Source organism: Streptomyces djakartensis, from assembly GCF_014651075.1.
Classification (GTDB): Bacteria; Actinomycetota; Actinomycetes; order Streptomycetales; family Streptomycetaceae; genus Streptomyces; species Streptomyces djakartensis.
Genome location: NZ_BMWE01000001.1, coordinates 396894 through 453879, shown reverse-complemented (window position 1 = coordinate 453879; position 56986 = coordinate 396894). Strand labels below are relative to the sequence as shown.

Here is a 56986-nt window from a genome sequence, read left to right as displayed (position 1 = left end):
GAGGGGGCCCGGCTGGCGGCGGCGCGGGAGCTGGCGGGGCGGTACGGGGCGACCGTGCTGCTGAAGGGGTCGACGACGTTGGTGGCGGACCCGGGGGGTGGGGCGGTGCGGGTGAATCCGACGGGGACGTCCTGGCTGGCCACGGCGGGGAGCGGGGACGTGCTGTCGGGGCTGGCCGGGTCGTTGCTGGCAGCGGGGCTCTCGGCGGTGGACGCGGGGAGTGTGGGGGCGTATCTGCACGGGCTGGCCGGGAGGCTGGCGGCGGACGGGGCGCCGGTGGGGGCGCATGATGTGGCCGACGCGGTTCCGGAGGCCTGGCGGAACGTCCTTGGGTAGATCGCGCGCGGTGGGCGCGGACGGGTGGGGGTGCGGTGGGGTCGGGTCGCCCCCTCCGCCCCTTCCCGTCCCGACTCCGGGGGCTGCCGCCCCCGGGCCCCCGCTCGGCCTGGACGGCCTCGTCCTCAATCGCCGGACGGGCTCAAGGCAGCTGAGGGCACCGGGCCGGGCTCCGCGAGCTGGAGTGCGGGGCCGGGCCACGAGTGCTGAGGTGCGGGGCAGGGGCCGAGCTGAGGTGCTTGAGGTGCTGGGCAGGGGCCGAGTTGAGGTGCCGGGCCGGGATCCGGGGGCTGAAGTGCTGGACGGGCTCAAGGTACTGGGGTGCCGGGCCGGGCTGCGAGGACTGTGGTGCCGGGCCGGGCGTCGCGAGCTGGAGTGCCGGACGTGCTCGGAGAGCTCAGGCGGCGGAAGGGCCGGGAAGGCCGAGCCGGGTCCTCCGGTCCGGGGCGGGGCCCTCTGAGACACTGGGCGCGATGAGCGAGAGAACAGCCCCGCGCACCGCGCCCCTGCGGGCCCGCGCGGAGATCGACCTGGCCGCCCTGCGGGCCAACGTGCGGGCCTTGCGCGCCCACGCGCCGGGCGCGGCCCTGATGGCCGTGGTGAAGTCCGAGGCGTACGGCCACGGCGCTGTGCCGTGCGCCCGCGCGGCCCTCGCCGCCGGGGCGGACTGGCTGGGCACGGCCACGCCGGAGGAAGCCCTCGCCCTGCGGGCCGCCGGGCTGCCCGGCCGCATCATGTGCTGGCTGTGGACGCCCGGCGGGCCCTGGCGGGAGGCGATCGAGGCGGACCTCGACGTGTCCGTCAGCGCGATGTGGGCCCTCGGCGAGGTCACCGAGGCGGCCCGGCTCGCCGGACGGCCCGCACGCGTGCAGCTCAAGGCCGACACGGGGCTCGGACGGGGCGGCTGCCAGCCCGGTGACGACTGGGCCGAGCTGGTCCGCGAGGCGCTGCGCGCCGAGGCCGAGGGGCTGCTGCGCGTCACGGGGCTCTGGTCGCACCTCGCCTGTGCCGACGAACCCGGCCATCCCTCCGTCACCGCCCAGCTCGGCCTCTTCCGGGAGATGGTCGCGTACGCCGAGGAGCGGGGCGTCCGTCCCGAGGTGCGGCACATCGCCAACTCGCCGGCCACGCTCACCCTGCCCGAGAGCCACTTCGACCTCGTCCGGACCGGCATCTCCCTCTACGGCATCTCGCCCAGCCCCGAACTCGGCACCCCGGCCGACTTCGGGCTGCGGCCGGTGATGACGCTGTCCGCCTCGCTCGCCCTGGTCAAGCACGTGCCGGGCGGGCACGGCGTGAGCTACGGCTACCGGTACGTGACGCCGGGCGCGACCACCCTCGGCCTCGTTCCGCTCGGCTACGCGGACGGCGTCCCGCGGCACGCCTCCTCCGCCGGCCCGGTCCTCGTCGAGGGCAAGTGGCGCACGGTCGCCGGACGCGTCGCCATGGACCAGTTCGTGGTCGACCTGGGCGGCGACGAGCCCGCGGCGGGGGCCGAGGCCGTCCTCTTCGGGCCCGGGGACCGCGGCGAGCCCACCGCCGAGGACTGGGCCCAGGCGGCCGGAACCATCGCCTACGAGATCGTGACCCGGATCGGATCGCGCGTTCCGCGCGTCTATGTGAATGAGGAACAGGACGGGTAACTCGGAGGGGGTACTCGTCACCCGAAACACGACCGTCACGGTTCATCACGAGCGTCACGGTCATGTCGCGAACAACAGCAGCAGCAAGAGCACCATCTGATGACGGCAACGACATCCCGATCAGCAGCCCGGCGAAGAGGAGCGGTACGTGAGCGAGAGCAGTGCGGAGGCCGTCGCGCACGCCGCAAGCGCGGCCGTCGCGGCCTCCGCCGCGGGGGCGGCGGGGGGCTGGCGCCGGGCGACCGGCATCGCGGGCGTCGCGATAGGCGTGGTGGCCACGGGCGCGGCCGCCGGTGTGGCCCTGGAGCGGATGACGGTCGGCCGCGGCATGCGCCAGAAGGCGCGGCTCGCGCTCGACTCGGCCGGACCGTACGGCGCGCTGCGCGGCATGCCCGGAAAGGCGTTCGCCGACGACGGCACGGAGCTGTACTACGAGGTCGACGACGTCGACGCGGAGGCCGCCCCCGCGGCCATCGGCCCACGCCGCCGGAGGCTCTTCGGCCGCAAGTCACCCGCCCCCGTCACCGTCGTCTTCAGCCATGGCTACTGCCTCAGCCAGGATTCCTGGCACTTCCAGCGGGCGGCGCTCAGGGGCGTCGTGAGGACCGTGCACTGGGACCAGCGCAGCCACGGCCGCTCCGGGCGGGGCGTGGCCCAGGCGCGGGGCGAGGCGGTCACCATCGAGCAGCTGGGCCGTGATCTGAAGGCCGTCATCGACGCGGCCGCGCCCGAGGGGCCGATCGTGCTGGTCGGGCACTCCATGGGCGGCATGACGGTGATGGCGCTGGCCGACCAGTACCCCGAGCTGATCCGCGAGCGGGTCGTCGGGGTGGCCTTCGTGGGAACGTCGTCGGGGAAGCTCGGCGAGGTCAACTACGGGCTCCCGGTCGCCGGTGTCAACGTGGTGCGGCGGGTGCTGCCCGGGGTGCTGAAGGCGCTGGGGCAGCGGGCCGAGCTGGTGGAGAAGGGCCGACGGGCCACCGCCGACCTGTTCGCCGGGGTCGTCAAGCGGTACTCGTTCGCGTCCCGGGACGTCGACCCGGCCATCGCCCGGTTCGCCGAGCGGATGATCGAGAGCACACCTATCGACGTGGTCGCCGAGTACTACCCGGCGTTCAACGACCACGACAAGACCGAGGCCCTCGTCCACTTCGCCGACATGCCGGTCCTCGTCCTGGCCGGGGTGCAGGACCTGGTCACTCCCAGTGAGCACAGCGAGGCGATCGCCGACGTCCTGCCGGGCGCGGAGCTGGTACTGGTGCCGGACGCCGGGCACCTGGTCATTCTGGAGCACCCGGCGGTCGTCACCGACCGCCTCGCCGATCTGCTCGCCCGTACCGGAGCGATGCCCGCCACGGCTACCGTGAAGGGCTGTGACTCCGCCTCCTCCTGACGGGGGTGGCTGCCGGTACTACTGCTAGTGAGTGACGATGGAAGAAACCGCGACAACGCACGCACCTGTGGGCTCCCGTTCCATGAGCGTCACCGTCACCTCCCCCGAGCAGATGCGGGAGCTGGGCCGCCGGCTCGCGGGGCTGCTGCGCGCGGGGGACCTGGTGATGCTCAGCGGGGAGCTCGGAGCGGGCAAGACGACGCTGACCCGTGGGCTGGGCGAGGGGCTCGGCGTGCGCGGCGCCGTCACCTCGCCGACGTTCGTGATCGCCCGGGTCCATCCGCCGCTGGGCGACGGGCCGCCGCTGGTCCACGTCGACGCCTACCGGCTCTCGGGCGGGCTGGACGAGATGGAGGACCTCGATCTCGACGTCTCGCTGCCCGAGTCCGTGGTCGTCGTGGAGTGGGGCGAGGGCAAGGTGGAGGAGCTGACCGAGGACCGGCTCCAGGTCGTCATCCACCGGGCGGTGGGCGACACGACCGACGAGGTCCGGCAGATGACGATCACCGGTATGGGGGAACGCTGGGCGGCGGCGGACCTGAGCGCGCTCGCGGCGTAGCTTCCCGCCGGTCGCGGAGCGTGTGGCGTTTCGATGAACGTTCCGACAGGGCGTCGGCAAGATGTTGCGTTCGGCGTCCCGTCCGTGGTCACATGGTATCCAGTCCGTAGTTAGGTGTACCTAACCACGTCCGCCCCCGCCCTCCAGGAGGCGTCCATGTCGGCTACACAGAGCAAGGGGCAGCCGCTGCCGTTCGCGGTCACCGGGGTGTCCATGCGCGACCTGCTGGCGGCGGGCGAGGCGGCGGTGCTGGTCTCCACGCCCCCGCGCGCTCCCGAGCCGGACCTCTCCGAGCCGGCCGGGGATCACCGCGAGGCCGCGTAACCGCCCGTCCCGTCAGCGGACGACCACGACCTTCCGGCCGATCGTCGCGAACGTCCACATCACGTCGCCGTCCACCCGGGACTCGCGGATGCCGCCCGTACGGACCTGCCCGCCGGGCGCGGCGGTGGAGCCGCTCACGGCCGCGCTGAAGCCGATGACCACACCGTCCACGCTGGTGAAGCGCACGACGTGCTCGACCGGGACGCCGTCGGATCCGGTGATCGTGTTCGAGCGGGACGTGACCGCGTAGCTGCCCGGGGCCGGGTCCACCTGGCTCGGGTAGACCCTGAACGTGCGGGTGACCGCCTCGTCGGCGGCGACCAGCCACACCCGGTCGGCGCGCAGCGAGTACACGACCCGTGCGCCCGTGCCGGACCCGCCGGGCAGGGCGGCCGGGTCCGTCCTGACCCGGGGCGCCTTCGAGGGACCGACCGCGGGTGAGACACCCGGCTGCGGCCTGCCCAGGCCGGCCGGGACGGTCTGCGAGGCCTGGTGAGCGAGGTAACCGACCGTCGCGAGAGCCGCGGCGGTCAGCCCGGCCACGATCCCCGAGCTGCTGGCTGCCACCGGCACCCACCTCCGTGTCGTACGTCCCTGTCGTACACGCCCGTCCGCCGGGCCGTGACGGAAGGTGACGCTAGCAGCAGGTGACTGCCCGCCAGGTACGTCCGACACGGGCCCCGGGGAGCCGTAGGCTGTTTGCGTGCTCTTGCTCGCTCTGGATACCGCCACACCCGCCGTCACCGTCGCGCTGCACGACGGACGCGACGTCATCGCCTCGTCGAGTCAGGTGGACGCCCGGCGGCACGGGGAACTGCTGCTGCCCGCCATCGACCGGGTGCTCGCCGAGGCCGGCCGGAAGCTCGACGCCGTCACCGGGATCGTCGCCGGGATCGGTCCCGGCCCGTACACCGGTCTGCGCGTCGGGCTGATGACCGCCGAGACCTTCGGCCTCGCACTCGGCGTCCCCGTGCACGGCGTGTGCACGCTGGACGGACTCGCCTACGCCACCGACCTCGAGGGCCCCTTCGTGGTGGCCACCGACGCCCGGCGCAAGGAGGTGTACTGGGCGCGCTACGCCGACTCCCGCACCCGCGTCACCGACCCGGCCGTCGACCGGCCCGCCGACATCGCCGAGCAGGTCGAGGGCCTGCCCGCGGTCGGCGCGGGCGCGCTGCTGTACCCGGACACCTTCCCCAAGGCGCACGAGCCCGAGCACGTGTCCGCCGCCGCCCTCGCCCGGCTGGCCGCCGAGAAGCTCGCGGCGGGCGGGGAACTTCCCTCGCCCCGGCCGCTCTACCTGCGCCGCCCCGACGCCCAGGTCCCCAAGAACTACAAGGTGGTCACCCCCAAGTGACCGGTCCCGAGACGTGTGAGCTGCGCGAGATGCGCTGGTGGGACATCGACCCCGTGCTGGAGCTGGAGCGGGACCTGTTCCCCGACGACGCCTGGTCGCGGGGCATGTTCTGGTCCGAGCTGGCCCACGCCCGCGGGCCGGAGGCGACCAGGAAGTACGTCGTGGCCGAGACGGGGGAGCGGATCGTCGGGTACGCCGGTGTCGCCTCCTCCGGCGAGCAGGCCGACATCCAGACCATCGCCGTCACCCGGGAGCAGTGGGGGACCGGGCTGGGCGGCCGCCTCCTCACCGAACTGCTGCGGGCCGCGACCGCCTTCGAGTGCACCGAGGTGATGCTGGAGTGCCGCGTGGACAACATCCGCGCGCAGAAGCTGTACGAGCGCTTCGGCTTCGAGGCCATCGGCTTCAGGCGCGGCTACTACCAGCCGGGGAACGTGGACGCCCTGGTGATGCGACTGACCGACCCCTCTTCCGTACAAGGAACCCAGATCAATGGCTGACTCACGCGACGAGCCGCTCGTCCTCGGCATCGAGACCTCCTGCGACGAGACCGGCGTAGGCATCGTCCGTGGCACCACCCTGCTCGCCGACGCCGTCGCCTCCAGCGTCGACGAGCACGCCCGCTTCGGCGGCGTCGTGCCCGAGGTCGCCTCCCGTGCGCACCTGGAGGCCATGGTGCCCACCATCGACCGCGCCCTGAAGGAAGCCGGGGTGAGCGCACGGGACCTGGACGGCGTCGCCGTCACCGCGGGCCCCGGCCTCGCGGGCGCCCTGCTGGTCGGCGTCTCCGCGGCGAAGGCGTACGCCTACGCGCTCGGCAAGCCCCTGTACGGCGTCAACCACCTCGCCTCGCACATCTGCGTGGACCAGCTGGAGCACGGCGCGCTGCCCGAGCCGACCATGGCGCTGCTGGTGTCCGGCGGCCACTCCTCGCTGCTGCTGTCGAGCGACATCACCTCCGACGTCCGCCCGATGGGCGCGACCATCGACGACGCGGCCGGCGAGGCCTTCGACAAGATCGCCCGCGTGCTGAACCTGGGCTTCCCGGGCGGCCCGGTCATCGACCGGTACGCACGTGAGGGCGACCCGGACGCGATCGCCTTCCCACGCGGTCTGACCGGTCCGCGCGACCCCGCCTACGACTTCTCCTTCTCCGGGCTGAAGACGGCCGTGGCGCGCTGGATCGAGGCGAAGCGGGCGGCGGGGGAGGAGGTGCCGGTGCGTGACGTGGCGGCCTCCTTCCAGGAGGCGGTCGTGGACGTGCTGACCCGCAAGGCCGTCCGGGCGTGCAAGGACGAGGGCGTCGACCACCTGATGATCGGCGGCGGTGTGGCCGCCAACTCCCGGCTGCGGGCCCTCGCCCAGGAGCGCTGCGAGGCGGCCGGGATCCGGCTGCGCGTCCCGCGGCCCAAGCTGTGCACGGACAACGGGGCGATGGTCGCCGCGCTCGGCGCCGAGATGGTGGCCCGCAACCGGGCCGCGTCGAGCTGGGACCTGCCGGCCGACTCCTCGCTGCCGGTGACGGAACCTCACGTGCCGGGCACCCACGGCCACGACCACGTGCACGAGGTCAGCAAGGAGAACCTCTACTCGTGACGGTCGCCCTGATGTGGGAGGCGCGGGCGGTGCCCGGGCGCGGTGCGGAACTGCTCGCCTGGGCGCGGGCGCAGAAGCTCTCCCGGGAGCCCCTGCGCCGGGAGACCCTGCGCGCCCCCCAGGACCGCGTCCTCGTCATCACCTGGTGGGACGCCCCGTACGACGCCGAGCTGCCCGAACTCCCCGAGCCGGAGGACGGGCTGGTCACCCGGGCGGTGCACCGGTGGCGGTTCGAGTCGGTGGACGCGGGCTGACCCGGCCGGTCAGTCCGCGCTCCGTACCTCCGTCTCGCACCGCAGCCGCCGGCCCGGGCCCACCTCCCGGACCGGCCCCGTGAGGTGCAGCCGGGCCGTGTGGCGTACGTCCGTGCTGGACGCCGCCAACCGCAGTTCCAGGGCGCCCGGTTCGACCACCCGGCGGCCCGATCGGTCGGTGAAGGACGACAGGTCCGGGTGGAAGCGGAACGTCACCCGGGCCGCCTCGCCCGGAGCCGCCGTCACCCGCTGGTAGCCGATCAGGCGCATGTCGGGGCGGGTCACCGAGGCCACCGGGTCGTGCAGGTAGAGCTGCACGACCTCCGCGCCCTCGCGCTCGCCCGTGTTGCGGACGGTCACCGACACGTCGTACGTCCCGTCCGTGCCGAGTTCCACCGGTTCCGCACCGCCCGTGCCGTCCTCCCACGTGAAGGTCGTGTACGAACGGCCGTGGCCGAAGGCGTACAGCGGGGTCGGGTCGAGATTGCTGACCTCGCCCGCGAGGCCGAGGGGCGGCTGGAGGTACGTCCAGGGCTGGCCGCCGGGGATCTGCGGGACGCTCACGGGGAGGCGGCCCGAGGGGTTCACGCGGCCCGACAGCACTCCCGCCACCGCCGGGCCGCCCTCCTCCCCCGGGAAGAAGGCCTGGACGACCGCGCCCAGGCGGCCGTGCCAGCGGCCCAGGGCGTACGGGCGGCCGGTCAGCAGCACCAGCACCACGGGGACGCCCGTGGCCAGCAGCGCGTCCAGCAGCTCGCCCTGGGCGCCGGGGAGGCTCAGGTCCGTCGCGTCGCAGCCCTCGCCGGAGGTGCCGCGGCCGAACAGACCCGCCCGGTCGCCGAGGACCGCCACGCACGCGTCCGCCTCCGCGGTCCGGGCGACGGCCTCCTCGAAGCCCGCGGTGTCCGGGTCGGTCACGTCGCAGCCCGGCGCGAACGTCACCTTGGCGTCGGGGAGTTCGGTGCGCAGCGCGTCCAGGACGGTCGGGATCTCGATGCCGACCGGCACGTCCGGGTGGTGGGTGAGGACGTGGGACGGGAAGGAGTAGCAGCCCAGCATGGCCAGGGCGTCGGCGGCCCGGGGGCCGACCACCGCGATCCGGGTGTCGGGGGCCAGCGGAAGCAGACCGCCGGGATTGTCGAGCAGGACGACGGACTCCTCGGCCAGGCGGCGGGCCAGGATCCGGTTGCCCGTCGAGTCGAGGCTGACGGTGGCGGCCGGCTCGGGGTTCCAGTCCTCGTCGAGCAGGCCCAGTTCACACTTCTGGAGCAGGACGCGGCGGGCCGCGCGGTCCACCAGCTCCTCGGGGACCTGCCCCGAGCGCACGGCGTCCCGCAGCGGCCGCCCGTAGCACTTGAGGGTGGGCAGTTCGACGTCGATGCCGGCCTCGAGCGCCGCGTGGGCCGCCTCGGCGGGGGATCCGGCGACCCGGTGGAGGGTCTGCAGGAAGCCGATGCCGAAGTAGTCCGCGACCACCGTGCCGGTGAAGCCCCACTCCTCGCGCAGGAGCCGGGTCAGCAGCGCGGGGTCAGCGGAGGCCGGGACGCCGTCGGTCTCGGTGTAGGCGGCCATCACCGAGCGGGGCCCGCCCTCGCGCACCGCCATCTCGAAGGGCGGCAGGGTGACGTCCGCGAACTCGCGCACTCCGGCCCGGACCGGGGCCAGGTTGCGGGCGCCGGCCGAGGAGGCGTACCCGGCGAAGTGCTTGAGCGTGGCGACGACCCCGGCCGACTCCAGGCCCCGCACATAGGCCGAGCCGATCGTGCCGACCAGGTACGGGTCCTCGCCGATCGTCTCCTCCACGCGCCCCCAGCGCGGGTCCCGCACGACGTCCAGGACCGGCGCGAGGCCCTGGTGGACTCCGGCCGAGCGCAGGTCGTCGCCGATGCGGCGGGCCATCTCCTCGACGATCGGCGGGTCCCAGGTCGCGCCCCAAGCCAGCGGGACCGGATAGGCCGTGGCCTGCCAGGCGGTGAAGCCGGCCAGGCACTCCTCGTGCGCGATCGCCGGGATGCCGAAGCGGCCGGCCTCGGTGATGCGGCGCTGGGCCCGGGCCAGCGCCCGGGCGCCGAGCGCCGGGTCCACGGGGGCGGTGCCGAAGGAGCGGGTGAGCTGGCCCAGGCCGTGGGTGATCAGCTCGTTCCAGTCGTAGTCGACGGTCATGTCGTGCTGGTGCGGAGCGACTCCGTCGCCGTCCGTCGCGGCGCCCACCCACACGCCGTACAACTGGGCGGTCTTCTCCTCCAGGGTCATCCGGGAGAGCAGGTCGTCGACGCGGGCGGCGGCGGGCAGGGCGGGGTCACGCCAGGGCGCGGTGGTCATGAAGCTCCTGTCGGGTGGACGGGACGGCCCTCTCACGAATGTTTCGACTTGCGCTTCGAATGTTCCGGGAACCTATGGCGCCCGGAGGACTTCGTCAAGGGGGCCCGCAGGGATACGATCGCCGCCATGACTTCCCCGGAGCCCGTTGAAAGCCGGACACAAACCCGGACGCAGGGGCGCACCGCGCAGACCGCGACGCTCGCCGAGATCGCCCGTGAGGCCGGCGTGTCGGCACCGACTGTTTCGAAGGTCCTCAACGGCCGGGCCGACGTCGCCCCCGCCACCCGGGCCCGCGTCGAGGAACTGCTGCGCGCCCACGGCTACCGGCGCCGCCGAGCCGAGGCGACCCGCTCGCCCCTGCTCGACCTGGTCTTCCACGAGCTGGAGAGCGCCTGGGCGCTGGAGGTCATCCGGGGGGTGGAGAACGTGGCCCGGGACGCCGGTCTGAGTGTCGTCCTGTCGGAGAGCGCGGGGCGGCTCACGCCGGGCCGGACCTGGGCCGACCAGGTCGCCGCCCGCCGCCCGCACGGCGTGATCCTGGTCCTGTCCGGACTCGACGAGTCGCAGCGGGCGCTGCTGACCAGCCGTTCCATCCCGTTCGTGGTGATGGACCCGGCCGGCGACCCGGGGGCGGACGTGCCGTCGATCGGCGCGACCAACTGGCAGGGCGGTCTCGCGGCCACCCGGCACCTTGTCGAGCTGGGACACCGCCGCATCGGTGCGATCAGCGGGCCCTCGCAGATGATGTGCAGCCGCGCCCGTGTCGACGGCTACCGGGCCGCGCTGGAGACGGCCGGGCTGCCGGTGGACCCCGCCCTGATCGTGAACGGCGACTTCCACCACGAGGCCGGCTACCGCCTGGGTCTCGAAATGCTGCGCCGCCCGGACCGGCCCACCGCCGTCTTCGCCGGGAACGACCTGCAGGCGCTCGGGCTGTACGAGGCCGCGCGCGAGCTGGGTCTGCGCGTCCCGGAGGACCTGAGCGTGGTCGGCTTCGACGACCTGCCGGTGGCTCCCCTGGTCGGGCCGCCGCTGACGACCGTCCGGCAGCCGCTGATGGAGATGGCCGAGGCGGCGGCCAAGCTGGTCCTCGACCTCGGGCGCGTGGAGGGCACCCCCGCGGCCACCCGGGTGGAGCTGGCGACCAGTCTGGTGGTGCGCAGCAGCACCGCGGCGCCCGTGGCCGGAAGTTGACGCATTGACGGGTGGGGCGGATGTCTGCCCACTCCTCCGAAGCGAGTCGGCAGCCTGATCGAAAGTTTCGAAGACCCCTCGCGGTCCTCGCCGAGGCCGGGCGCCCTACTCGCAGCGGTGCCCGATGAGCATCGCCGGTGCCCCGGCCACCCGGGTCAGGAAGACCGTGGCCGCGTGCGGGCCCTGCGGCTTGACCTTCTTGCGGAGCTCCTCCGGCTCGACCGCCGAGCCCCGCTTCTTCACCGTGAGGTTGCCGACCCCCCGCTCCCGCAGCAGGGCCTTCAGCTTCTTGACGTTGAAGGGCAGATGGTCGGTGATCTCGTAGGCGGTGGCGTACGGGGTCGGACGCAGCGCGTCGGAGGTGACGTACGCGATGGTCGCGTCCAGCAGGCCGCCGTCGAGTTCCTCGGCCGCCTCGGCGACCAGGTGGGCGCGGATGACGGCACCGTCGGGCTCGTACAGGTAACGGCCGGGCGGGCGGACGTCCGGGTCCGGCAGGCCCCGGGCGAGCAGGGTGCGGGGGCCGGGCAGCAGGGTGGCCCGCACCGCCCCCGGCTCGGTGCCGAACCACAGCACCGCCTCCTTCACGTCCCCGCCGTCGGAGATCCACTCGGCCTCGGCGTCCTCGGGGACCGCCTCGTGCGGGACGCCGGGGGCGATCTTCAACGCGGCGGCCCGGGGCGCGCGACGGGCGGCGGACACCGCCCAGGACAGGGGCGGCGAGTACGCCTCCGGGTCGAAGATCCGGCCGCGGCCGCCGCGCCTGGCGGGATCGGCGAACACGGCGTCGTACCCGGCCGTGTCCACCTCCGTCACATCCGCCTCCCGCACCTCGATCAGGCCGGCCAGCCCCAGCGCCTCGGCGTTCGCCCGCGCCGCCGCGGCCGTCAGCGGGTCCCGGTCCACGGCCAGCACCCGGATCCCGGCACGGGCCAGCGCGATCGCGTCACCCCCGATGCCGCAGCACAGGTCGGCGACCGAGGTCACGCCCAGCTCCGCGAAACGCCGCGCCCGGTAGGCCGCCACGCTCGCCCGGGTCGACTGCTCCACCCCGTTCGGCGTGAAGAACATCCGCTCCGCGTCCTCGGCCCCGAACTTCACCACCGCACGCTGCCGCAGCCGCGCCTGGCCCAGCGCCGCCGACACCAGCTCGGCGGGGTGCTCCCGCCGCAACCGGGTCGCGACGGCCAGCTCCTGCGCCGGGTCGGTGTCCCGCACCTCCTCCAGGAGGGCGCGGCCTTCGGGGGTGAGGAGGAGGGCGAGGTCGTTCACCGGTTCATTGTCGGCCACGGCGTTCCGAGGGTTCCTCGCACCTCCCTTGGGAGCCTTCTCAACGAGGTGTGTGGGCCAGTCGGTGGACGGTGTGCCGCCGGTCGCGGTGTCGGGGCGGATCCGGGCCGGCCGGCTGCGAGGATCCGGCACCATGCGAGCGGTAGTACAAAATGACAAAAGCCGGGCACGGGGTGGTGTGCGGATCGGCGTGGCCGTGCTCGCCCTCGCCGCCATCGCCTCGGGCTGCACCCAGGGCGGCGGCGACCGGGTCACCCCGGCCGGCGGTCAGCAGCCCCTCGACGCGCCCGCGGCTCGCGCGCTCGACTCCTACGCCTCCAGGCTGCGTGCCGCGCACGCCGCCCGGGTCGCCGCCGCGCGGCACTGGGGGCTGAGGAAGGTCCCGTTCACCGCTCCGCAGGCTCCCGCGAGGAAGCCGAGGGTCAGGACCCGCGAGGGCTTCGAGGTGGACGGACACCGGAGACTGGACCTCCCGCCCGTCTTCACCACGGTCCCCACCCGGGACAAGGTCGTCTTCCTCACCATCGACGACGGTGCCGAGAAGGACCCCGCGTTCCTGCGGATGATGAGCGATCTGGAGATCCCCTACAGCGCCTTCCTCAGCGGCTACCTGGTCAAGGACGACCACCGCTACTTCGAGAGGATGCAGAGCCGGGGAGTGGTCCTGAACAACCACACCCTGCGCCACCGCTACCTGCGGAACCTGCCGTACGGCGTGCAGCAGCGCGAGATCTGCGGCATGCAGGGTTTCCTCGAGAGGCGCTACGGCACCCGCCCCACCCTCTTCCGCCCGCCCTACGGCAGTTACGACGGGGCGACCCTGCGCGCCGCCAAGTCCTGCGGCATCGAGTACGTGCCGCTCTGGAACCAGGAGGTCTTCCCCGACCACTGGGAGTACCGCGAGGGGGACCGCGCACTGCGTCCGGGCGACATCGTCCTCACCCACTTCCGGGGCCGCGGCCAGTGGAAGGGCACGATGCCGGACATGATCCGCCGCTTCCTGAACAAGGTCACGGCCGAGGGATACGCGGTGGGGCGGCTGGAGGACTACCTGTGAGGCGGTGGTCGTACGCCGCAGTGGCCTGCGCGGGGATGATCCTGCTGGCCGGTTGCGCGGCGGCGGACAACGGGCGGGCGCAGCCGGACGGCCGGGGCCGCTCCCCGGCGCACGCAACGAACCACGCCCGGAACCGGGACCGGACGGGCCTCCCGCCCGTCGCGGACCACGTCCCCACCCGCGACCGGGTCGTCTTCCTGACCTACGACGACGGCGCCGGGCGCGACCCCCGCTTCGCCGGCCTCGTCGGCGAACGGCGGCTTCCGGTCAGCGTGTTCCTCACGGACACGGTCGCGGGACCCGGCTACGGACACCTCGCCCGGCTCCGCTCGGTCGGCGCGTCGATCCAGAACCACACCTTGGACCACCCGGCCCTGCGCGGCCTGCCCTACGCCGGCCAGCACGCCGAGATCTGCGGCCAGCAGCACAAACTCCACTCCCGGTTCGGCGTCCGCCCCCGCCTCCTCCGCCCGCCCCACGGCAGGTACGACACGACGACGCTGCGCGCCGCCGCCGACTGCGGCATCACGGCGGTCGTCCTCTGGCGGGCGTCCCTGGGAGCCGACGGCGAGCTGGCCTACACGCGCGGCGCACCGGCCCTCCGACCGGGTGACATCGTCTCCGTGCCGTCGGACGGGTCCGCCGCCCCGGCGCTGACCGAACGGACGGCACGGCTGCTGCGCGAGATCGGGGAGCGCGGGCTGCGCGTGGGTCGCCTGGAGGACTACCTCTGACGTACGCGACACGGACTCCTGGCCGACGCGCCGCCGGCAATTAGCAGTCCGCTTGACCGAGTGCTAATCACGGTCATAGTCTCGGCTCTGGCACTCCCCACTGGAGAGTGCCAACACAGCGACGGGCAGGTCCGGCACCCGCGACGACGGATCCACCTGGTCGCCACCTCAGACAGTTAACCCCGTGAGATCTCCGAAGGGGGAGGTCGGATCGTGACGACCACCAGCTCCAAGGTTGCCATCAAGCCGCTCGAGGACCGCATCGTGGTCCAGCCGCTCGACGCCGAGCAGACCACCGCCTCTGGCCTGGTCATCCCGGACACCGCCAAGGAGAAGCCCCAGGAGGGCGTCGTCCTGGCCGTGGGCCCGGGCCGCTTCGAGGACGGCAACCGTCTTCCGCTCGACGTCTCCGTCGGCGACGTCGTGCTCTACAGCAAGTACGGCGGCACCGAGGTGAAGTACAACGGCGAGGAGTACCTCGTCCTCTCGGCCCGCGACGTGCTCGCGATCGTCGAGAAGTAATTCACCCCACCTTGCTTTGAGCTGCGCCCCTGGCCCCCGCGATCGATATGAAGCCGGGCGCCCGGGGCGCAGTGCCGTCAACCCAGATTCCGGAAGAGGGCTCACGCTCCCATGGCGAAGATCCTGAAGTTCGACGAGGACGCCCGTCGCGCCCTCGAGCGCGGCGTCAACAAGCTTGCCGACACGGTCAAGGTGACGATCGGCCCCAAGGGCCGCAACGTCGTCATCGACAAGAAGTTCGGCGCCCCCACCATCACCAACGACGGTGTCACGATCGCCCGTGAGGTCGAGGTCGAGGACCCGTACGAGAACCTCGGCGCGCAGCTGGTCAAGGAGGTGGCGACCAAGACCAACGACATCGCGGGTGACGGTACGACCACCGCGACCGTGCTGGCCCAGGCGCTCGTGCGCGAGGGCCTGAAGAACGTCGCCGCCGGTGCCTCCCCGGCCGCCCTGAAGAAGGGCATCGACGCCGCCGTCGCCGCCGTGTCCGAGGACCTGCTCGCCACGGCCCGCCCGATCGACGAGAAGTCCGACATCGCCGCCGTCGCCGCGCTGTCCGCCCAGGACCAGCAGGTCGGCGAGCTCATCGCCGAGGCGATGGACAAGGTCGGCAAGGACGGTGTCATCACCGTCGAGGAGTCCAACACCTTCGGTCTGGAGCTGGACTTCACCGAGGGCATGGCCTTCGACAAGGGCTACCTGTCGCCGTACTTCGTGACGGACCAGGAGCGCATGGAAGCCGTCCTGGACGACCCGTACATCCTCATCACGCAGGGCAAGATCTCCGCCATCGCGGACCTGCTGCCGCTGCTGGAGAAGGTCATCCAGGCCAACGCCTCCAAGCCGCTGCTGATCATCGCCGAGGACGTCGAGGGCGAGGCCCTGTCCACCCTCGTCGTGAACAAGATCCGCGGCACCTTCAACGCCGTCGCGGTGAAGGCCCCGGGCTTCGGCGACCGCCGCAAGGCGATGCTGCAGGACATGGCCGTCCTCACGGGCGCCACGGTCGTCTCCAAGGAGGTCGGCCTCAAGCTCGACCAGGTCGGCCTGGACGTCCTCGGCTCCGCCCGCCGCGTCACCGTCACCAAGGACGACACCACCATCGTCGACGGCGCCGGCAAGAAGGACGACGTGCAGGGCCGCGTCGCCCAGATCAAGGCCGAGATCGAGACCACCGACTCCGACTGGGACCGCGAGAAGCTGCAGGAGCGCCTCGCGAAGCTGGCCGGCGGCGTGTGCGTCATCCGCGTGGGTGCCGCCACCGAGGTCGAGCTCAAGGAGCGCAAGCACCGTCTGGAGGACGCCATCTCCGCGACCCGCGCTGCGGTCGAGGAGGGCATCGTCTCCGGTGGTGGCTCCGCGCTCGTCCACGCCGTCAAGGTCCTGGAGGGCAACCTCGGCAAGACCGGCGACGAGGCCACCGGTGTCGCCGTCGTGCGCAAGGCCGCCGTCGAGCCGCTGCGCTGGATCGCCGAGAACGCCGGCCTGGAGGGCTACGTCATCACCTCCAAGGTCGCCGAGCTCGACAAGGGCCAGGGCTTCAACGCCGCCACCGGCGAGTACGGCGACCTGGTCAAGGCCGGCGTCATCGACCCGGTGAAGGTCACCCGCTCCGCCCTGGAGAACGCCGCCTCCATCGCCTCCCTCCTCCTGACGACCGAGACCCTGGTCGTCGAGAAGAAGGAAGAGGAGGAGCCGGCCGCCGCGGGCCACGGCCACGGCCACGCCCACTGAGGCATGACGGCTGAGGGCTGACGGCGTCGGCCCGCCCGAGCCCGAGCGAAGGCCCGGCACCCCGGAAGAGGGGGTTGCCGGGCCTTCGCCATGTGTCCTCCTCCACCGGTCAGGGAACCGCGCCGGGGCCGGTGACGGTCTACCCGCAGAGCAGGCGGATCACAAGGGGGCAGGGATGAACCAGGTGCTCTACGGGGAACGGTCCCGCAACCCGCTGGCGCGGGCGGTGCGGCTCACCGAGGACGGACTGCGCAGGGGCGGCAGGACGACCCCGCTGGACGAGCTGAACCTCGCCGCCATGGCGGAAGCGTTCCTGCGGGGCTGCTGGCTCGGCGGCGGGGGCACTGAACGCCCCTTGGGGATGCTGCCCCAGGGCCCCGGCGTGGTCCCGGTTACCCGCGTGACCGGCACCACCACTCCCCTGAAGGTCCGCCAGGCCGCCGACTTCGCCCGCGCGCTGGGCGAACTGGCCGTGCGCAGGTGCGGCGGGCCGGACCACGTGGCCGACCTCGCCGCACGGGCGCAGGCGGAGGGCGTACCGCTGTGGATCGCGCGCCGCCACGCGCCCGGCCCCGCCGGACGGGTCACCGTCGCCGTCGACCGGCGCTCGGTACGTGTCGACGTCTGGGGCCCGCACGCCCCCGCCGTACGCCTGCGAGCCCCCTACGGCTACCGTCCCGACAGTGCCGACCGGGCCAACGGCTTGGTCATGTACGTCGGCGACCTCACCGCCCGGCTCGAACTGCGCAAGAAAGTGCGCAAGTCCAAGAGCAAGGTCGAGATCCGCCTGCCCGACCGGCACTGGACCCTGCGCCGCGAGAAGGCCGAGAGCTCGTGCCTGATGCGCGACGACCAGCGGGTCGCGCTGCTGACCCGCCCCTCGCGGTGGCCGGGCCCTCCACCGGGCTCGGTGCTGCTGCCGCTGGCCGACGTGCACCACGAGAGCCCCGACCCCCTGGACGCCGTCATGGCCCACGCGGTCGCCGTCTCCTTCGGCCTCGGCGACACGACCGGCCTGGCCAGATTCCGCGCCGTGAAACGCCGCCGGGAGACGGACGAGGACCTCTGGGACCGCCCATGGTTCAGCAACCTCGGCCGGGACCGCGACGACAACGAACCCGGCGGTGGCGACGGCTGGGGCAGCGACGGCGGAGACGGGGGCGACGGGGGAGGGGCCGGTGGTGACGGCGGCGGGGACGGAGGGGGCGGCGGCGGGGGCGACTAGCCACGGGTGGCCGCACCGCTCGCGCACGCCGCTCACGGCCATGCACCGTCCGCCTTGCGGTTCCTCGCCTTGTCCCTCGATCTCTTGCCGCTCCGCGGTCGGCGTGCAACACGGTCAGGATGTGGGACCCCGCGGTCCGGGAGGCAAGAGGCCATGCAACTGGTACCGGATACTTGTACCATCCGACTGGTACGGTCATCCCGTACCAGTTTCTGTGGAGGAGGGGTATGTCCATCACTGCCAGCGAGGCGCGGGCCAAGCTTTTCCCGCTGATCCAGCAGGTCAACGACGACCATGAGCCGGTGGAGATCACTTCCAGGGCCGGCAACGCCATACTGATGTCGGCGGACGACTTCCGTTCCTGGCAGGAGACCGTTTACCTGCTGCGTTCGCCGGCCAATGCCGCCCACCTGATGGCGGCCGTCGCTGCGGACAAGGCCGCCGACACCCCGGTGATCACCAGGAGCATGGCGGAGCTGGAGGCCCTGGCGGAGGACAGCGAGTGAGGGACGTGCGGTTCCGGCCCACCGGGTGGGAGGACCTCCTGTATTGGCAGGCCGCCGACAAGAAGCTGTTCCGCAAGCTCGTCCGTCTGATCGGCGAGATCCAGCGGGATCCCTTCACGGGTATCGGCAAACCGGAGCCGTTGAAGGGCGACCTGTCGGGTTACTGGTCGCGCCGGATCGACGACGAGCACCGTCTCGTCTACCGGGCCACCGAGAAGGAGGTCGTGATCATCAAGGCCCGATACCACTACTGACGGTCCGGAGCCCGTCCCCGGCTCACCCGAGGACGGGCCCGGCGGCCACCACGGCCCGAGGTCACAGCTCCGTAGGCTCCAACGCCCCGAGCTGCTGCATCAGCCCCAGCCGGTCGTACTGCCACCAGCCCTCGGCGATCTTGCCGTCCGGGGTGCACCGGTGGACGGTCGTCCCGGTCATGGTGACGTCCTTCCCGGTCGGCGGGATCCCCAGGAACTCGCCCTTGTGGTGCCCCTTCCAGGTCCACCGGGTGCACACCCGGTCCTCCTGGGCGATCTGGTCCTCGATGGTGAACGAGAAGTCGAACCCGCCCCGCCACACCTCCACCTCGCGCCGCAGCGCGTCCAGCCCGATGACGTCCTGCGGGTTGGCGGGGTCGTGGTCGTGGTAGTCCTCGATGAACACGTCGTTGAACGCGGGCGCCGCGCCCTGCCCGGGCGCGAGCTCGAAGAACCTGCGCACGGTGGCCGCGTACAGCTGCTCGTCCCGCACCACGTCCAGATCCGTGAAGGTGGGCTCCTCGTCGCAGAGCGCCACCATCTCCCGGAAGATCCGGTCGGTCTCCGGAAGCCCGGAGTTCCGCATCGCCTCCTCGTACGACGGGAACTCCACGATCTCGACGACGTGTGACGCGTCGGCGCGGTCCGTCGCCACCACACTGTGCGTCGCGGTCCGCTTCCCCTTGGTCTGCTCGACCCACCGGTCCATCAGCCGGTTCATCTCGTCGAGCCGGCTGGTCCTGCATTCGATGAGCTGTACGAAGGTCATGGCCTCGCCTCCGGCCCCCCTGGGTCCGGCTGGAACAGCTCCATCATCCCAAGCGGGACGCCCGGGTGCCTCCCGGCTCCGGCCCGGGGAGGCCGCCGGTCCGGCCGCATGCCGCGCGGCCGGACCGGCCCGGCTCTGCCCTACTGCGGCCCGTACTTCCGGCCGGTCCTCGACGAGATGGCCCCGAGCATGCCGCGCGGCACCAGCTTCGTCGCCCCCATCAGCGCCTTGTACCTCGGGTCCGGGATGGACAGCGTCTTGCCGCGGGCCAGGTCGTGCAGTGCCGCCGCCACCAGCTTGTCCGCGTCGAGCCACATCCAGCCCGGGATGTTGTCCGTGCCCATGCCGGCCCGCTCGTGGAACTCGGTCCGCACGAAGCCGGGGCACAGCGCCATCAGCCGTACGCCGCTGCCGGCCAGGTCCCGCGCGGCGCCCTGGGTGAACTGCACGACCCAGGCCTTGGACGCGCCGTAGGTGCCCCGCGGTACGAACGCGGCCACCGAGGCGACGTTGACGACACCGCCGCGTCCGCGCTCGCGCATCGCCCCGGTCGCCGCCGACGTCAGCCTCAGCACGGCCTCGCAGTGCACCTTCAGCATCCGCAGCTCGTCGGCCATGGGGACGTCGAGATAACGGCCCTTGTTGCCGAATCCGGCGTTGTTGACCAGGAGGTCGACGGGGTTCCTCCGGTCGCCGAGCCGGCCGGCCACCGTCTCGATGCCCTTGTCCTGCGCCAGGTCGGCCGTCAGCACCTCCGCCTCGATGCCGTGCCGGTCGTGCAGTTCGGTCGCCTGCTCCCGCAGCCGCCCGGTGTCGCGGGCCACCAGCACCAGGTTGTGCCCGTCGGCCGCCAGTCGCCGCGCGAACGCGGCCCCGATGCCTGCCGTCGATCCCGTAATCAGAGCCGTTGTCATGGCAGAAGGTTAGTGACCTGGAGTGGGTGCGTCCGCTTCATGAGCACCCGTCACACTCCGTACTCCTCCGTGTACTTCCGGGCCCACTCCCGCGCCTCCGGATGCAGCGCCGCGCCCGCCGCCAGCAGCCGCGGCTGCAACTCCCGCTCGGTGGTCACCGCCCGGAACGTCAGGGCCACCGTCACCTCGTGGTCCGGGCGGTGGAGGATCTCGACCGGGTCCCCGGCGCGGATCTCTCCCGGCTCGATCACCCGCAGGTACGCACCCGGCGCCCCCTTCTGCGTGAACCGCTTCACCCAGCGGTCCTCGGCCATGTGGCCCTGGAACGTGGCGCACGGGATCCGTGCGCTGCTGATCTCCAGCACCACCTCGGCCCCGATGCGCCAGCGCTCGCCGATCAAGGCACCGGAGACGTCGATGCCCTGCGTCGTGAGGTTCTCCCCGAACGCGCCGTTCGCCAGTGACCGCCCCAGCTCCGCTTCCCAGCCGTCCAGATCCTCGCGCGCCATCGCGTACACCGCTTGGTCGTCGCCGCCGTGGTGCTCCTTCTTGCACACCGCGTCCCCGGCCAGCCCGCTCCCGCCGACGCCCTTGGGCCCGGGCGCGGACACCCGCACGGGTCCGTCCACCGGCTGCTTGTCGATCCCGGTCACTCCCCCCGGGGTGTCCGTATAGGGCACGGCCTTGGCACGGCCCAGATTCACAGATAAGAGCCTCATGCCCGCACGGTAGAGGAACGGCCTCAAAGTGGCGACGCACTTTCCGGGGCAGGGGCAAAGGGCCCCTTATCCTCGAAGGGTGATCGAAGCCCGTCATCTCCGTGTACTGCGTGCCGTCGCCGCCACCGGCTCCTTCTCCGCCGCGGGGCGCGAGCTGGGCTGCACCCAGCCCGCGGTCAGTCAGCAGATGAAGGCCCTGGAAGCGTCCGTCGGCACCCCTCTGCTGATCCGCACGGGACGCGAGATGCGTCTGACCCAGGCCGGGGAGGCCCTGGTGCGGCACGCCGCCGGGATCCTCGCCGGGCTCACGGCCGCGGAGGAGGAGGTCGCGGCCATCGCCGGGCTGCGTGCGGGCCGGGTCCGGCTCGTCTCCTTCCCCAGCGGCAGCTCCACCCTCGTGCCGACGGCCCTCGCCGCCCTGCGCGACGCCCACCCCGGCACCCGCGTCTTCCTCGAGGAGGCCGAACCGCCCGCGTCGGTCGGCATGCTGCGCGAGGGCGACTGCGACGTGGCGCTCGCCTTCCGCTACGAGGGGGCGGCGGGCGCCGAGGAGTGGGACGACCTCGTCGTACGGCCGCTGCTGTCGGACCGGCTCGTCGCCCTCGTGCCGGACCGGCACCGGCTCGCGGGCGCGGGGTCCGTCGCCATCGGCGAACTCGCCCGGGAGCCGTGGATCGCGGGCTGCCCGCGCTGCCGCGGACAGTTGGTCGAGGTGTGCGCGGCGGCCGGCTTCACTCCGCGCATCGACTTCGCGACCGACGACTACCCCGCGGTCGCCGGCCTGGTCGGCGCCGGCCTGGGGGTGGCCGTGCTGCCCCAGCTGGCCGTCGAGTCCGTCCGCCCGCGGGGCGTGCGGACGGTGACGCTGGAACCAGCGGTGCGACGGGAGATCGTCGCACTCACCCTGCCCGACCTCGCCCAGGTCCCGGCGGTGGCGGCGACGCTCGACCAGCTGGCGCGGGCAGCGAGCCGCTGACGTCGGCGGGCCCGCTGCCAAAAACCAACGGCACGCATGCGCGTGCCTCTCTAGCAGAAACGTTCCTTCAGTTGTTCGAGGCGGCGTGCCCGCTCGATGTCGACGCCGACACCAGCCGGTTGCGCGCCCGCCCCATGAGCTCTTCGCGCTCGTCCTCGGTCAGTCCGCCCCACACGCCGTACGGCTCACGTACCGCGAGCGCGTGGGCGGCGCACTCGGCGCGTACCGGGCACCTCATGCAGACCTCTTTGGCCGAGTTCTCGCGAGCGCTCCGAGCCGCACCGCGCTCACCCTCCGGATGGAAGAAGAGTGAGCTGTCCACCCCGCGACAGGCAGCCAGCAACTGCCAGTCCCACAGGTCCGCGTTCGGTCCGGGAAGGCGGGAGAAATCTGCCATTACGTGACCCCTTGTAGCCGTTCTGGGCGGATCCGGTGTCCACGACCGTACAACTACGATCTAAGGAGATGAAAATATGACTCATTGCGAATCTAGCTCCAGACACTGGCAAAGCGGAAGAAATGGGTCTAAATGGGGCATAGGTTGTGATGAAAGTTCGAGGGTCCGCTGCGCATATCTGCACCGTGTCCGCCCCCTCACGTAGAGTGCCGAAGATGGCAGCCGACCCCGTAACTCTTTCGAGTGACCGTCGTTGAGAGTGCGAGGCGGTTGATGAACCAGCGCTCGGACGGGCGTCCGAGACGGTCGACCGCACAGGTGACGATTTCGTACCAGCCTGGAGGCTCAAGGTGACGCGCATCAGCTGCGGAGGGCGGTCATGACTTCCGTCCTCGTCTGCGACGACTCCCCGCTTGCCCGAGAGGCGCTCCGTCGTGCGGTCGCGACCGTGCCCGGCGTAGAGCGCGTGACGACGGCGGCCAACGGCGAGGAAGTCCTCCGCCGCTGGGGGGCCGACCGCTCGGACCTGATTCTGATGGACGTACGCATGCCCGGCCTGGGCGGCGTCGAGACGGTCCGGCGGCTGCTGTCCGCCGACCCCGGTGCGCGCATCATCATGCTCACCGTCGCCGAGGACCTGGACGGTGTGGCCCTCGCGGTCGCCGCCGGGGCCCGCGGTTATCTGCACAAGGACGCCTCACGCGCGGAGCTCCGCGCGACGGTGACGCAGGCCCTGGCCGACCCGACCTGGCGGCTCGCCCCGCGCCGGCTGCGCTCGGCCGAGATGGGTGCCGCGCCGACGCTCACAGCGCGTGAGATCCAGGTCCTCGAAGGCATGAGCCACGGCCGTTCGAACGCGGAGATCGGCCGTGAGCTGTTCCTCTCCGAGGACACCGTCAAAACGCACGCCCGGCGCCTGTTCAAGAAGCTCGGCGCCTCCGACCGGGCCCACGCCGTGGCGCTCGGCTTCCGATGGGGCCTGGTGCGCTAGGGCCTGTCGTACGGATCAGGCCGCGGATCCTGACGGCATGGTGCCGGCGCCGGTGGGCGGGGGCATGAGGATGCCCCCGCGTGAGCCGGACCCACACGCCCTGCCCTGGCGACGCCGAGAGCTCGGGAGCGCGCCCGCGAGGCCGCGCGTCCCCGGGCTGATCCGCACGGCGGGCTCCAGGGGCGACCGCCCGTGGCGTGGCGAGGGTACGGAATGCCAGGTGGGCGGGGGCGGGCCGGGGGGCCATCGGGTGCCCGCTGCTCGTTTCGCGGCTGATGCCGCATCCTTGAGGGTGTGGAGTTCCTCGGGGACGAGTCGGTCGAGCGGAAGGGGAGGGCGCAGGCGATGAGTTCCGGCGCACCTGCTCATAACGCTTCGGTGCACAACAACGGGCGTGGCGCCACGGGTCCGACGGCCGCAAGGCACCATGGACCGATGCGCGACGACGAGGCGGTCCATGCCCAAGGGGCGATCGGCGCGCTCGTCCACCGCGCCGTCGACGGGGACGAGCAGGCCACGCACGATCTGCTCGCCCGCGTCCATCCCTTGGCCCTGCGCTACTGCCGCACCCGTCTGTCCCGCCTTCCGGGCGACGCCCGGCACTTCGTGGAGGACCTGGCCCAGGAGGTCTGCGTGGCGGTGCTCCTCGCGCTGCCCCGCTACCGGGACACCGGGCGCCCCTTCGAGGCGTTCGTCTTCGCCATCGCCGCCCACAAGGTCGCCGACCTCCAGCGCGCGGCGATGCGCCACCCCGGCTCGACGGCCGTCCCCTCCGACGAGATGCCGGAGCGGCCCGACGACTCCCTGGGCCCGGAGGAGCGCGCCCTGCTCAGCAGCGACGCGGAATGGGCCAAGAAGCTCCTGGCCAACCTGCCGGAGAACCAGCGGGAACTGCTGCTGCTGCGCATCGCGGTGGGCCTCACGGCCGAGGAGACGGGCCAGATGTTGGGAATGTCACCCGGCGCGGTCCGGGTGGCGCAGCACCGGGCGCTGAGCCGGTTGCGGGCCCTGGCCGAGCAGTAGGCCTTCAGCAGCCCCTCGTTGAACGGGCGGTGTGCCGCTACCGTACGAACATACGAAGCCCCCAGCCAGCCGGAACCGTGGAATGAGACAGCCGCGCTTCCCGTTAGCATGGACATCCGCACCGATCAAGGCCATTTGGGGAAGGTGTCATGACTGCCAACGTCGACGGAGTGCCCGGTAAATTCGCGACACTCGGGCTGACCTACGACGACGTGCTGCTGCTGCCGGGCCCGTCGGACATGGCACCCGACGAGATCGACACCGCCTCGTACGTCTCCAAGAACGTGCGGGTCAACATCCCGCTGCTGTCCGCCGCCATGGACAAGGTCACCGAGTCGCGCATGGCGATCGCGATGGCCCGCCAGGGCGGCGTCGGCGTTCTGCACCGCAACCTGTCCATCGAGGACCAGGCCAACCAGGTCGACCTGGTGAAGCGGTCCGAGTCCGGCATGGTCACCGACCCCATCACGATCCACCCGGACGCCACGCTCGCCGAGGCCGACGCCCTGTGCGGCAAGTTCCGGATCAGCGGCGTCCCGGTCACCGACGGCGGCGGCAAGCTGCTCGGCATCGTCACCAACCGTGACATGGCCTTCGAGACCGACCGCTCCCGGCAGGTGCGCGAAGTCATGACGCCGATGCCGCTGGTCACCGGCAAGGTCGGCATCTCCGGCGTGGACGCCATGGACCTGCTGCGCCGCCACAAGATCGAGAAGCTTCCGCTGGTCGACGACAGCGGCGTCCTCAAGGGTCTGATCACGGTCAAGGACTTCGTGAAGGCGGAGAAGTACCCGAACGCCGCGAAGGACTCCGAGGGCCGGCTGCTCGTCGGTGCCGCCGTCGGTGTCGCGGGTGACGCGTTCGAGCGTGCCCAGGCCCTGGTCGAGGCGGGCGCCGACTTCATCGTCGTCGACACCGCGCACGGCCACTCCCGGCTGGTCGGCGACATGGTCGCCAAGATCAAGTCGAACTCGTCCGGCGTCGACGTCATCGGCGGCAACGTCGCCACCCGCGACGGTGCCCAGGCCCTGGTCGACGCGGGCTGCGACGGCATCAAGGTGGGTGTCGGCCCCGGCTCCATCTGCACCACCCGCGTGGTCGCCGGCGTCGGCGTCCCGCAGGTCACGGCCATCTACGAGGCCGCGCTCGCGGCCAAGGCGGCCGGTGTCCCGGTCATCGGCGACGGCGGTCTGCAGTACTCCGGCGACATCGCCAAGGCCCTGGTCGCCGGCGCCGACACGGTGATGCTGGGCTCGCTGCTGGCCGGCTGCGAGGAGTCGCCGGGCGAGCTGCTGTTCATCAACGGCAAGCAGTTCAAGTCGTACCGCGGCATGGGCTCCCTGGGTGCCATGCAGACCCGCGGTGACCGCAAGTCGTTCTCCAAGGACCGCTACTTCCAGGAGGGCGTCGCCTCCGACGAGCAGCTGGTCCCCGAGGGCATCGAGGGCCAGGTGCCCTACCGCGGCCCGCTCTCGTCGGTCGTCCACCAGCTGGTCGGAGGCCTGCGCCAGTCGATGTTCTACGTCGGCGGCCGGACCGTGCCGGACCTCCAGGAGAACGGCCGGTTCGTGCGGATCACCTCGGCGGGCCTCAAGGAGAGCCACCCGCACGACATCCAGATGACGGTCGAGGCGCCGAACTACAGCCGTCAGTAGGCGTCAGGCCTGATGGGGCGGCCCCGGAAGCATCCGGGGCCGCCCTCGTCGTGCCCGTCGGCGATACTGGAAGACGCTGAAACGCATCAGGGAAAGGCCACAGACGTGACTGAGATCGAGATCGGGCGCGGCAAGCGCGGCCGCCGGGCGTACGCCTTCGACGACATCGCCGTCGTCCCCAGCCGCCGGACCCGGGACCCGAAGGAGGTCTCGATCGCCTGGCAGATCGACGCCTACCGCTTCGAGCTGCCGTTCCTGGCCGCCCCCATGGACTCGGTCGTCTCCCCGGCCACCGCGATCCGCATCGGCGAACTCGGCGGCCTCGGCGTGCTGAACCTCGAGGGCCTGTGGACGCGCCACGAGGACCCGCAGCCGCTGCTCGACGAGGTCGCCGAACTGGACGCGGAGACCGCCACCCGGCGCCTGCAGGAGATCTACGCCGCGCCGATCAAGGAGGAGCTGATCGGTGCCCGCATCAAGGAGGTGCGCGACTCGGGCGTGGTCACGGCCGCCGCGCTCTCCCCGCAGCGCACGGCCCAGTTCTCCAAGGCCGTCGTGGACGCGGGCGTCGACATCTTCGTCATCCGCGGCACGACGGTGTCGGCGGAGCACGTCTCGTCCTCGCACGAGCCGCTGAACCTGAAGCAGTTCATCTACGAGCTCGACGTCCCGGTGATCGTCGGCGGCTGCGCCACGTACACCGCGGCGCTGCACCTGATGCGCACCGGCGCGGCCGGTGTGCTGGTCGGCTTCGGCGGCGGCGCCGCGCACACCACGCGCAACGTGCTGGGCATCCAGGTGCCGATGGCCACGGCTGTCGCCGATGTGGCGGCGGCCCGCCGTGACTACATGGACGAGTCGGGCGGCCGGTACGTGCACGTGATCGCGGACGGCGGAGTCGGCTGGTCCGGCGACCTGCCCAAGGCGATCGCCTGCGGCGCCGACGCGGTGATGATGGGCTCCCCGCTGGCCCGTGCCACCGACGGTCCGGGCAAGGGCCACCACTGGGGCATGGAGGCGGTGAACGAGGAGCTGCCGCGCGGCAAGAAGGTCGCCCTCGGCACCGTTGGCACCATCGAGGAGATCCTCACGGGCCCGTCCCACACCCCCGACGGCTCGATGAACTTCTTCGGCGCTCTCCGCCGCGCCATGGCCACGACCGGCTACAGCGAGCTCAAGGAGTTCCAGCGGGTCGAGGTGACGGTGGCGGACTCACAGCACCGGCGGTAGGCCTCACGGCGCTGGAAGGGCCGGTCACTCCCCCTGCGGGTGGGGCGGCCGGCCCTTTTGCGTGCCTGGAGGTGCGCTGGGTGGGGGCGGGTTGTGAGGCAGGGGCGCGTGGTTGCGTTCGGGGCGAATGTGGGCCGAACGGGCGTAGTGGGGCGGTAATGTCCGTGATCGGCGACCCGGTTGTCTGGGGCGCCCCCTTCCAAGGACACGGTTCCGGACCCCGCCCTCGGGGCCCGGCCCGAACTCCAACGTGCCGCCTACCGGGCCAATGGGTGGCGTCGTGGAAGGGGGCGTGCCCATGGGCCGTCACCGCAAGCCCACCCGTCGGGACCGCATCCGGCTTCGGCTGGCTCAGTACTGGCTGAGGCTGGTCAAGTTCCGGAGGAGGTGTGTCTTGTGGATCTACGGGCGATGAAGCGGCCACCCCTATACGACCTAGGGGTGGACACTCCGTGAATCGCCAGGAGCCCGCTGCAGTGGCCACTGCGGTGGGCTCCACCTGTTCCGTAAGGTACCCGCGCCGCGCGCCGTATGCCACCAGCCCAGGGTGGTCACCCACCCCGCGCGCCCCCTTCACAACCGGTGCGCCGCCCCCGTGGGCGTCGCCCCCCGCGTGTCCAGCAGCAGCTGGGCCTTCACCGACAGGCCCTGGAGGTCGTACGTGCGGTGCTGTTGGAGCAGGACGGTCAGGTCCGCGTCGGCGGCTGCCTCGTAGAGGGAGTCCGCGCGGGGGACGGGGCGGTCGAGGACGCTCCAGGCGGGGACGTACGGGTCGTGGTAGCTGACCGAGGCGCCCAGTTCCATCAGGCGCAGAGCGACCTCGTGGGCCGGGGTGTCCTGGAGGTCGGCGAGGTCGGGCTTGTAGGTGACGCCCAGGAGGAGCACGCGCGCGCCCCGGGCCGACTTGCCGTGCTCGTTGAGAAGCGTGGCGGCGCGCTGGACGACGTAGCCGGGCATGCGGCTGTTGACCTGCTGGGCGAGTTCCACCATGCGCAGGCCGCGGCCGCCGTGGCCGGTGAGGTCCTGGGGGACGGTGTGGCCGCCGACGCCGGGGCCGGGGCGGAAGGCCTCGAAGCCGAACGGCTTGGTCTCCGCGCAGCGCACGACGTCCCACAGGTCGACGCCGAGGTCGTGGCAGAGGACGGCCATCTCGTTGACGAGGGCGATGTTGACGTGCCGGTAGTTGGTCTCCAGCAGCTGCACGGTCTCCGCTTCCCGGGGCCCCCGGGCGCGTACCACCTTGTCGGTGAGCCGTCCGTAGAAGGCGGCGGCCGACTCGGTGCAGGCCGGGGTGAGGCCGCCGATGACCTGGGGGGTGTTGGCGGGGGTGAAGTCCCGGTTTCCGGGGTCGACCCGGCTGGGGGAGTAGGCCAGGTGGAAGTCGCGGCCCGCGCGCAGCCCGGAGCCCTCCTCGAGCAGCGGACGGAGGAATCCCTCCGTCGTGCCCGGATGGACGGGGGACTCGAGGATCACGGTGGTGTGCGGCCGCAGATGGGCGGAGAGGGTGCGGCCGGCGGCCTCCACCTGGGTCAGGTCGAGCCCGCCGTCCGCGCCCCGCGGGGTCGGTGCGCAGATGACCGCGGTGCGCACCCGGCCGAGCTCGGCGGCGTTCGTGGCCGGCCGGAAGCCCCCCGAGAGCATCCGGCGTTGTTCGGCGGGGCTCAGCGAGCCGGCTTCGTGGCCGGTCCGGTAGCCGATGGTGGGGATGCCGGCGGCGACCGCGGCCTGGGCCAGGGGCAGGCCGTACGGGCCGAGTCCGATGACGGCGAGATCTGCGGGCACGGCGTGGCCGTCCTTCCCGGTAGCCGAAGTGGGACAGGTTCGCAAGCCCTGTGGACAGGACGAGCGAGCGCAATGTCAGACTAGGAGTAAATATGACCGTTATGCGGGATTGCCCGGCCACGTTTCGGTGAGTGTTCCGTGCGCGTTGTCCACAGGCCGGCGACCCGTGGTGGCTGAGATCGGCCAACCCGGTCAGAATTTGGGCATGGGGGATACGGACGGGGTCTCATCCGACGGGTGCGGCCGGCGCGACCGATGAGCGGGAGGCAGCGGTGAGGACAGCGATACTCGGGCCGGCGCAGCGCGCCGAGTCACTCGCATCCATGGCCGAGCGCGAACTGGACGTGCTGGTGGTGGGCGCGGGCGTGGTCGGTGCGGGCACCGCCCTCGACGCCGTGACGCGGGGCCTGTCCACGGGCCTGGTCGAGGCGCGTGACTGGGCGTCGGGCACCTCGAGCCGGTCCAGCAAGCTGATCCACGGCGGACTGCGCTACCTGGAGATGCTCGACTTCGCGCTGGTCCGGGAGGCCCTGAAGGAACGCGGCCTGCTGCTGGAGCGGCTCGCCCCGCATCTGGTGAAGCCCGTGCCGTTCCTGTACCCGTTGCAGCACAAGGGCTGGGAGCGCCTGTACGCGGGGTCGGGCGTGGCGATGTACGACGCCATGTCCATGGCGCGCGGCCATGGCCGGGGCCTGCCCGTGCACCGCCACCTGAGCCGTTCCCGCGCCCTGCGCGTCGCGCCCTGCTTGAAGAAGGACGCGCTGGTCGGGGCGCTGCAGTACTACGACGCCCAGATGGACGACGCCCGCTACGTGGCGACCCTGGTGCGCACGGCGGTGGCGTACGGGGCGCAGGCGGCCAACCGGGCCCGCGTGACGAGCTTCCTGCGCGAGGGTGAGCGGGTCGTCGGCGCGCGGGTGCAGGACGTCGAGGGGGGCGGGGAGTACGAGGTCCGCGCCAAGCAGGTCGTCAACGCCACCGGCGTGTGGACGGACGACACCCAGGCCATGGTCGGCGAGCGCGGCCAGTTCCACGTCCGGGCGTCCAAGGGCATCCACCTGGTCGTGCCGCGGGACCGCATCCACTCCACGACCGGGCTCATCCTGCGCACGGAGAAGTCCGTGCTGTTCGTCATCCCCTGGGGCCGGCACTGGATCGTCGGGACGACCGACACCGACTGGGACCTCGACAAGGCGCACCCGGCCGCGTCCAGCGCGGACATCGACTACCTGCTGGAACATGTCAACTCGGTGCTGGCCGTGCCTCTCACCAGGGACGACGTCGAGGGCGTGTACGCCGGGTTGCGGCCCCTCCTCGCGGGCGAGTCGGATGCCACCAGCAAGCTGTCGCGCGAGCACACCGTGGCGCATCCGGTGCCCGGGCTGGTGGTCGTGGCGGGCGGCAAGTACACCACGTACCGCGTCATGGCCAAGGACGCGGTGGACGCGGCGGTGCACGGGCTCGACATGCGGGTCGCCGAGTGCGTCACCGAGGACGTGCCGCTGCTGGGCGCGGAGGGCTACCGGGCGCTGTGGAACGCGCGGGCGCGGACAGCCGCCCGGACCGGGCTCCACGTGGTGCGGGTCGAACACCTGCTGAACCGGTACGGGGCGATGGCCGAGGAGGTCCTGGAGCTCATCGCCGCCGACCCGTCGCTGGGCGAGCCCCTGCCGGCGGCCGACGACTATCTGCGCGCCGAGATCGTGTACGCGGCCTCGCACGAGGGGGCGCGGCATCTGGACGACGTGCTGACCAGGCGTACCCGCATCTCGATCGAGACCTTCGACCGGGGCACGCGCACCGCCCGCGACGCGGCCGAGCTGATGGCACCGGTCCTCGGCTGGGACAAGGACCAGATCGAGCGCGAGGTCCAGCACTACGAGAAGCGGGTCGAGGCCGAACGGGAGTCGCAGCGGCAGCCGGACGACCTGACGGCGGACGCGGCGCGGTTGGGGGCGCCGGACATCGTGCCGTTGTAGACGCGTTGTACCGGCGTCGTGGCGGGTCCCTGCGGGGACGCCGGACATCACTCGAACGAGTGTCGTGAAGCGGGATCCTCGTTCGGGACCCGGTCGTTCTACGAGGTGCGGGGGCAGAACTCGGCCGCGAGCACCGCGGGCTCGAGACCGGGATCCGCGATCGCGTCCGTGTTCACGCGGAAGGTGAGGACATGCCGGCCGTCCACGGTGGCTGCGGTGCGCACGTAGCTGCCGGGGATGTGCCCGTTGTGCCCCCACACCGTGGTGCCGCACGGAAGTTTCTCGGGAATCAGCCCCATGCCGTACGCGCCGTGTGTGGCACGGGTGTCGAGCATCTCGCGCAGCCAGTGCGGGGGCAGCAGACGCCCACCGAGCAGGGCCGCGTAGAAGCGGTCCAGATCGGCGAGCGTGGTCACCAGCTCGCCCGCGGCACCGGCCACCCGCGGGTCGAGTTCGGTGACGTCGGTTCCGTCGGCGGCGTAGGCGGTGCCGTGCGGTGAGGGCAGGGAGGAGCGGGAGCCGGGGAAGGAGGTGCCCGTCAGCCGCAGCGGAGCGATGATGCGGCGCTCGGCCTCGGTGGCGTAGGAGCGGCCTGTGACCTGCTGGATGACCAGGCCGAGCAGGACGTAGTTGGTGTTCGAGTAGGAGAAGCGGCCGCGTTCGCCCGGAGGGTGGGTGAGGGCGAGGCGTACGGCCTGACGGGGGGTGACGGGTGCGGTTCCGCCGGTGTCCGCGGTGAAGTCGTACAGGCCGCTGGTGTGGGTGAGCAGGGAGCGCAGGGTCAGCGCGCGGCCGTCGTTGCCCGCTCCCCGCACCAGGCCGGGCAGGTGCTGCTCGACCGTGTCGGACAGCGACAGCCGGCGTTCCGCCGCCAGTTGCAGCACGACCGTCGCGATCAACGTCTTCGTGACGCTGCCGGCGCGGAAGTGGTCCGACCTGGCGATTCCCTGCCCGGCGTGGGCGTAGCGGGTGGTGGTCCCCTCCCGGGCCAGCAGAGCCGCGGCGGGATCCCTGCCCCGGGTCACCAGCAGGGGGAGCACGGCGTCCGCGGGCGGCGAGAGGGTCGAGGAGTCGGCCGGGGTCAGGCCGAGGAGGGCGACGGCCAGGGGAAGGGCCGGCAATGTCCGAAACGGCGGCATGCGGGCTCCTCCCAGGTACGGGCCCCATCATGCAGGGCGGCGCGGGTCGCGGCGCACCCGGGTTCCGGTAGGGCGGGCCCACGGGCGGGCACCAGGGGGCCCCTGGGCGTTGGGCACTTGTCGGGTGAGGGACAATGGAGCCTCTGTCAGGGCGGGTTGTATGAGGGGACGCATGTCGGAGGCGGAGCGGGCGGGCACATCTCGTCAGGACACTCGTCAGGACAACAGGGAGCGTCTCCTCGCGGGGCGTTACCGGCTGGGCGACGTGCTCGGCCGCGGCGGCATGGGCACGGTCTGGCGGGCCCAGGACGAGACCCTGGGACGCACGGTCGCGGTCAAGGAGCTGCGGTTCCCGTCGAACATCGACGAGGAGGAGAAGCGGCGGCTGATCACGCGGACACTGCGCGAGGCCAAGGCCATCGCTCGGATCCGCAACAAGAGCGCCGTGACGGTCTTCGACGTCGTCCAGGAGGACGACCGGCCCTGGATCGTGATGGAGCTCGTCGAGGGCAAGTCGCTCGCCGAGGTCATCCGGGAGGACGGCCTCCTCGAGCCCAAGCGCGCCGCGGAGGTCGGGCTCGCCGTCCTGGACGTGCTGCGCTCCGCGCACCGGGAGGGCATCCTGCACCGCGACGTGAAGCCGTCGAACGTGCTGATCGCCGAGGACGGCCGGGTGGTGCTCACCGACTTCGGGATCGCCCAGGTCGAGGGCGACCCCTCCATCACCTCGACCGGCATGCTCGTCGGCGCTCCCTCCTACATCTCCCCCGAGCGGGCGCGCGGGCACAAGCCCGGCCCGGCCGCCGACCTGTGGTCGCTCGGCGGGCTGCTGTACGCGGCGGTGGAGGGTGCTCCGCCGTACGACAAGGGCTCGGCCATAGCGACGCTCACGGCGGTGATGACCGAGCCGTTGGAGGAGCCCAAGAACGCGGGCCCGCTGACGGACGTCATCCACGGTCTGCTCACCAAGGACCCCGCCAAGCGGCTCGATGACGCGGGCGCCCGCGCGATGCTGAACTCGGTCCTGCGCACGAGCGAGCCGGAGCCGATGGACGCGACGAAGGTGGTGCCGCTGCCGGACCAGCCGGACGGGTCCCCGGGCAAGGGGAGTTCGGCCGGGGCAAAGGGCAAGCGGGGCGAGGAGGCCGGTGAGCGGTTGCGCGGCGCGTTGCGCTCCGTGCGCAAGGCCGCGGCGGGGACGGCAGGGGCGTCGGCCGCCGCCCGCACCGAGCCGGAGAGCGGCACCGCCTCTTCCGGCCCGGCCGACGGGACGACCGCGGCCGGCGCCCCGGGCGCGTCAGCGTCGAAGAAGCCGGGTTCCGGGCCGGCCTCAGGGGCGGCTGCCGGGGCCGTTGGAGCGAGCGCGCACGAGACGAAGACGGCTTCGGGGGGCCGGAGTTCGGGGTGGCCCGTGATGCCACCGCCGGACCTGCCGCCCAGGCCCGCGCCCAAGGCGCCGCTCACCGACGTGGTGCCGCGGCGCACGCTGATGATCATCGCGGTGGTCGTGGCGCTCGCCGTGATCGGCACCGTGCTCGCCGTCGTCTTCAGCGGGGGTGACAAGGGTTCGAAGGGAGCCGACGGCAAGAGCGGCCAGAAGGCCGTCACCACTGCCTCGGGCAGTGCCGACACCAAGGGCGACGAGAGCGACAGCACGCGCACCGGCAACTCGGCGAAGCAGCCCGCGTCGTCGGGACCCGCCTCGAACCCCACGCCCACGGGCGGCTCCTCGGGTGCCGCGGACGGCGGCTCCGGCGGGAAGGACACCGCGGCGGAGTCGACGTACCAGGGCGGCCAGGGCTACTCCATCGGGCTCCCCAAGGGGTGGAAGTACCAGTCCACCGGCGCCGCCGGTGACCGGTTCACCGGCCCCGGCGGGCAGAAGCTGCTCATCGCCTGGACGTCCACGCCCAAGGGCGATCCGGTGGCCGACTGGGAGAGCCAGGAGCGCTACATGCAGCGCGCGCAGTACAAGAAGATCCGCATAGAGAAGGTGGACTACCGCGGCTGGAACACGGCCGACTGGGAGTTCACCTACTCGGAGGGCGGCACCAAGTACCGCACCATCGACCGTGGGTTCGTCGTCGACGACCGGCAGGGGTACGCGCTGATGTACACGGCGAAGGCGGCCGACTGGGACGGTCAGCGCCGCAAGCAGACGTGGCGGACGCTGACGAAGACCTTCGAACCCAAGTCCTGAGCATGGGCTCTCCCGGGTTTGGGGAGGCAGATCTGGCATCCTCGCGATGTGGGCTGCCCGCGGCCCGTATCGTAAATATTTGCGGACCGTGGGCAGCCGGAACGGGCCGTGGGGCGAACGGATGTGACCGACCAGGCTGCCGGGGGAGGCATCGTGGACGACTACGCGGGACGGGTACTCGCCGACCGCTACCGCCTGCCGCTTCCGCCGTCCGACGAGTACGAACTCACCGAGAGCCGGGCCTTCGACACCTACAGCGGGCAGGAAGTCCTGGTCAGGCAGGTGCCGTTGCCGGAGGTGGTCGAGGCGGAGGTCCTCGACGCGGACGGACTGCCCGACGGTTTCACGGCACATGACGCCGGCGCGCGGCGGCACGGCGGGCGTCCGGGCCCCCGGCGGCCCACGGATCCGGTCGTCCGGCGCGCGGTCGAGGCCGCCCAGGCCGCGGCGGCCATTCCCGACCACCCGCGCCTCGACCAGGTCTTCGACGTGTTCGCCGACGGCGGTTCGCTGTGGGTCGTCAGCGAGCTGGTGGCCGCCCGTCCGCTGGCGGCGCTCCTCGCCGAGAAGCCGCTGACGCCGTACCGGGCGGCCGAGGTGGCCTCGGACGTCCTCACGGCGCTGCGGGTGCTGCACGCCCATGGCTGGGTGCACCGCAACATCACCGCGCGGACGGTCCTCGTCTGCGACGACGGCCGGGTCATGCTGACCGGGCTGGCGGTGGGCGCGGCGGAGGAGGCGCTGTGCGGATACGACCCGGTTCCGGCTCCCGCCTTCGACGAGCCGGGCCAGGGGCCGGGGCGGGAAGGCCCCTCCGGGCCGGTGAACGGCGTAGGCGCCCCGGGCGGCGCCGTTGGTTCGGGCGACCCCGAGGCCGCGCGGCGTGCCGCCATAGAGGCCCGGGAGTCCAGGGGCCTGCCGGGGGCCGGAGGCGGCGCGGCGGACGGGGGCCCGGCCGTCCCGGCCCGACGGGACGCGGAGGGCGGCGATGACCCACGGGCCGCGCGCGCCGGGGCCATCGCGGCCTACCGGGCCGGTGCCCGGGCCGCGGCCCGGGTGCAGGAGGCGCAGCAGAGCGACCGGGCGCTGCCCGGTGCCCGTTCCGCCCCGGGCAGCGGGCCCGCGCCGTACGGCGACACCTCGGCGCGGTCGCCGTACGTCCCGGGGCAGAACACCGGCTCCGGTGCCGTCCCGCCAGGACGGATAGCCGACCCCTACGGCGTGCGCGGCGCCCCCCGGACGACCGCCTGGCACGGTGCCGCACCCCGCGGCGGGCCCGCGTCGCACAGCCAGGAGCCGACGGTCCTCCCCCCGGCCGCGGGCGCCCCCGCCCAGGAGACGCCCGCCCGATGGGACGACCTGGTCGCCCACACCCCCCAATCCCGGCGCGGACCGGCCACGGCGCTCGCCGCCGAGCGGGCGCGGCAGGCGCGGATGGCCGTGGTGGGGCCCGTGACGGAACGCTGGGCACCGGAACAGGCCGGACCCGTGCACGAGAACTGGCAGCTGGCCGCGCCGATCGGTCCCGCGACGGACCTGTGGGCGCTCGGCGCGCTGCTCTTCCGGGCCGTACAGGGGCACGCGCCCTACCCGGAGGAGTCGACGGCCGAGCTGGTGGAGATGGTGTGCGCCGAACCGCCCGCGTACGCCGAGGAGTGCGGGCCGCTCAGGCCGGTCGTGGAGTCACTGCTGCGTCAGGACCCCACCGAGCGACCGGACTTCGAGGAACTGCGCGGCTGGCTGCGCTCGCTCGTACGGTCGGCGCCCGAGCCGGAGGCCGGTGTGCACGTGATCGCCGCGCCGCCCGCCGACGCGAGCCGGCTGCCCGTCGTACGCCGCCGGGGTGAGCTCGTGCGCAGGCGGCGGGCCGGGCTGCCCGCACACCACGGGCGGCACAAGCGGGCCAAGGAGTCCCGGTCGCCGCACCGCCTCGGCCGCACCCTGCTCCTGCTCGTCCTGCTCGCGATGGCCGCGGCGATCGCCTACGCCATGCTCTTCATGCCCAAGTCGGGGACCGACGGCGCGAACGGCACCGACCGCACCGGAGCCGCCGGCGAGGTCAGCCAGGCGCCCGAGCCGGACGCCGGCGGCGAGCCACGGCCCGACCAGATGTCCCCGGAGCCGGAGAAGGACCCGTCGGCCTCGGCCGGTTCCACCGAGACGCAGACCACCGGCCCCGAGATCGCCGGCGGCTTCACCCTGCGCAAGGACCCGGCGGGCTTCCAGGTCGCCGTGGCCAAGGGCTGGGGCCGCGCCCCGCGGAACGCGAACGGCCAGGTCGTCTACTCCAAGGGCGACTTCGAGCTCCTCGTCGTACCGGGCCGGGACCGCTCGTCGGAGTTCGGCGGTGATCCGATGGCCTACCAGCGGGAGAAGGAGCGCGAGCTGCAGCCGTACCGCGACTCCAGCTGGGCCACCTCCACCGGGCTGAAGACGATACAGGTGGGCGGACGGACCATGGCCGAGGGGCAGTTCACCTGGACCGGTGACGACGGGGGCGAGCGGTTCGTGCGCAACCTCGCGATGCTGCTCGACGGGCGGTACCACGTGGTCCAGGTGCGCGGCCCGGAGGCCGAGCGGGACGAGGTGACGCGGCTGTACGAGCAGGCGGCGGCGACCTACAAGGCGACGGGATGAGCGGTCGGCGCGCCGACGGCAGGCCGTAGTTCACACTCTGGTCGCCGCACGTCCCGGCGGACGGCAACCGTCACAGTGCGGTCACCGTGGCACCCCGCTTGTTCCCCAGGGGAGGGTGGGTCCTTACGCTGACCCTGTCAAGACCATTGCGGGGCAACGTGAATCAGATGCAGGGCCAGCTCGTCGCGGGCCGCTACCGGCTCGCCGACTCCATCGGCAGCGGCGGCATGGGCCGGGTATGGCGCGCCCATGACGAGGTGCTGCACCGGCTGGTCGCCATCAAGGAGTTGACGGCAGCCCTCTACGTCTCCGAGAGCGAGCAGGCGATCCTGCTGGCGCGCACCCGGGCGGAGGCGAGGGCCGCCGCGCGGATCAACCACTCCGCGGTCGTCACGGTGCACGACGTGCTGGAGCACGACGGCCGCCCGTGGATCGTGATGGAGCTGGTCGAGGGCCGCTCCCTGGCCGACGCGGTCAAGGAGGAGGGGCGCGTCGAACCACGCGAGGCGGCGCGCGTCGGCCTCTGGGTGCTGCGGGCCCTGCGCGCCGCGCACACCGCCGGCGTCCTGCACCGGGACATCAAGCCGGGCAACGTCCTGCTCGGCACGGACGGCCGGGTCCTGCTCACCGACTTCGGCATCGCCCAGATCGAGGGTGACACGACCATCACCCGGACCGGAGAGGTCGTCGGCTCCGTCGACTACCTGGCGCCCGAGCGCGTGCGCGGCCACGATCCGGGCCCGTCCTCCGACCTGTGGGCCCTCGGCGCCACGCTCTACACGGCGGTCGAGGGCCGCTCGCCGTTCCGCCGCACCACACCGCTGACCACCATGCAGGCGGTGGTCGAGGAGGAAGCCGCCGAGCCGCGGCACGCCGGCCCGCTCGCACCCGTCATCACCGCCCTGCTGCGCAAGGACCCGACGGCCCGGCCCGACGCCTTGGAGGCCGAGCAGATGCTCGCCGAGGCGGCGGAGGGGCGGCGGCCGAACGGAGCGCAGGCGTACGTGCCCACGCAGCACGGGCGAACGCCGTACCGGGAGGTCCCCAGCGGCACGGGTGCGGCCGGTACCGGCACGGGCACGGCCGGTACGGGCACGCTCGGCACCGGGTCGGGATCGCACACCGGTACGCCGCTCCCGCCGCTGGCCGGGCCCGCGGCGACCGGGACAAGGGCGGCCGGTACCCCGACGGGCGGCGCCCCGACGGCCTCGGGCCCCGGGCAGCAGGCGACCGGCCCCGCCATGGTCGGCCCGGCGACGGGCGCCCGGCAGTCCGGTCCGGGCCGGCGCCGCAGGCTTCGGAGCCTGGCCCTGGTCGTCGCCCTCGCGGCCATCGTCGGCGGCGGCACCGCCGTGCTGATCCAGCAGTTCGACCGGAACCGCCAGCCGCAGGGCAGCCTCTCCGGCTCGCCGCACACCACGGTCACGGGGCAGCCGGGGCGATCGGTTCCCGCCAGCTGGACCCGCCACGACGACCCCGCGGGTTTCAGCCTCTACCTGCCCAAGGGCTGGAAGCGCAAGGTCTTCGGCGAGGAGGGCGAGCTCAAGCAGATCGACTACACGCCCGACGGCGGCCGGCACTTCGTCCGGATCGCCGTCGACACCTCCCCGGACTTCGCCGACCCGTACGCCCACCAGCTCGACCTGGAACAGCAGCTCCAGCGGCTGGTCGCGTACAAGCGGGTCGCCCTGGAGCGCAACGTCTACCGTGACCGGGAAGGCGCTCTGTGGGAGTACACCTGGACGGCGCAGGCGAAGGACACGAAGTTCCCCGGTCCGCGCCGGGCCGTCGAGGAGACGTACGTCGCCCGCGACGGCACCGAGTACGCGCTCTACATGTCGTCGCCCGCACAGGACTGGGCCGAGGCGCGCAAGCAGTTCACGTCGCTGCTGCAGGGCTGGCACGAGAAGACCCCCTGACGCGGCGGCACTCCTGAGGGGCTGTCTGTTTCGGCCACCCGCGCGTCGGCGCCCCGGAGCGGATCCGTCCGGTGGGGCATGATTGCCGCATGGGGACCGAGGGACACAACACCCGTGTCATCGCGGGCCGCTACCGGCTCGAGGCCAGACTCGGGCGTGGTGGCATGGGAGTGGTCTGGCGGGCGACCGACCAGCTGCTCGGCCGGGGCGTGGCCGTCAAGGAGCTCCCCTTCGACGAAACGCTCTCCGCGGCGGACGCACGCCGGCAGCGGGACCGCACGCTGCGCGAGGCACGGGCCGTCGCCCAGCTGAGCCACCCGCACATCATCGTCGTCCACGATGTCGTCGAGGACGACGAACGCCCTTACATCGTCATGGAGCTGATCGAGGGCGGCTCGCTCGCCGACCGTGTCGCCTGCCATGGCCCGGTCGACGCCGCCGAGGCCGCCCGCATCGCCGTCGACCTGCTGGGCGCGCTGCGTGCCGCGCACGCGGCCGGGGTCCTGCACCGTGATCTCAAGCCCGACAACGTGCTGCTGGAGGCCGGTACCGACCGGGTCGTCCTCACCGACTTCGGCATCGCCCAGGTCGCCGGGGCCCCCACGCTCACCGAGAACGACTCCTTCGTCGGCTCGCCCGAGTACACCGCGCCCGAGCGCATGTCCGGAGCCAGGACGGGACCCGAGTCCGACCTGTGGTCGCTGGGGGCGCTGATGTGCGCGGCCCTCAGCGGCGAGTCGCCGTTCCACCGGGACTCGCTGGGCGGCATCCTGCACGCGGTCGTCGTCGGCGACATCCGGCCACCCGCCCAGGCCGCGCCGCTCCTGCCCGTGGTGCAGGGCCTGCTGGAACGCGATCCGGACCGGCGGCTGGACGCGGACCGGGCGGAGCGGATGCTCCGGGCGTTCCTCGACACGGGGCGTACGCCGCAGGTCCCGCCGCCCGGGTACCCGCCGCCGGAGCCGGACGCGCACGGGGGACGGCACCAGGACGGCACGGACCGGGAAGCGCCTGCGCCGCCGGCGGGGGCGCCCGGACCGGACCACCAGGACGAACCATTCCTCCACCAGCCCACCCGGCGCGTGCTCGTGGCCGCGCTGCTGGTCGCCGCGATGGCCGGGGCGGGTGTGTCGGCGGCGGCGCTGCTCATGGACGAGGGTGCCGGGGACGGCGGGCGCACGCCCACGAGTTCGGTGCCTCGCACGCCCACGGCCGAGCGGTCCGCCCAGGGCACACACAGTCCGAGCGCTCCCGCACCCACGACCGCCACCGCCTCGGCCTCGCCCTGAACACGACCGGCGGCGACCCGCTTCGACAAGGTCGCGTTCGGCGGGGTACTGATGGGTCATGAGTAACGACGGGGGCGGGACAGGCGTCGCCCAGGGCCGGATGGTCGGCGGGCGGTACCGGCTGGTCGAGCGCATCGGTTCCGGCGGATCGGGCACCGTCTGGTGGGCGCACGACGAGCTGGCGCGGCGTGAAGTCGCCGTCAGGCAGCCGCGGTTGCCGGGTGACCCGGAGGACGACGGCCACCGGCGGGCGGCGCACCGGCTGCACCGCGAGGCCCGTGCCGCCGCCCGGGTCGACCATCCCGCCGCCGTCACCATCCACGACGTGGTCGTCGAGCCGGTACGGCAGGGCGAACGCCTGGGTCCCCAAGGCCCCGACGAACTCGACGCGACCGAGATGCTCGACGGGCTCCCCTGGATCGTCATGGAGCTGGTGCGGGGCGAGTCCCTGCACGAGAGGCTCCGGCGCGGCCCTGTCGACGCCCGGGAAGCGGCCCGTATCGGCCTCGCGGTGCTCGGTGCCCTGCGCGCCGCGCACTCCGTGGGCATCGTGCACCGGGACCTGAAGCCCGCCAACGTGCTGCTGGGCCCGGACGATCGGGTCGTCGTCACGGACTTCGGCATCGCCCAGGTGCGGGCGGAGGAGACCTCCACCGCGGGCGGGGCGTTCGGGGGTTCGCCGGAGTTCGTCGCCCCCGAGCGCAAGTCCGGCCGGATCGCCGGGCCCGCCTCCGACCTGTGGTCGCTGGGCGCCCTGCTGTACACCGCCGTCGAGGGCGAGTCCCCGTTCCGCCCTGCGACGTCCCGGTCCGCCCTCGCCGCCGAGGCGCCCGAGCCGCTCCGGGCCGGCCCCCTCGGGCCGCTGATCGCACGGCTGCTGGTGCCGGACCCCGAACGGCGGCCGGACGCCGAGGAGGTCGTGAAGGAGCTTCAGGCGGTCGCGGGGCCACTGTCCCTCGCCCCCGTGGAAGAGATACCCGCGGGGGGCCAGGAGACCGAAGCGGCCGGGAAACCCGCGGAGGAGCCCGGCCCCGGCCCCGGCCCCGACGCCGGAACGCACGCGGACGCGGCCGACGGGCCGCCCGAGCCGCCGAGACGCCACAGCCTCCTCCACCCCGCCCCCCTCGCCCTCCTCAGCGCACTGCTGGCCGGCGGCGTAGGTGCCGCCACCCAACTCGGAGACCCCAGCAGCGCGGAATCCGCCGAACAAGCCGCCGAGGCGACGGAAACGGCCGAGACGACGGACACCTGGATCCCGCACCCCGAGCCGGACATGGCGGCCGTACTCCGCCTCCCGCGCCACTACCGCCCGCTCGGCAGGACCGGCAAAGCGACCGACCAGCCCCGCACGGTGCTCTACGGCGACGAACGCGGCGGCACGATCCAGGTCCGCCTCCTCATGTGGGACAAGGCGCCCGGATCGCCGCTGGACCAGGCGGGGAAGGCGCACAAGCGGCCCACCCGCACCACGGTCCAGGGCTACGAAGCCGCCCTCGCCGACACCACGTACGACCGCGGCGGTGCCGCCAGGCGGGTCATGCGGGCGGTGGTCCGCACCGACGACGACCGCATGTACGAACTGCGCGTCGACATGGCCAGGGGCACGCCGGAGGAGAAGGAGGGCACCTCGGTCTTCCGGGGCGCCCGGGACCGGCTCGGGATCGTAAAAGGCTGAATCACACCACCCGGCCGCCTCGGACCGCCGGACAACGCCCTGATCAGGCCATTCTTTGCCAGCAGCCACTGGCGGTGTGTGGGTACTCGGTGAAGCCGTATTACCGACGGGTACCCAAAGGCTCCGCCCGCGGCATACCCTGCGCCTCATGACGGACGCGCACGCCCCGGAGAAGCCCGGCACGGCACAGGCCGGAACCAACCCCCTCGCCCCTGCCCCGCAGGGCGCCCGCACCGCCGACGACGTGGTCACCCCCGAGCTGGTCGCCCAGCTCACCAAGGGTGTGGTCGGCTCCGGCCGGACGGCCAACCACACGCCGTTCACCGGTGAGCGACTGGCCGACCTCCCCGAGTCGACGCCCGAGGACGTGGCGAAGGCCTTCGACATGGCCCGCACCGCCCAGGCCGTGTGGGCGCGGACCCCGGTACGGCAGCGTGCCGCCGTCCTGCTCCGCTTCCACGACCTGGTGCTGGAGCGCCAGGCCGAGGTGCTGGACCTGATCCAGCTGGAGACCGGCAAGGCCCGGCTGCACGCCCACGAGGAGGTCCAGGCCGTCGCGGTCGCCGCCCGGCACTACGGCCGCAAGGCCCCCGCCTACCTCAGCCCCAAGCGGCACGCCGGTGCCGTGCCGGCCCTCACCAAGGTGACCGAGCTGCGCCATCCGCGCGGAGTCGTGGGCCAGATCGCCCCCTGGAACTACCCGTTGGAGCTGTCGGCCGGTGACGCGCTCCCGGCCTTCGCCGCGGGCAACGCGGTCGTCATGAAGCCGGACACCGAGACCTGCCTGACCGCCCTGTGGGCCCGTGACCTGCTCATCGAGGCCGGTCTGCCCGCCGACGTCTTCCAGGTCGTCCTCGGGGACGGCCCCGTGATCGGCCCCGAAGTCGTCCGCCACGCCGACTACGTCTCGTTCACCGGCTCCACCCGCACCGGCCGCGAGGTCGCCCAGGGCGCCGCCGCCCGGCTGGTCGGAGTCTCCCTCGAGCTCGGCGGCAAGAACGCCATGCTGGTACTGGAGGACGCCGACATCGAGAAGGCCGCTGCCGGAGCGGTCCGCGCCTGCTTCTCCTCGGCCGGCCAGCTCTGCATCTCCGTCGAGCGGCTCTACGTCCACGAGTCGATCGCGGACGCCTTCCTGGAGCGCTTCGCCGCCCGCACGAAGGCCATGCGCCTCGGCACCTCCCTGGCGTACGGCGCCGACATGGGATCCCTGGTCGGCGAACGCCAGTTGGAGACCGTCACACGGCACGTCGAGGAAGCCGTCGCCAAGGGCGCGAAGGTCCTCGCGGGCGGCGTGGCCCGCCCGGACATCGGCCCGTACTTCTTCGAGCCCACGATCCTCGACGGGGTCGGCACCGACATGTCCGTCTGTGCGGAGGAGACCTTCGGCCCGGTCGTCTCGGTCTACCGCTTCAAGGACGAGGACGAGGTCATCGAACGCGCCAACGCCACGGCCTACGGCCTGAACTCCTCGGTCTGGACGAAGAACGCCCGCCGCGGCCACGAGGTGGCCTCCCGCCTGCGCACCGGCACGGTCAACATCAACGACGGCTACGCCCCCGCCTACGGCAGCGCCCAGTCCCCCATGGGCGGCATGAAGGACTCCGGCCTCGGCCGCCGCCACGGCTCCGAGGGCATCCTCAAGTACACCGAGGCCCAGACGATCGCCCACCAGCGTGTCCTGCCGATGGCTCCTTCCCTGGGCATGGACGACGAGAAGTACGCCAAGTTCATGAGCCGCAGTCTCCGCCTGATGAAGGCATTCCGGTTCCGGTGATGCCCTAGGGGCGCGGGGAACCGCGCGATCAACCGCCGACGGCCCGCACGCGACACTCAACGAGGAGAACACGTGCCTCAAGACGATTACGACTACGACGTCATCGTCGTGGGCTCCGGCTTCGGCGGGTCCGTCACCGCCCTGCGCCTCACGGAGAAGAACTACAGGGTCGGCGTCCTGGAAGCCGGCCGCCGCTTCACCCGGGAGTCCCTCCCCAAGAACTCCTGGGACCTCAGGAACTACCTCTGGGCGCCGAAACTCGGCATGTACGGCATCCAGCGCATCCACCTGCTCGGCAATGTCATGGTCCTGGCGGGTGCGGGCGTGGGCGGCGGCTCCCTCAACTACGCCAACACCCTCTACGTCCCGCCGAAGCCGTTCTTCGAGGACCCGCAGTGGCGGGACATCACCGACTGGCAGGACGAGCTGAAGCCGTACTACGACCAGGCCCGCCGCATGCTCGGCGTGCGGCTCAACCCGACCATGACCCCCTCCGACGTGCACCTGAAGGCCGCCGCGGAGCGGATGGGCTGCGGCGACTCCTTCCACCTCGCCCCGGTCGGCGTGTTCTTCGGCGACGGCGAGGACGCGGACGGGACGGCGAAGGCGAAGCCGGGCCAGGAGGTGCCCGATCCGTACTTCGGCGGGGCGGGACCGGCCCGCAGGGCCTGCGCGGAGTGCGGCGAGTGCATGACCGGGTGCCGTCACGGCGCGAAGAACACCCTCAACGAGAACTACCTGTACCTCGCCGAGAAGGCCGGCGCGGTCGTCCACCCGCTCACCACGGTCGTCTCGGTCACCGACGACTCGCGCGGCGGCTACGCGGTCGCCACCCTCCCCACCGACGACCGCCGCAAGGGGAAGGGCCGGACGTACACCGCCCGCAAGGTCGTCCTCGCCGCCGGCACGTACGGCACCCAGACACTGCTCCACCGTATGAAGGCGGGCGGCCAGTTGCCGTACCTCTCGGACAGGCTGGGTGAGCTGACCCGCTCCAACTCCGAGGCCCTGGTCGGCGCCCAGACCGACGACCGCCGCTACCGCAAGGCCCACGGTGCCCCGAAGGCCGACTTCACCCGGGGCGTGGCCATCACGTCCTCGATCCATCCCGACGAGAACACCCACATCGAGCCGGTCCGCTACGGCAAGGGCTCCAACTCGATGGGCGGCCTGTCCATCCTCCAGGTCCCGTACGCGGGGACCGGCCCGGGCAGCTCACGGGTCCTGGGATTCCTCGCCCACGCGGCGAAACACCCCTTGCTGGTGCTGCGCTCCCTGTCCAACCGCCGCTGGTCGGAGCGGACCATCATCGGCCTGGTGATGCAGTCGCTGGACAACTCCCTGACGACGTACCTGAAACCGTCCGGAGTCGGCCGGGGCCTGCTCACCGCCCGGCAGGGCCACGGCGCCCCCAATCCCAAGCAGATCAAGGCCGCCACGGAGGGCGCGTCGGCGCTCGCCGCGGAGATCAACGGCTTCCCGGGCTCGAACGTAGGCGAACTGATGGGCACTCCGCTCACCGCCCACTTCCTGGGCGGCTGCCCGATCGGCGCCTCCCGTGAGACCGGCGTGCTCGATCCGTACCACCGCCTCTACGGCCACCCCGGTATCTCGGTGGTCGACGGCGCCGCGGTCTCGGCGAACCTGGGCGTCAATCCGTCCCTCACCATCACCGCCCAGGCCGAGCGGGCCATGTCGTTCTGGCCCAACAAGGGCGAGCCCGACCCGCGGCCCGGGCAGGGCGCTGCCTACGAGCGGCTCCAGCCGGTCGAGCCCAAGTCCCCGGCTGTTCCGGCGGACGCGTTCGGCGCGCTGCGGCTGCCGTTCCTGGGCATGCCGGCGGTGCCGCCGAAGAAGTAACCGCAACCCGTGACACAACAGAAGAGGGACCTGCGCCCCCCTCCGAGCACAGGTCCCTCTTGTTCTTGCGTCAAGCTCTGGCCGATCGAGCCCTGTTGAGCCCCGTCGAGCCCCGTCGAGCCCTACGGGGGCGTCTTACGCCTCCGTACCGGCCTTGCGACGGCGCACCACGAAGATCGCACCGGCACCGGCGACGACCGCGGCACCGCCGACGAGGCCGATCACCGGCAGGGCGGAGCTGGAGCCGGTCTCGGCGAGGCTGCCGGTGACCTCCGGCGTGTTGCCGCTCGGCTTCGTGTCGGTGACCGGCGCCTTGCCGCCTTCCTGCGGCTTGGTGCCCTCGGTGTCCGTGCCGGCGGCGACGATCTGGAACTTGTAGGAGATCTGGCCGAAGCCGGTGCACTCGGCGTCGCTGTCACCGTAGATCGTCGCGCCGAGCGAGAAGCCGGCACCGACCGGGGCGGACTTCTTGACGTTGAGGCGCATCGGGATGTCGACCTCGTAGTCGGGCTTCAGCTCGTCGGTGTAGCCGACGTACCCGACCGCGTAGCCGCCCGCGTCGAGGTCGACCCAGGTCTTGTCCTGGGGGTCCCAGGCCTGGAGCTGGACCTGCTTGCTGGTGAACAGGTCCTCGCCGTTCTTGTCGGCGGAGGCCCCGGCGAAGAAGTCGAGGTCGTTGAGCGTGGAGTCGGAATTGTTGAGCACGTTCAGCGAGAACTTGTGCCAGCCGCTGCCCGCCGAGATCTTGCCGGGCAGGCCGTTGATGCTGACATCGACCTTGGTGTCCTTGCACGCGGACGGCTCGGGCTCCGGGGACTCGGGCTCAGAAGTGGTCGGCGCCGGGGAGGACGGGCTCGCGGAGGTGCTCGCCGGGGGCGTCGTCTCGGGCGCGGAGGTGCTCGGCGGAGGCGTGGTCTCCGGGGCGGAGGTGCTCGGCGGAGGCGTCGTCTCGGGCGCGGAGGTGCTCGGCGGAGGCGTCGTCTCGGAAGCCGACTCGCTCACGGACGTGCTCGGCGCGGGCGACGTCTCGTCGCTCGCGTACGCGGCCGGCGCCGCGAGCAGTGCGACCGGGGCTATGACCGCCGTAGCGGCCGCTGCTGCCATTGCGCGGCGAAGCTTCATGAAGACCTCGGAAAGTCCGGCGTACCACGGGCTGCGGTACGAACTCTGGGGGAGGCCTCCGCGTGTGGGGCGCGGGTGTGGCCCTTGGTTCGGCAGGTTTGATCCGTGAAACCTGTGAATGGTTGCCCTGGCATTCACGGAATTCTTATGTGTTCTGAGTCACATTCAAGGCCTTCTTGTGAACGCGCTCACCGCTTGCTTGGATCTGTATCTCGTGTCTGACAAGCCGTCCGATGATCAGCCATCGGCCTCGGAGATCCCCGACGACGTCTGGGAGCAGTTCACCCGCGACACCGAGCGGGACATCCGTGCCTCAGCCCCGAAGGAACCGTCCGCGCGGGCGCGCATGGTGACGGAGCGACTGCGTGAGCAGGAGGCCAGGGGTGAGCTGCCTCCCGGGTGGCGCACCGGTCCCTCCCTGGAGATGAACGGACGGTCCGCCCGGCGCCGCAAGCTGTGGGCCGCGCTCGGCGTGCCCGTCGCCGTCGCCGTGGCACTGGTGGCCCTGAAGCCGTCCTTGTTGCCCGGTGACCCCTTCGGCACGGGGGAGTCCCGGGCCGCCGCGGCTTCCCCCCTGCCCGACGAGACCACCGCGCCCACCGCGCCGCCCGGGGCCTCGGACCCCGAAACGCCCACCCTGGACGAGCCGTTCGCCGGTTCCCCGGCTCTGCGCTGGGCCGACGGCGAGGCGGGCATCGTCCTGCCCGGGGCGAAGGCCGTCGGCGCGGTCCCCAAGGGCCGGGTGGAGCAGGCGCTGAAGCTCACGAGGAAGCTGCTGATCGCCGCCAACCTCGACCCGGGGACGGTGCGGGGCGAACGCCCCGAGGCCGCGCTGTCCGTGCTGGACCCCGAGCAGCCGGAGATCCTCGACCGTTTCGACACCGCCCTGCGGTCACCCAGCCGCGAGCACGACCCGTTGACCCTGTTCACCCGGTTCGACCCCGACGAGATACGGCTGGTCGGGGACGTGATCAAGACGCGCGGGCGCATGACGTTCGGGAAGGGCTCGCACGGGGGCGTGGCCGTGCACGCCGACTACACCTTCGTCTACCCGGTCAGCCGCGCGGACGGGTCCACCGAGGTCACCCGCACCATCGTCCGCCGCGTCCTGGACGTGGAACTCGCCGACCCCGCCCGCTACCGGACCACTCCCGGCCGGCTGGTCGTCCTGAACTACGACGAGGAGGTCGGCAACACCGCCTGCGACGTCGATGACGGCTACCTGCATCCGCAGTTCCCGTCGAGCGGGGACCGCGGGCCCGATCCCGCCGGCCCGACGACCGACCCGTACGACCGCAGCCGGAGTCTCGACGAGGGCCACTCCTGCGGGACGGTGACCCGCACCTGAGCGGAACGAAGGGCCCCGCGGGGTGAAGCCGCGGGGCCCTTCCTCTGGTCAGCACCGACGTCAGGGCAGCGCCGGTGCCTGGAAACGGCGCCGGGGGGTGCGCCGCTGGTCTCGAGCTCTGGCAGGGAAAGCCTGTGCGTTTCTGCGATGTCCGCCGGCCGGCCCCGGGCGTCCCCGGAGCCGGCCGTTCTCTTGGGTGACCGGGCTGCTGTCCCCTGCCGTCCGGTCACTTCCCTGGAGCGAGGTCCCACGACGCACGGCACGATCCGCACGTCTCATCACTCCAGTGAGCCACGCGTGGTTCTCTCGGGCCCGCGCCTGGCTGGCACGGACAACGGGACCAACGAGGGGCGCGGCGGGCGGTCACGCGCCGGACGGGTGAGAGGAGGGCGTACGTCTGTCCCACGAATGCGGGTTCAGATCTTGCCGCGGCACAGCTCCAGCAGGGTCATCGCGAGGCTGGTGCCCGGCCTGCCCAGCGCCTCCCGGTAGTGGCCGAGGACCTCCATCTCGCGGGAGAGGTTCACCCGCCGGCCGCCCGAGCCGATCCGTGCCTCCTGGATCACGGCCGAGACGGCCGCCCGTTCTTGGATCAGGCCGATGATCCGGTCGTCGAGCGCGTCGATCCGCTCGCGGGCTCCGGTGATCACGTCGGCGGCCTCGGGGGTACGGGCGCCGGTCAGGTCGGTGGCGGTCATGAGAGGGGCTCCTCGTCGTCAGGGGGTGCCCCGGTCCGGCAAGGCCCCGACGACGGCAGACGCCCCGGGCCTTGTCGGCCCGGGGCGCCTGGGAAGTCGCTTGTCAGTTGCTCAAGCAGCACGACCATGGCGTCCGGCGGGCCGGATGCCATAGGTAAAGACGAACGTCTGGTGCTTGAACATGGGGCAAGTATGCACCGCGCCCCGGAGCCGTCCAAGCCGGATCGCATCCTGAGACGGGGCGGCCGTCCGGCACACGGAAGGCGCCCGGTGGCGCCCCGGTAGAATCGGGTGGCACAAGACCCCCGCCCCACCGCCGGAAGGCACCCCGTGTCATCAGCGACTCCCGCTGCCAGCGCCGCCGACACCGTTCTGGTCGTCGACTTCGGCGCGCAGTACGCCCAGCTCATCGCCCGTCGCGTCCGCGAGGCGCGGGTCTACAGCGAGATCGTGCCGAGCACCATGCCGGTCCAGGAGATGCTCGCCAAGAACCCCGCGGCGATCGTCCTCTCCGGCGGCCCCTCGTCGGTGTACGAGGAGGGCGCGCCCCGCCTGGACCGCGAGCTCTTCGAGGCCGGCGTCCCCGTCTTCGGCATGTGCTACGGCTTCCAGCTGATGGCGCAGACCCTCGGCGGCACCGTCGACAACACCGGCGCCCGCGAGTACGGCCGCACCGACCTGCACGTCTCCAAGTCTTCCTCCACCCTCTTCGAGGGCACCCCCGCCGAGCAGGCCGTCTGGATGTCCCACGGCGACGCCTGCTCCGCCGCCCCCGAGGGCTTCTCCGTCACGGCCTCCACGGACGTCGTGCCGGTCGCCGCCTTCGAGAACGACGAGAAAAAGCTCTACGGCGTCCAGTACCACCCCGAGGTGATGCACTCCACGCACGGGCAGCAGGTGCTGGAGCACTTCCTGTACCGGGGCGCGGGTCTCACGCCGAACTGGACGACCGGCAACGTGATCGAGGAGCAGGTCGCCGCCATCCGCGAGCAGGTCGGCGACCGGCGCGCCATCTGCGGGCTGTCCGGCGGCGTGGACTCCGCCGTCGCCGCCGCCCTCGTCCAGAAGGCCATCGGCTCCCAGCTGACCTGCGTGTACGTCGACCACGGCCTGATGCGCAAGGGCGAGACCGAGCAGGTCGAGAAGGACTTCGTGGCCGCGACCGGCGTGCAGCTGAAGGTCGTGGACGCGGAGGAGCGGTTCCTCAAGGCGCTCGCCGGGGTCTCCGACCCCGAGGAGAAGCGGAAGATCATCGGCCGGGAGTTCATCCGGGTCTTCGAGCAGGCCCAGGCCGAGATCATCGCCGACCAGGGCCCGGCCGTGGAGTTCCTCGTCCAGGGCACCCTCTACCCGGACGTGGTCGAGTCCGGCGGCGGCACCGGCACTGCCAACATCAAGTCCCACCACAACGTGGGCGGCCTGCCCGAGGACCTCGAGTTCAAGCTGATCGAGCCGCTGCGCAAGCTGTTCAAGGACGAGGTCCGCATGGTCGGCCAGGAACTCGGCCTGCCGGACGAGATCGTCCAGCGCCAGCCGTTCCCCGGCCCCGGCCTCGGCATCCGCATCGTCGGCGAGGTCACCAAGGAGCGCCTGGACCTGCTGCGCGAGGCCGACGCCATCGCCCGCGAGGAGCTGACGGCGGCCGGCCTCGACCGTGACATCTGGCAGTGCCCGGTGGTCCTGCTCGCCGACGTCCGCAGCGTCGGCGTCCAGGGCGACGGCCGCACCTACGGCCACCCGATCGTGCTGCGCCCGGTGTCCTCCGAGGACGCGATGACCGCCGACTGGTCGCGCCTGCCCTACGACGTCCTCGCGCGGATCTCGACCCGGATCACCAACGAGGTACGGGACGTCAACCGCGTCGTCCTCGACGTCACCTCGAAGCCGCCGGGGACGATCGAGTGGGAGTGAGCACAGGCCCTACGTGCGCCTGACGGTGCGCAGGGGATCGCCGGGCTTCCAGATCTGGAGGACGAGGTACTTCTCGTCCTCCACGTAGGTGCGGACGACCTCCGTCAGCTCGGTGCGGAAGAGGTGGAACGGCTCCGGCGGTTCCACCTCTTCGACGTATCCGGCCTTCGTCCCGGCGTCGTCGACCTCGATCGCCCGGCCGCTGATCCGGACGTCACCGCCGCCCATGCCGGTGCCGTCGCCGGGATTCGCCTGGAGCGCGAAGCGCGGGTCGCGGCGCAGGTCCAGGGCCTTGAGCGAGTCCGGCATCATGCCGAGCCACAGTTCGCCGCCCAGGATCCGCACCTCCAGGCCGCTGGTACGGGGCGAGCCGTCCTTGCGGAGGGTGGCGAGGACGTGGTGCGTGTAGGCGCCGAAGCGCTTCTCGACGGTGCCGGCCAGATGAGGTTCGGCGGTGGCGAAGGCCGCCCAGTTGGCTGTCATACGGAGAGTCTGACGCCGAAACCGGACGTCTGCTGTCGGCTATTCGGGGGGTCGGGGATACCGGGAACGAACCGGCGCGCAGCGGGTACTCACAGGGGCGCTCGTTCCTCTTCACGGCACGGTTCTGTTCTTCCCGGCCTCACTGAAGGTAACTTCCGCCCCGTACGACCCACCAGCGCTGGAGGACCTATGCACGGGCCCACCCCGCCCCCGCCGCTGCCCACCGACCAACTGCGCTTCGCGATGCCGCCGATGCACGAGTCGGTCGAGGACGAACGCCGGCACCGCAAGGAACGGCTCGCCGGGGCCCTGCGGATCTTCGGGCGGCTCGGCTACGAGGACGGCGTGTCCGGGCACATCACCGCCCGCGACCCGGAGTACTCCGACTGCTTCTGGGTCAACCCGTTCGGGATGCCGTTCCGGCACGTCACCGTCAGCGACCTGGTCCTGGCCAACCAGGACGGCCAGGTCGTCGACGGCGTCTACCACGTCAACCAGGCCGCGTTCACCGTGCACGCCCAGGTCCACGCCGCCCGCCCCGACGTGGTCGCGGTCGCCCACTGCCACTCGGTGCACGGCCGGGCGCTCTCGGCCCTCGGTGAGCTGCTCGAACCGATCACCCAGGAGAGCTGCGCCTTCTACGAGGACCACGCCCTCTACGACTCGTACACCGGCGTAGCCGTCGACGCCGAGGAAGGGCGGCGCATCGCGGCGGCGCTCGGCTCCCGCAAGGCGCTCGTGCTGCGCAACCACGGGCTGCTGACCGTCGGCGACTCGGTGGACGCGGCGGCCTGGTGGTTCGTGTCGATGGAACGGTCCTGTCAGGTGCAGCTGACCGCCCAGGCCGCCGGACGGCCGGTCCGGATCGACCATCGGATGGCGGTGGCGACGCGGGAGCAGCTGGGCGGCGACCTGGTGGCGTGGATCAACTACCAGCCGATGTGGCAGGAGGTCAGCCGGGCCCAGCCGGATCTGCTGGGCTAGCACCCCCGCTCCCGCAACCAGGTCAACACGGCACGCCGAGATTCACCCATGTTGACCAGAGAGAACGGACGCGGACCGGGTGGCATAGGGCACAATTCGCTTTCGTCGCAGGCGAGTTGCGCAGCGGTGTTTCCGGGGTCGGAGGGCCGGCGGTGGTTGGGTCGCGGGAAGGCGGGCGTCGGGCGTGGCGGTGCGCGAGGCGGGACAGGGCGGCGCGGACGCGGGTGCGTACGCGGGTGCGTACGGGGATGCGAGTGCGGGTGCGTATACGAGTCGGTACGCCGGTGGGCGTGCGGGTGGGTACTCAGGTGAGTCCGTGAGCGGCTGGGCCGGCGGGCACGACGCTGCGCACGGGGGCGGGTGTGCCTGCGGGGACTGTCCGCACGGGGCGCGTGAGGGGCACCGGAGGGCCGTCGCCGCGTTCCTGCGCAGGCGCGACGAGTTCGCGGCCGGGCAGGGACTGCCGGCCGCGGTGGCTCACTCCGCGTCGGCTTCCCGCCAGTGGGTCTCGGAGGAACTGGCGCAGTCCGCGGGACTCGTCGCCGAGCGCGGCCGCGCCGAGGGCCAGGCCTGGCTGACCCGCCTGTGGCGCCGTACCGCCAGTGGGGTCTGGGCGGCCGTCGTCCTGTTGCTGCTCGGACAGGCCCTCACGGCGGTCGGCGCGGGCTGGACGGCGGCGCGGACGGCCGGGCTGGCCGCGGCGCTGGTCGTCGCCGGTGCGCTGACCGCGGCGTCGTGGTTCCACCGGGCGAAGGGTGGTGCGCTCGCGCCCGTGATCGGTGAGGACAACCGTCTGTCCACCTCCCGCGCGGTCGCCGCGGCGTGGGTGCTCTTCGTGGCCTACTCGGTGCTCGTGCTGGCGGGACGGCTGGCCGCCGCCTCCCGGCACGAGGAGCGCGACACCCTGATCTCCGGGCTGGAACTCGCCCGTGGCGGCGGGGTGGTGACCGTGCTCGCCGTGGTGTGCGCGGTCGCCGTCCTGGTACGGCGGGTGGTCGGGTTGCGGGTGCTGGGGCAACGGCTGCAGAAGGTACGAGCCGACCGGCCGCGAGCCGCCGACCTGCTGACCGACGACGCGGGGCGTGGCGCCTTCCCCGACATCCAGTACGTCGTGATCAGCGGTGCCGCCCTGGTCTTCGCGGCGGTACGGCTCGCCAGGAGGCCGGACCAGTTGCCGGATCTGCCGTGGGGCCTGTCGGTGGTGGTCCTGGTGTCGGCGATGACGTATCTGGCCGGCAAGTACGCGGAAGGCGGCCGGCCGGTCATCCTCTCCGTCGTGCGGTCGCGGGAGGCGGGCGACCTGGACGCGCCGATCCGCACGGGCGACGACATCGAGATCCGGGGCGCCGGTTTCGTGCCGCCGGGTGCGCAGGGCGCCGACCGGCTGGCCCGGATGGTCGTCCGGGTCGGTGCGGTGCACGTTCACGTGCCGTTGGTGCCCGTCCCCGGCGGGTTCAGCAATCCGACCGACACGCTGCTGACGGTGCCGGTGCCGGCGGACGTGGAGCCGGGACGGGTGGAGGTGCAGGTGGTCACGGCGGCCGGCGTGGAGACGAATCGGTACGCGGTCGATGTGACGGACTGACGGCCCGCGTCGCGACAAAGCTGAGCCGGATTCGTTCGTCGTACGTATGGTCTGTTGAGGGGGTCTCGGCACCGGCGGGCGAGAGGCGGCTAGCAGCGATGACTCACGGTATGCGAACGGACACGTACACCACCGGCTTCCATGAGGACGGAGGCTGGCGGGCAACCGCCGGCCGCTACGCCCTCCTTCCCCTGCGCCTCTTCCTCGGGGTCACCTTCATCTACGCCGGCCTGGACAAACTCACCGACAGTGCCTTCATGAAGGACTCCGGCGCGGGATCGATCGGCGACATGATGCGTGCCGTGCGCGATTCCTCCGCCATCCCCGCCCTGGTCGACCTCTCCCTGAAGAGCCCCGTCGGCTTCGGCTACGCCATCGCCCTCGGTGAGCTGGCCGTCGGCATCGGCACCTTGGTCGGGCTGCTCACCCGACTGGCCGCACTCGGCGGCGCCCTGATCTCCCTCAGCCTGTGGCTGACCGTGAGCTGGGCCTCCGACCCGTACTACTACGGCAACGACCTCGCCTACCTCATGGCCTGGATCCCCCTCGTTCTCGCGGGCGCCCCCGTGCTCTCCCTGGACGCCGCCCTGCGGTCGCGACGACGGCGGCGGGCGGGGGATCTCGGGTAGCGGCAGCGGGCGGGCGAGGCCTGCCGTCAGCAGGCCGTGTCCGGGCCCGGCTCATCGGCGGCCGTGCGGCCCGCCTCGCGTCGCCGGCGTATGAGCCCCGTCACGAACGCCACCGCCCCGGCCAGGCACAATCCGCCGGTGACGAGGGGTATCGCCACGAACCACGGGGTCTCCCAGGCGCCTCCCGCGTCACCGGCGTAGAGGACGCCCGCCAGGGTGAGGACCGCGCCCGCGACCAGCTTTCCGGGCTGGAGTTCATGACGCAGCACGGGTCACCTCCGCCTGTCCCACGCCGACCTGGAGGTCCAGGTCGACGGTCCCTGACCTCTCGGCGTTCCCGGCAGGGGAAAGGGTCGTCTCCTTGTGCCGGCCCGGTTTCACGTCCACGTCCTTCGCGTCGTCGCCCGGCAGCTGGAGATCTCCGACCCCCACGTCGACACTCAGCCGGACGGTCATGCCCTCGGGGACGAGCACCTTCACCCGGCCCACGCCCACGGCCGCACGCGTCGTCACGGTCTGTCTCCCCGTCAGGTCCAGCCGGGTCAGGTCCAGGGTGCCGACGCCGGTGCCCAGGTCGTACTGGTGCCGTACGTCCGCCACCGTGGCGGGCCGCCAGGTCGTGCGGTTCCACTGGGTGCCGATGTCCTTGGGCAGCACCGCCGATCCGGCGAGCAGTCCGGCCGTGATGACCGCCAGGAGTATCGAGCCCGCGCCGGTCCGTCCCAGGAAGGCGCTGACCGCGATGCCCAGCCCCAGGACGGCGAGCGAACAGGCCAGGCCGGTCTGCAGGCTGGTGCCGAGCGGGTGCTGGTCCCAGGTGAGGCTCGTGCCCAGGGAACCCGCGAGCACCGCCAGCAGGAAGACCCAGCCGCCGATCCGGCGGGGACCGCGCGGCCCGGGCGGCCGGGTGCGCGGGGCGGGCACGTCGGTGCGGTCGGCGGACACGACGCCGAGGCCGATGTTGATGGCTGCCGCGACATCCGCATCGCGGTGGTCGCGTGGACCCCAGAGGTAGCCCGTGCCCCCGACGTGCTTGCCGTCCTTGACCACGGGGTCGCGCCACCAGGAGGGGAACGCGGCGGGGACCGGCGGCGCCTTCGGCTCCGGCGGGGCGTCGGCGACCGCCTGCGCCGCCAGGGGGTCGGGGCTGGGGGCGCCGCGCTGCCGGGACCAGTAACCGGCCCCGGCGAGGAGGAGGGAGAGGACGACGGCGAAGGCCAGCACCCCGCCGTTGTTCAGCAGGGTCAGGAACACCCCGCAGCCGACCAGGGCGAACAGCACGGCCGTCAGTGCCTGGCCGTCGACACGGCCGGTCAGGAGCTTGCGCACCTCGTTCTCGTCCTCGTCGTCGTACGGGACGAACAGCCAGGCGAAGCCGTAGAAGAACAGGCCTATGCCGCCGGTGGCGGAGAGCACCGCCAGGGTGATCCGGAAGATCACCGGGTCCATGTCGCACTGCCGTCCGAGCCCGGCGCAGACGCCGGCCAGGACCTTGTGGCTGCGGTCGCGCCGGAAGCTGTGGGGCGGCCCGGGAGGGGGGTCTTCCGCGGCCGGACCGGCCGTCTCGGGACCCCTCCCTCCTCCCGCGGCGGGCGCGGCATCCTGCGGCCCGGCGCCCGGAGTGGGGCGCGGGCCGGAGCCGGGTCCCGGACCCGTCGCGGCGTGCTCGTGGTCGGTCATGGGTCCATGGTGACGGGCGCGGCGGCGCGGCGGGAGCCCGAACGACCCTGGCCGGACCCTGATATCGGCCCTGAGGGAGGGCGCGGGAAACGTTCGACGGGCGGGCCGGTGGAGATCAGGGGAGTCTCCGGGGCCGACCCTGATGCTCCCGGCTTCCGGCCGTGTGACCATCAGTGGCATGTCGGAAGCCGCAGCAGCGCCCCTCGCCGGACCGCGGCCGCCGCGCAAGCTCTACCGCAGCAGTGACGGACGCTGGCTCGGCGGGGTGGCGCGGGGGCTCGCCGGGCACCTCGGGCTGCCGGTGATCTGGGTGCGGCTCGTCTTCGTCGGCCTCTTCATGGCCGACGGCCTCGGCGCGCTGCTGTACGCCGCGTTCTGGTTCTTCGTGCCGCTCGGAGTCGGCGGGGTCGAGGCGCAGAAGCCGCCGTCGCCGGTGGCCACGGAGACCGCACCGGACGGCCGCCGCAGGCTCGTCGCCCGCAGACCCGACAGGGGCCAGATCGTGGCCCTGCTCCTCATGGTCGTCGTGGCCATGGTCTTCGTGGGCAACGTGAACCTCAGCGGCGGTGCCAGGGCGTACCTCTGGCCGGCGGTGCTCGTCGGAGCGGGTGTCGCCCTGGTCTGGCGGCAGGCGGACAACGCCCGCCGAGCCCGCTGGGTCGAGGTCGGCCGCCACCGGCGCACGGTCACGCTGCTGCGCGCCGGGGGCGGGGTGCTGCTGGTGACGGCCGGTGTCTCCGGCATCTTCGTCCTGCAGGGCTCCGCGGCCCACCTCGGCTCCGTCCTCCAGGCGGCCCTCGCGGTCCTCGTCGGCATAACGCTCCTCGCCGGGCCCTACCTCGTGCGCATGACGCAGGACCTCTCCGAGGAGCGCCTGATGCGTATCCGCGCCCAGGAGCGCGCGGAGGTCGCCGCCCATGTGCACGACTCGGTCCTGCACACCCTCACCCTGATCCAGCGCAACGCGGAGAACGCGAACGAGGTGCGCCGTCTCGCCCGCGCCCAGGAGCGCGACCTGCGCACCTGGCTGTACAAACCCGAGGGCACCGGCAAGGACGAGGCCGACGAGCCCAGCACGCTCGCCGAGGCGGTGCGGCGCAACGCGGCCGAGGTGGAGGACAAGCACGGCGTGCCCATCGAGGTCGTGGTCGTCGGCGACTGCCCGCTCGACGAGGGGATCGGCGCACAGATGCAAGCCGCGCGGGAAGCCATGGTGAACGCCGCCAAGTACGGTGGCGAGGGCGGCGCCGTGCAGGTCTACGCCGAGGTCGAGGGGAAGACGGTCTTCGTGTCCGTCCGGGACCGCGGCCCC

49 protein-coding genes and 1 pseudogene (2 of these 50 only partly in view) are annotated in these 56986 nt (G+C 72.5%); 36 read left to right on the top strand and 14 right to left on the bottom strand.

The genetic code is table 11. From position 1 onward, the window contains the following. The 5 genes from IE212_RS02040 to IE212_RS02020 all read left to right on the top strand — a co-directional run. On the top strand, positions 1 to 336 hold the final stretch of the coding sequence (locus IE212_RS02040) for an NAD(P)H-hydrate dehydratase (RefSeq protein ID WP_190195914.1). It extends 1113 nt beyond the left edge of the window; 336 of the gene's 1449 nt are visible here — the last part of the coding sequence; its start codon lies off the left edge, out of view; the stop codon is at positions 334 to 336. Between the two features lie 473 nt (positions 337 to 809). Further along, complete coding sequence (alr, locus tag IE212_RS02035; RefSeq protein WP_190195913.1) at positions 810 to 1979, top strand: alanine racemase; 1170 nt, start codon at positions 810 to 812, stop codon at positions 1977 to 1979. A 148-nt stretch (positions 1980 to 2127) separates the two neighbouring features. After that, a complete protein-coding gene (locus IE212_RS02030; protein WP_190195912.1) occupies positions 2128 to 3372 on the top strand; it encodes an alpha/beta fold hydrolase in 1245 nt (414 codons plus the stop codon). Between the two features lie 82 nt (positions 3373 to 3454). Continuing rightward, positions 3455 to 3931, top strand: coding sequence for a tRNA (adenosine(37)-N6)-threonylcarbamoyltransferase complex ATPase subunit type 1 TsaE (tsaE, locus tag IE212_RS02025; RefSeq protein WP_229863986.1), 477 nt, complete (start codon positions 3455 to 3457; stop codon positions 3929 to 3931). A gap of 156 nt (positions 3932 to 4087) precedes the next feature. After that, a complete protein-coding gene (locus IE212_RS02020) occupies positions 4088 to 4255 on the top strand; it encodes a hypothetical protein (protein WP_190195911.1) in 168 nt (55 codons plus the stop codon). A 12-nt stretch (positions 4256 to 4267) separates the two neighbouring features. On the opposite strand, the gene IE212_RS02015 is transcribed toward IE212_RS02020, so the two are convergent. Then, complete coding sequence (locus tag IE212_RS02015) at positions 4268 to 4822, bottom strand: hypothetical protein (protein WP_190195910.1); 555 nt, start codon at positions 4820 to 4822, stop codon at positions 4268 to 4270. Between the two features lie 136 nt (positions 4823 to 4958). On the opposite strand from IE212_RS02015, the gene tsaB reads away from it, so the two are divergent. The 4 genes from tsaB to IE212_RS01995 are packed head-to-tail and all read left to right on the top strand — an operon-like array spanning position 4959 to position 7462. Beyond that, a complete protein-coding gene (gene tsaB / locus IE212_RS02010) occupies positions 4959 to 5612 on the top strand; it encodes a tRNA (adenosine(37)-N6)-threonylcarbamoyltransferase complex dimerization subunit type 1 TsaB (RefSeq protein ID WP_190195909.1) in 654 nt (217 codons plus the stop codon). Then, on the top strand, positions 5609 to 6112 hold the full coding sequence (gene rimI, locus IE212_RS02005) for a ribosomal protein S18-alanine N-acetyltransferase (RefSeq protein WP_229863985.1): 504 nt from the start codon (positions 5609 to 5611) through the stop codon (positions 6110 to 6112). Before tsaB ends, rimI begins: the two co-directional genes overlap by 4 nt. Then, positions 6105 to 7208 (top strand): tRNA (adenosine(37)-N6)-threonylcarbamoyltransferase complex transferase subunit TsaD, encoded by a 1104-nt coding sequence (gene tsaD, locus IE212_RS02000; protein WP_190195908.1) that lies wholly within the window; start codon positions 6105 to 6107, stop codon positions 7206 to 7208. Before rimI ends, tsaD begins: the two co-directional genes overlap by 8 nt. After that, positions 7205 to 7462 (top strand): hypothetical protein, encoded by a 258-nt coding sequence (locus IE212_RS01995; protein WP_190195907.1) that lies wholly within the window; start codon positions 7205 to 7207, stop codon positions 7460 to 7462. The genes tsaD and IE212_RS01995 overlap by 4 nt, the downstream gene beginning before the upstream one ends. A 9-nt stretch (positions 7463 to 7471) precedes the next feature. On the opposite strand, the gene IE212_RS01990 is transcribed toward IE212_RS01995, so the two are convergent. Beyond that, positions 7472 to 9784 carry a beta-xylosidase/alpha-l-arabinosidase gene (locus tag IE212_RS01990; RefSeq protein ID WP_190195906.1) on the bottom strand — a complete coding sequence of 771 codons (2313 nt, stop codon included), beginning with the start codon at positions 9782 to 9784 and terminating at the stop codon, positions 7472 to 7474. Positions 9785 to 9910: 126 nt separating this feature from the next. On the opposite strand from IE212_RS01990, the gene IE212_RS01985 reads away from it, so the two are divergent. After that, entirely contained in the window at positions 9911 to 10978 is a 1068-nt protein-coding gene (locus IE212_RS01985) for a LacI family DNA-binding transcriptional regulator (RefSeq protein WP_190195905.1), read from the top strand. 105 nt (positions 10979 to 11083) lie between these two features. On the opposite strand, the gene IE212_RS01980 is transcribed toward IE212_RS01985, so the two are convergent. After that, positions 11084 to 12250, bottom strand: coding sequence for a THUMP-like domain-containing protein (locus IE212_RS01980; protein ID WP_190195904.1), 1167 nt, complete (start codon positions 12248 to 12250; stop codon positions 11084 to 11086). A 151-nt stretch (positions 12251 to 12401) separates the two neighbouring features. On the opposite strand from IE212_RS01980, the gene IE212_RS01975 reads away from it, so the two are divergent. The 7 genes from IE212_RS01975 to IE212_RS01945 all read left to right on the top strand — a co-directional run bounded on the left by IE212_RS01975 (position 12402) and on the right by IE212_RS01945 (position 18303). Then, positions 12402 to 13325: a polysaccharide deacetylase family protein gene (locus IE212_RS01975; protein ID WP_190195903.1), complete on the top strand. Its 924-nt coding sequence runs from the start codon at positions 12402 to 12404 to the stop codon at positions 13323 to 13325. Next, positions 13322 to 14059, top strand: coding sequence for a polysaccharide deacetylase family protein (locus tag IE212_RS01970; protein WP_229863984.1), 738 nt, complete (start codon positions 13322 to 13324; stop codon positions 14057 to 14059). The genes IE212_RS01975 and IE212_RS01970 overlap by 4 nt, the downstream gene beginning before the upstream one ends. A 213-nt stretch (positions 14060 to 14272) precedes the next feature. Beyond that, entirely contained in the window at positions 14273 to 14581 is a 309-nt protein-coding gene (groES, locus tag IE212_RS01965; protein ID WP_003974211.1) for a co-chaperone GroES, read from the top strand. A 111-nt stretch (positions 14582 to 14692) separates the two neighbouring features. Continuing rightward, the gene (gene groL, locus IE212_RS01960; RefSeq protein ID WP_190195902.1) at positions 14693 to 16318 is read left to right on the top strand and encodes a chaperonin GroEL; all 1626 of its coding nucleotides are present in this window, start codon (positions 14693 to 14695) and stop codon (positions 16316 to 16318) included. 175 nt (positions 16319 to 16493) lie between these two features. Further along, on the top strand, positions 16494 to 17543 hold the full coding sequence (locus IE212_RS01955) for a hypothetical protein (RefSeq protein WP_190195901.1): 1050 nt from the start codon (positions 16494 to 16496) through the stop codon (positions 17541 to 17543). A gap of 227 nt (positions 17544 to 17770) precedes the next feature. Further along, positions 17771 to 18049, top strand: a complete 279-nt coding sequence (locus tag IE212_RS01950; RefSeq protein ID WP_190195900.1) for a type II toxin-antitoxin system Phd/YefM family antitoxin — start codon at positions 17771 to 17773, stop codon at positions 18047 to 18049. Further along, positions 18046 to 18303, top strand: a complete 258-nt coding sequence (locus tag IE212_RS01945; protein WP_190195899.1) for a Txe/YoeB family addiction module toxin — start codon at positions 18046 to 18048, stop codon at positions 18301 to 18303. Before IE212_RS01950 ends, IE212_RS01945 begins: the two co-directional genes overlap by 4 nt. 61 nt (positions 18304 to 18364) lie before the next feature. Here IE212_RS01945 and IE212_RS01940 read toward each other — a convergent pair whose 3' ends face one another. The 3 genes from IE212_RS01940 to IE212_RS01930 form a co-directional block, all read right to left on the bottom strand. Beyond that, positions 18365 to 19072 (bottom strand): ester cyclase, encoded by a 708-nt coding sequence (locus IE212_RS01940; protein ID WP_190195898.1) that lies wholly within the window; start codon positions 19070 to 19072, stop codon positions 18365 to 18367. 140 nt (positions 19073 to 19212) lie between these two features. After that, positions 19213 to 19986: an SDR family NAD(P)-dependent oxidoreductase gene (locus IE212_RS01935; RefSeq protein WP_190195897.1), complete on the bottom strand. Its 774-nt coding sequence runs from the start codon at positions 19984 to 19986 to the stop codon at positions 19213 to 19215. Between the two features lie 50 nt (positions 19987 to 20036). After that, positions 20037 to 20705 (bottom strand): MOSC domain-containing protein, encoded by a 669-nt coding sequence (locus tag IE212_RS01930; RefSeq protein ID WP_190195896.1) that lies wholly within the window; start codon positions 20703 to 20705, stop codon positions 20037 to 20039. A gap of 79 nt (positions 20706 to 20784) precedes the next feature. On the opposite strand from IE212_RS01930, the gene IE212_RS01925 reads away from it, so the two are divergent. Beyond that, positions 20785 to 21681 (top strand): LysR family transcriptional regulator, encoded by an 897-nt coding sequence (locus IE212_RS01925; RefSeq protein WP_190195895.1) that lies wholly within the window; start codon positions 20785 to 20787, stop codon positions 21679 to 21681. A gap of 67 nt (positions 21682 to 21748) precedes the next feature. Here the strand turns inward: IE212_RS01925 and IE212_RS01920 are convergent, their stop codons facing one another. Then, positions 21749 to 22078 (bottom strand): WhiB family transcriptional regulator, encoded by a 330-nt coding sequence (locus IE212_RS01920; protein WP_190195894.1) that lies wholly within the window; start codon positions 22076 to 22078, stop codon positions 21749 to 21751. A gap of 379 nt (positions 22079 to 22457) precedes the next feature. Between IE212_RS01920 and IE212_RS01915 the strand changes: the two genes are divergently transcribed. The 4 genes from IE212_RS01915 (at position 22458) to IE212_RS01900 (ending at position 26977) form a co-directional block, all read left to right on the top strand. Next, on the top strand, positions 22458 to 23069 hold the full coding sequence (locus IE212_RS01915; protein WP_003948568.1) for a response regulator transcription factor: 612 nt from the start codon (positions 22458 to 22460) through the stop codon (positions 23067 to 23069). A gap of 435 nt (positions 23070 to 23504) precedes the next feature. Beyond that, positions 23505 to 24092: a sigma-70 family RNA polymerase sigma factor gene (locus IE212_RS01910; RefSeq protein WP_190195893.1), complete on the top strand. Its 588-nt coding sequence runs from the start codon at positions 23505 to 23507 to the stop codon at positions 24090 to 24092. Positions 24093 to 24241: 149 nt separating this feature from the next. Further along, positions 24242 to 25747, top strand: coding sequence for an IMP dehydrogenase (gene guaB, locus IE212_RS01905; RefSeq protein ID WP_190195892.1), 1506 nt, complete (start codon positions 24242 to 24244; stop codon positions 25745 to 25747). Between the two features lie 105 nt (positions 25748 to 25852). Beyond that, the gene (locus IE212_RS01900) at positions 25853 to 26977 is read left to right on the top strand and encodes a GuaB3 family IMP dehydrogenase-related protein (RefSeq protein WP_030233649.1); all 1125 of its coding nucleotides are present in this window, start codon (positions 25853 to 25855) and stop codon (positions 26975 to 26977) included. Between the two features lie 573 nt (positions 26978 to 27550). Here IE212_RS01900 and IE212_RS01895 read toward each other — a convergent pair. Continuing rightward, the gene (locus IE212_RS01895; protein ID WP_190195891.1) at positions 27551 to 28759 is read right to left on the bottom strand and encodes a nucleotide sugar dehydrogenase; all 1209 of its coding nucleotides are present in this window, start codon (positions 28757 to 28759) and stop codon (positions 27551 to 27553) included. A gap of 272 nt (positions 28760 to 29031) precedes the next feature. Between IE212_RS01895 and IE212_RS01890 the strand changes: the two genes are divergently transcribed. After that, positions 29032 to 30738, top strand: a complete 1707-nt coding sequence (locus IE212_RS01890; protein WP_190195890.1) for a glycerol-3-phosphate dehydrogenase/oxidase — start codon at positions 29032 to 29034, stop codon at positions 30736 to 30738. A 98-nt stretch (positions 30739 to 30836) separates the two neighbouring features. Here IE212_RS01890 and IE212_RS01885 read toward each other — a convergent pair whose 3' ends face one another. After that, the gene (locus IE212_RS01885) at positions 30837 to 31877 is read right to left on the bottom strand and encodes a serine hydrolase domain-containing protein (RefSeq protein ID WP_190195889.1); all 1041 of its coding nucleotides are present in this window, start codon (positions 31875 to 31877) and stop codon (positions 30837 to 30839) included. 172 nt (positions 31878 to 32049) lie between these two features. Between IE212_RS01885 and IE212_RS01880 the strand changes: the two genes are divergently transcribed. The 7 genes and pseudogenes from IE212_RS01880 (at position 32050) to IE212_RS01850 (ending at position 45234) form a co-directional block, all read left to right on the top strand. Further along, positions 32050 to 34077, top strand: coding sequence for a serine/threonine-protein kinase (locus IE212_RS01880; RefSeq protein WP_190195888.1), 2028 nt, complete (start codon positions 32050 to 32052; stop codon positions 34075 to 34077). Between the two features lie 153 nt (positions 34078 to 34230). Beyond that, on the top strand, positions 34231 to 36714 hold the full coding sequence (locus tag IE212_RS01875; RefSeq protein ID WP_190195887.1) for a serine/threonine kinase C-terminal domain-containing protein: 2484 nt from the start codon (positions 34231 to 34233) through the stop codon (positions 36712 to 36714). 167 nt (positions 36715 to 36881) lie between these two features. After that, positions 36882 to 38633 (top strand): serine/threonine-protein kinase, encoded by a 1752-nt coding sequence (locus IE212_RS01870; RefSeq protein ID WP_190195886.1) that lies wholly within the window; start codon positions 36882 to 36884, stop codon positions 38631 to 38633. 89 nt (positions 38634 to 38722) lie between these two features. Continuing rightward, positions 38723 to 39919, top strand: a pseudogene (locus IE212_RS01865) (serine/threonine-protein kinase); the annotation flags it as partial. Positions 39920 to 39980: 61 nt separating this feature from the next. Next, positions 39981 to 41597, top strand: coding sequence for a serine/threonine-protein kinase (locus IE212_RS01860; RefSeq protein WP_190195884.1), 1617 nt, complete (start codon positions 39981 to 39983; stop codon positions 41595 to 41597). Between the two features lie 148 nt (positions 41598 to 41745). Then, entirely contained in the window at positions 41746 to 43374 is a 1629-nt protein-coding gene (locus IE212_RS01855) for a succinic semialdehyde dehydrogenase (protein WP_190195883.1), read from the top strand. A 72-nt stretch (positions 43375 to 43446) separates the two neighbouring features. Then, the gene (locus tag IE212_RS01850) at positions 43447 to 45234 is read left to right on the top strand and encodes a GMC family oxidoreductase N-terminal domain-containing protein (RefSeq protein WP_190195882.1); all 1788 of its coding nucleotides are present in this window, start codon (positions 43447 to 43449) and stop codon (positions 45232 to 45234) included. 135 nt (positions 45235 to 45369) lie between these two features. On the opposite strand, the gene IE212_RS01845 is transcribed toward IE212_RS01850, so the two are convergent. Continuing rightward, positions 45370 to 46356, bottom strand: a complete 987-nt coding sequence (locus IE212_RS01845; protein ID WP_190195881.1) for an LAETG motif-containing sortase-dependent surface protein — start codon at positions 46354 to 46356, stop codon at positions 45370 to 45372. 214 nt (positions 46357 to 46570) lie between these two features. Here IE212_RS01845 and IE212_RS01840 point away from each other — a divergent pair, with 214 nt between their 5' ends. After that, the gene (locus tag IE212_RS01840; RefSeq protein ID WP_190195880.1) at positions 46571 to 47704 is read left to right on the top strand and encodes a hypothetical protein; all 1134 of its coding nucleotides are present in this window, start codon (positions 46571 to 46573) and stop codon (positions 47702 to 47704) included. A gap of 416 nt (positions 47705 to 48120) precedes the next feature. On the opposite strand, the gene IE212_RS01835 is transcribed toward IE212_RS01840, so the two are convergent. Continuing rightward, the gene (locus tag IE212_RS01835; RefSeq protein ID WP_190195879.1) at positions 48121 to 48402 is read right to left on the bottom strand and encodes a chorismate mutase; all 282 of its coding nucleotides are present in this window, start codon (positions 48400 to 48402) and stop codon (positions 48121 to 48123) included. A 330-nt stretch (positions 48403 to 48732) separates the two neighbouring features. Here IE212_RS01835 and guaA point away from each other — a divergent pair, with 330 nt between their 5' ends. Next, the gene (guaA, locus tag IE212_RS01830; RefSeq protein ID WP_190195878.1) at positions 48733 to 50313 is read left to right on the top strand and encodes a glutamine-hydrolyzing GMP synthase; all 1581 of its coding nucleotides are present in this window, start codon (positions 48733 to 48735) and stop codon (positions 50311 to 50313) included. A gap of 9 nt (positions 50314 to 50322) precedes the next feature. On the opposite strand, the gene IE212_RS01825 is transcribed toward guaA, so the two are convergent. After that, entirely contained in the window at positions 50323 to 50796 is a 474-nt protein-coding gene (locus IE212_RS01825; protein WP_190195877.1) for a pyridoxamine 5'-phosphate oxidase family protein, read from the bottom strand. A gap of 189 nt (positions 50797 to 50985) precedes the next feature. On the opposite strand from IE212_RS01825, the gene IE212_RS01820 reads away from it, so the two are divergent. From IE212_RS01820 to IE212_RS01810, 3 genes are all read left to right on the top strand, one after another. Beyond that, a complete protein-coding gene (locus IE212_RS01820; protein ID WP_190195876.1) occupies positions 50986 to 51780 on the top strand; it encodes a class II aldolase/adducin family protein in 795 nt (264 codons plus the stop codon). 316 nt (positions 51781 to 52096) lie between these two features. Then, positions 52097 to 53365: a hypothetical protein gene (locus tag IE212_RS01815; RefSeq protein ID WP_190195875.1), complete on the top strand. Its 1269-nt coding sequence runs from the start codon at positions 52097 to 52099 to the stop codon at positions 53363 to 53365. A 98-nt stretch (positions 53366 to 53463) separates the two neighbouring features. Beyond that, positions 53464 to 53994, top strand: a complete 531-nt coding sequence (locus IE212_RS01810) for a DoxX family protein (RefSeq protein ID WP_190195874.1) — start codon at positions 53464 to 53466, stop codon at positions 53992 to 53994. A 26-nt stretch (positions 53995 to 54020) separates the two neighbouring features. Here the strand turns inward: IE212_RS01810 and IE212_RS01805 are convergent, their stop codons facing one another. Together IE212_RS01805 and IE212_RS01800 are read right to left on the bottom strand one after the other, a co-directional pair. Continuing rightward, positions 54021 to 54263, bottom strand: a complete 243-nt coding sequence (locus IE212_RS01805) for a hypothetical protein (RefSeq protein ID WP_190195873.1) — start codon at positions 54261 to 54263, stop codon at positions 54021 to 54023. Further along, positions 54250 to 55674: a PspC domain-containing protein gene (locus IE212_RS01800; protein ID WP_190195872.1), complete on the bottom strand. Its 1425-nt coding sequence runs from the start codon at positions 55672 to 55674 to the stop codon at positions 54250 to 54252. Before IE212_RS01800 ends, IE212_RS01805 begins: the two co-directional genes overlap by 14 nt. 178 nt (positions 55675 to 55852) lie before the next feature. Here IE212_RS01800 and IE212_RS01795 point away from each other — a divergent pair, with 178 nt between their 5' ends. Then, positions 55853 to 56986, top strand: partial view of an ATP-binding protein gene (locus tag IE212_RS01795; protein ID WP_190195871.1) — the 5' portion only. It continues 159 nt past the right edge of the window; 1134 of the gene's 1293 nt are visible here — the first part of the coding sequence; the start codon lies at positions 55853 to 55855; its stop codon lies beyond the right edge, outside the window.

What these genes read in the sequence shown, in the direction of transcription:
- IE212_RS02020 (WP_190195911.1), top strand. Translation starts at nt 4,088, where the DNA reads ATGTCGGCTACACAGAGCAAGGGGCAGCCGCTGCCGTTCGCGGTCACC.
- IE212_RS01870 (WP_190195886.1), top strand. Translation starts at nt 36,882, where the DNA reads ATGCAGGGCCAGCTCGTCGCGGGCCGCTACCGGCTCGCCGACTCCATC.
- tsaD (WP_190195908.1), top strand. Translation starts at nt 6,105, where the DNA reads ATGGCTGACTCACGCGACGAGCCGCTCGTCCTCGGCATCGAGACCTCC.
- IE212_RS01860 (WP_190195884.1), top strand. Translation starts at nt 39,981, where the DNA reads ATGAGTAACGACGGGGGCGGGACAGGCGTCGCCCAGGGCCGGATGGTC.
- IE212_RS01950 (WP_190195900.1), top strand. Translation starts at nt 17,771, where the DNA reads ATGTCCATCACTGCCAGCGAGGCGCGGGCCAAGCTTTTCCCGCTGATC.
- IE212_RS01935 (WP_190195897.1), bottom strand. Translation starts at nt 19,986, where the DNA reads ATGACAACGGCTCTGATTACGGGATCGACGGCAGGCATCGGGGCCGCG.
- IE212_RS01885 (WP_190195889.1), bottom strand. Translation starts at nt 31,877, where the DNA reads ATGCCGCCGTTTCGGACATTGCCGGCCCTTCCCCTGGCCGTCGCCCTC.
- IE212_RS01845 (WP_190195881.1), bottom strand. Translation starts at nt 46,356, where the DNA reads ATGAAGCTTCGCCGCGCAATGGCAGCAGCGGCCGCTACGGCGGTCATA.
- IE212_RS01800 (WP_190195872.1), bottom strand. Translation starts at nt 55,674, where the DNA reads ATGACCGACCACGAGCACGCCGCGACGGGTCCGGGACCCGGCTCCGGC.
- IE212_RS01955 (WP_190195901.1), top strand. Translation starts at nt 16,494, where the DNA reads ATGAACCAGGTGCTCTACGGGGAACGGTCCCGCAACCCGCTGGCGCGG.
- IE212_RS01915 (WP_003948568.1), top strand. Translation starts at nt 22,458, where the DNA reads ATGACTTCCGTCCTCGTCTGCGACGACTCCCCGCTTGCCCGAGAGGCG.
- IE212_RS01985 (WP_190195905.1), top strand. Translation starts at nt 9,911, where the DNA reads ATGACTTCCCCGGAGCCCGTTGAAAGCCGGACACAAACCCGGACGCAG.
- IE212_RS01820 (WP_190195876.1), top strand. Translation starts at nt 50,986, where the DNA reads ATGCACGGGCCCACCCCGCCCCCGCCGCTGCCCACCGACCAACTGCGC.
- groL (WP_190195902.1), top strand. Translation starts at nt 14,693, where the DNA reads ATGGCGAAGATCCTGAAGTTCGACGAGGACGCCCGTCGCGCCCTCGAG.
- IE212_RS01975 (WP_190195903.1), top strand. Translation starts at nt 12,402, where the DNA reads ATGCGAGCGGTAGTACAAAATGACAAAAGCCGGGCACGGGGTGGTGTG.
- IE212_RS01920 (WP_190195894.1), bottom strand. Translation starts at nt 22,078, where the DNA reads ATGGCAGATTTCTCCCGCCTTCCCGGACCGAACGCGGACCTGTGGGAC.
- IE212_RS01835 (WP_190195879.1), bottom strand. Translation starts at nt 48,402, where the DNA reads ATGACCGCCACCGACCTGACCGGCGCCCGTACCCCCGAGGCCGCCGAC.
- guaB (WP_190195892.1), top strand. Translation starts at nt 24,242, where the DNA reads ATGACTGCCAACGTCGACGGAGTGCCCGGTAAATTCGCGACACTCGGG.
- IE212_RS01940 (WP_190195898.1), bottom strand. Translation starts at nt 19,072, where the DNA reads ATGACCTTCGTACAGCTCATCGAATGCAGGACCAGCCGGCTCGACGAG.
- IE212_RS01880 (WP_190195888.1), top strand. Translation starts at nt 32,050, where the DNA reads ATGTCGGAGGCGGAGCGGGCGGGCACATCTCGTCAGGACACTCGTCAG.
- IE212_RS01990 (WP_190195906.1), bottom strand. Translation starts at nt 9,784, where the DNA reads ATGACCACCGCGCCCTGGCGTGACCCCGCCCTGCCCGCCGCCGCCCGC.
- IE212_RS01825 (WP_190195877.1), bottom strand. Translation starts at nt 50,796, where the DNA reads ATGACAGCCAACTGGGCGGCCTTCGCCACCGCCGAACCTCATCTGGCC.
- alr (WP_190195913.1), top strand. Translation starts at nt 810, where the DNA reads ATGAGCGAGAGAACAGCCCCGCGCACCGCGCCCCTGCGGGCCCGCGCG.
- tsaE (WP_229863986.1), top strand. Translation starts at nt 3,455, where the DNA reads ATGAGCGTCACCGTCACCTCCCCCGAGCAGATGCGGGAGCTGGGCCGC.
- IE212_RS01810 (WP_190195874.1), top strand. Translation starts at nt 53,464, where the DNA reads ATGACTCACGGTATGCGAACGGACACGTACACCACCGGCTTCCATGAG.
- IE212_RS01910 (WP_190195893.1), top strand. Translation starts at nt 23,505, where the DNA reads ATGCGCGACGACGAGGCGGTCCATGCCCAAGGGGCGATCGGCGCGCTC.
- IE212_RS01855 (WP_190195883.1), top strand. Translation starts at nt 41,746, where the DNA reads ATGACGGACGCGCACGCCCCGGAGAAGCCCGGCACGGCACAGGCCGGA.
- IE212_RS01930 (WP_190195896.1), bottom strand. Translation starts at nt 20,705, where the DNA reads ATGAGGCTCTTATCTGTGAATCTGGGCCGTGCCAAGGCCGTGCCCTAT.